Origin of the sequence: Sphingomonas sp. (genome assembly GCF_036388435.1) — a bacterium.
Taxonomy (GTDB): Bacteria; Pseudomonadota; Alphaproteobacteria; order Sphingomonadales; family Sphingomonadaceae; genus Sphingomonas.
In genome coordinates this window covers 1-53,931 of sequence record NZ_DASVRV010000044.1, presented here as the reverse complement: position 1 = coordinate 53,931, position 53,931 = coordinate 1, and the positions used below count along the sequence as shown (strand labels likewise).

Genomic DNA, 53,931 nt, shown 5'->3' with positions numbered 1-53,931 from the left:
AAGATCGTCGCCGAGGTCAAGGCGGCTGCTTAAAGACTTTATATTTAGGAGCAGTACGTGGGAAGGTTATTGATCCTTTTGGCCGCAGTTTTCAGCCTCGCAAGTTGCAGCGGCGGCGAGGGTCGACAGCAATCTAGCTCCACAGAGCGGACCGAGTTTTCCGACGAAACGGATCGTTTGATGAACCGGCTTGATGCGGGTGGCACCGTATCAACATCAGACTACATCAGTAATACGAGTGAGAGTTCTGATGTTAGTTCTGAGCAGAAGGATCGATACGAGTCCCTTCCTCAGGAAGGGAAGGACGAGGTTGATAGGCGCATGAAGGAATACGATGCGGCTTGCTCCACTTCCTCAGATTGCTGACATACGGTAATGCTTCTAAGATGTCCAGAATGTAGCCAGAAGGTGAGTTCTTCGGCATCAAGATGTCCAGCTTGTGGATATTCGATATCTTCAGGCGTGCAGGTCGTAAATGGATTAGGAAATGTCGCTAGCTCTAGTTTGGCTGTAGTTTGGTGGATTTTTGTCATAGTGCTTTTGTGCAGTCTAGTTGTCTCTTGTTTTAGTTCATGATCATCATTCTGGGAAGTGATTGATATGAAGGTACTCGTCCCCGTCAAGCGCGTGCTCGACTATAACGTGAAGCCCCGGATCAAGGCCGATGGGTCAGGCGTCGACCTGGCCAACGTCAAGATGAGCATGAACCCCTTCGACGAGATCGCCGTCGAGGAGGCGATCCGCCTCAAGGAGAAGGGCGCCGTCACAGAGATCGTCGTCGTGTCGATCGGCGAAGCCAAGTCGCAGGAAACACTGCGTACCGCGCTCGCCATGGGCTGCGACCGTGCCATCCTGGTAACCAGCGACAGCCGCGTCGAGCCGCTCGCCGTCGCCAAGATCCTCGCCAAGATCGTCGAGGAGGAAGCGCCCGGTCTCGTCATCCTGGGCAAGCAGGCGATCGACGACGACAACAACCAGACGGGCCAGATGCTCGCCGGGCTGCTCGGCTGGGCGCAGGGCACCTTCGCCTCCAAGGTCGAGATCGCGGGCGACACCGCGACCGTCACGCGCGAGATCGATGGCGGGCTGGAGACCGACGCGCTCAAGCTCCCCGCGATCGTCACCACCGACCTGCGCCTCAACGAACCGCGCTACGCCTCCTTGCCCAACATCATGAAGGCGAAATCCAAGCCGATGGCGCAGAAGACGCCCGCCGATTACGGCATTGACGTCGCGCCGCGTATCACCACCTTGAAGGTCGTCGAGCCGGGCAAGCGGCAGGCGGGCATCAAGGTCGCCGATGTCGACGAACTGGTCACGAAACTGGCCGCGATGGGGATCTCCAAGTCATGAAGACGTTGGTCTGGGTCGAGCATGACGGCACGTCCGTCAAGGACGCCACGCTGGCTGCGGTCACCGCCGCGGGCAAATTGGGCGAGGTCCATCTGCTGGTGGCGGGCGAAGGCGTGGGCGCCGTCGCCGAAGCCGCCGCGAGGATCGCGGGCGTGGGCAAGGTCCACCTCGCCGACGACGCGGCCTATGCCCATGCGCTGGCGGAGAATGTCGCGCCGCTCGTGGTCGAGCTGATGGGGCATCACGACGCGTTCGTCTGTCCCGCCACCACCACCGGCAAGAACATCGCGCCGCGTGTCGCCGCCCTGCTCGACGTGATGCAGGTCAGCGACATCCTGTCGGTCGAGGGCCCGGACACCTTCACCCGCGCCATCTATGCCGGCAACGCGATCGCCACCGTCCGGACCAGCGATGCCAAGCTCGTCCTGACGGTACGCGGCACCGCGTTCGACAAGGCCGAGCCCCAGGGCGGATCGGGCGTCGTCGAGGCCGTGTCGACCACCGGCGACAAGGGCCTGTCCACCTTTGAGGGTTCCGAGATCGCGGCCAATGCGCGCCCCGAGCTGACCAGCGCCAAGATCATCGTCTCGGGCGGCCGCGCGCTCGGCTCGGGCGAACAGTTCCACGCGCTGATCGACCCGCTCGCCGACAAGCTCGGCGCGGGCGTCGGCGCCAGCCGCGCGGCGGTCGACGCGGGCTACGCGCCCAATGATTACCAGGTCGGCCAGACGGGCAAGATCGTCGCTCCCGAAATCTACGTCGCGGTCGGCATCTCGGGCGCGATCCAGCATCTGGCGGGCATGAAGGACTCCAAGGTCATCATCGCCATCAACAAGGACGGCGACGCGCCGATCTTTCAGGTTGCGGACATCGGGCTGGTGGGCGATCTGTTCAAGGTGGTGCCGGAATTGACCGAGAAGCTCTGAGGCGCGATGGACGGGGCGGCCCTGTCGTTCGACGAGCATGGGGCGGCACGACATGATCGTGCCGCCCTTCGCGTTCTTGAAAATATCGAGGCTATCCTCGCCGGTTGTCCAGGCGACCGTGCGGGCGTCCGCCTTTATGGTGTAGAAGGCTTGGAACCTTTGCTCGCGCCCGAGAGCGCGATCGGCCGTATCGCCGTCGCCCGGCTCGGGCCTGGAGCTCGCCCGATCCGTGCCGTCCTGTTCGACAAGGCACCCGGCGCGAACTGGGCATTGGGCTGGCATCAAGACCGTACGATCGCCGTCCGCGAGCGCGGTGACGTTCCCGGCTATGGACCTTGGTCGGTCAAGGCGGGCATCCAGCACGTCGAGCCGCAGTTCGCGGTGATCGAGTCGATGGTGACTCTCCGCATCCATCTGGACCCCGTACCGACCGATAACGGGCCGCTGCTGATCGCACCCGGCTCGCATCGCCTCGGCCGCATACCGGCGTCCGGCATCGCCGCTACCGTCGATCGGTGCGGAACGATCTCCTGCCTGGCCGAGCGCGGGGACGTGTGGAGCTACGCCACGCCGATCCTGCACGCATCCGCCGCGTCGGTCGGCCACGTACGCCGCCGGGTGCTCCAAGCCGATTTTTCGGCGATGACCCTTCCCGCTCCCCTGGAATGGCTAGGCGTCTAGCTTCCTCCGTGCTTCGGCCGCGAATGCTCGCGCTTGCGGCGGAACCGGTGCGATGCGGTGTTCTCATTATGAAGCACGTCACCATCCCCCTGTCGCCCGGGCAAGAGGCGTTCGTCGACGAACGGGTCGCCGCCGGCAGGTACGCCGACGCCGAGCAAGTCGTGACCGCACTGGTCCACGCCGCCGCGAAGAACTGGGCGCAGGATAAGCTGGAAGCGCTCATGCTCGAAGGACTGGAAAGCCCGAGCGCGCCATGGAAGCCCTAATCGATGGACGGGATTCGCCAAGCGGCGCGCGCGCCTTTGATCCGCCTCCGGCTGGAGGTTCGCCTCGCCGCCCAGGCCGAACTCACCGGGCTGCGAAAGTGGACGGTTCCCGGTTTCCCGAATTTGCTGATCGTCTATCTCGTCGAGGGAGAGACGCCGTCCGTGATCCACGTCTTGCACGCCGCGCGAGATTGGATGAGGCATCTGGAGACGAATTGACCGTAGCAGCGGCGTAGGTCGGATTGCCAACGCCACCGCGACCCGCCACCCTCGCGCCCATGTTCGCCCTCCTCGCCCTGCTCGCCGCCCAGGTCGCGTCGCCCGCCCAGACCCCGCCCGCCAACGCCAGCACCGCGCCCGCCGCGACCGCCACGCGCTGGGCGACACGCGAGGGCGATCACGTCATCCGCGACTTCCGCTTCCGCTCCGGCGAGACTTTGCCCGTGCTGCGCCTTCATTACACCAGCCTGGGGCAGCCGCACCGGAATGCGCGGGGCGAGATCGACAATGCCGTCATGGTGCTCCACGGCACCGGCGGCACCGGGCGGCAATTCCTGCAGCCGCAATTCGCCGACCAGCTCTACGGGCCCGGCCAGCCACTCGACATCCGGCGCTACTGGATCATTCTTCCCGACAATATCGGGCACGGCGAGTCGTCCAAGCCGTCGGACGGGTTGCGAATGCGCTTCCCGCGCTACGATTATGCCGACATGGTCGACGCGCAGCACCGGCTGCTGGCGGACGGGCTCGGCATCCGCGAGATGCGGCTCATCATGGGCACCTCGATGGGGTGCATGCACGGGCTGATCTGGGGACAGGCCTATCCCGATTTCGCGCGCGCGCTGATGCCGATGGGGTGCCTGCCGATCGAGATCGCCGGCCTGAACCGCATGTGGCGCCAGCTCGCGATCGACGGGATCAAGGCTGATCCCGCCTGGAAGAACGGCGACTATGCCGCCCAGCCGACCGCCGGCGTGCGCACCGCCGCGTCGCTGCTCTTCGTGGCGGGTGGCGCGCCGCTCCACCTCCAGCGCGAATTCCCCCGGCGCGACGCGGCGGCGGCCCATGCACAGGAGCGCGTCGCGCGATCAATGGCAGGGATCGACGCCAACGATCTGATCTACCAGGTCGACTCCTCGCGCACCTATGATCCCTGGCCGGGGCTCGACCGCATCACCGCGCCGCTCACCTGGATCAACTCGGCCGACGACTTCATCAACCCGCGCCAGCTCGACCACCCGGCGCGCGCGGTCGCGCGCATGAAGGACGCGCGCTTCCGCCTCGTGCCGGAGAGCGCCGACACGCGCGGCCATGGCACGCACACATGGGCGCGTTTCTGGAAGGCCGACCTCCTCGACCTGCTCGCGCGGACGGAGGGGGGCTCGTTGATGCCGCCAAATGATCAGGACCATAGCCGATGATCGCCGCCCTGCTTCTCGCCCTCCAGGCCGCGCCCGTGACCCCGCCCGACCCGCGCCTCGCCGCGCGGATCGATCGCCTGCTCGCGCGGCACCCGGTCGTCGACGGGCATAACGACCTCGCCTGGGAACTCGCCGACAAGCATGGCGGCCGGGACGCGGTCGATCTGTCGCGCGACACGAGCCGGCTCGCCCACCCGCTCCAGACCGACCTGCCCCGGCTGAGAAAGGGCGGCGTCGGCGGGCAATTCTGGTCGGTGTGGATCCCGAACGGCGTCACCGGCCCGCGCGCGGTCGAGATGACGCTGGAGCAGATCGACGTCGTCCGCCGCTTCGTCGCGGCCAATGCGAACGCGCTGGAACTCGCGACGACCGCCGCCGATGTCCGCCGGATCGCGCGGAGCGGGCGCGTCGCATCGCTGATCGGGGTCGAGGGCGGGCACCAGATCGACGGGCGGCTGTCGGTCCTGCGCCAGTACCGCGCGCTCGGGGTCGGGTATATGACGCTCACCCATGGCCGCAGCCTGGCCTGGGCGGATAGTTCGACAGACACGCCGATCTCTGGCGGCTTGTCCGGCTTCGGGCGGCAGGTCGTGGCGGAGATGAACCGGATCGGCATGATCGTCGACATCTCGCACGTCTCCGACGCCACGCTACGCGCGGTGTTGGGCGTCGCGCGCGCGCCCGTCATCGCCTCGCATTCGAGCGCGCGAGCGCTGGCCGGCGCCCCGCGCAATATCCCCGACGATCTGCTCCGCTCGGTCGGCGCCGGCGGCGGGGTGGTGATGGTCAATTTCTACCCCGCCTTCCTGTCGGACGCGTGGCGGGCCTGGGACGCCGCGCGCACGGCGGAGGCGGCACGGCTGGGGGTGCCGGCGGACCTGTACGGGACGCGGGCGCCCGGCCCGCTCGCCGCTTGGGATGCGGGTCATGCTGAGCCGCGCGTGACGGTGGCGACCGTCGCCGATCATGTGGAGCATGTCGCGCGGGTGGCGGGCCGCGGCGCCGTCGGGCTGGGCGGCGACTATGACGGCATCGGCGGCACCGGACCCGAGGGACTGAAGGGCGTCGACGGCTATCCGCTGCTGCTCGCGGAACTCGCCCGGCGCGGCTGGAGCGACGCCGATCTGGGTAAGCTGGCGAGCGGCAACATCCTGCGCGTGATGGAGGCGGTCGAGCGGGTCGCGGCGGCCTCGCGCGGCCTGCCGCCGATCGATGGGGTCGATCCGCTCAGCCGGCCCTAGAAACCGCTCAGGAAACTCGCGACATTGTGGCCCAGGGCGTCGACCGCATAGCCGCCTTCCATCACAATCGCCGTCGGCCAGGCGCAGCCGGCGATGTCGCGGGCGAGCAGCGCGTAGTCGGGGGTCTCCAGCGCGAACTGCGAGATCGGATCGCCGATCCAGGTATCGGCACCGAAGCTCACCACCAGCGCGTCGGGGGCGAAGCGCGCGATCGCGTCCAGCGCGGTTGCCTGCGCTCGCCGGAACGCATCCATCGCCGTCCCGTGCGGCAGCGGCAGGTTGAGCGTCGTGTCCCGACCCTCACCCTCGCCGACCTCGTCGGCATGGCCCCAGAAGAAGGGATAGTCGGTCGCCGGATCGGCATGGACCGACGCGTAGAACACGTCGCCGCGCGTCAGGAAGATGTCCTGCGTTCCATTGCCGTGGTTATAGTCGATGTCGAGCACCGCGACCCGGCTTCGCCCGGCGTCGACCAGCGCCTGCGTCGTCACCGCCGCGGCGTTGATGTGGCAATAGCCGCCGCAATAATCGGCCCCGGCATGATGACCGGGCGGACGGCATAGGGCGAACGCGACGCGCTCGCCACCGAGCACCGCCTGCGTCGCGGCGAGCGCGGACTGGGCGCTCCAATAGCTGGAGCTATAGGCGTCGGCGGTGATCGGTGTCGTCGCGTCGAAACTATACCGCCCCATCAGCGCGTCGATGCGCTTGAGATCGAGCGGGCGGCGCCCCACGACCGGAAAGGCATAGGGGATCGCCTCGCCCGGCCGCCCGGCCGCGCGCCACAGTTCGGGCGCGCGCTGGAGGAAGTCGAGATAATTGGCGTCGTGGACCGCCCGGACCGCGGCGTCGCCCCGGTCGGGGGGCGTCTCGGTCGCGCCCAGCACGGCAAGCATCGCTTCGGCGCGCGCCGGGGTCTCGGCATAGGCGGTGAACCCGCCATTGTGCAGTTCAAGCGCGGGAGCGTGGCGCCGCTGGCGCTCGTCATGGAAGATGCGCATCAATCCGCCCGTCCGGCGAAGCGCAGCACCGCGAACCCCGCCACCGCCGACAGGATCGATCCGGCGAGCACCCCCAATTTGACCTGGTCGATCAATTCGGGGTGCCCCGGAAAGGCGAGCCCGCCGATAAACAGGCTCATCGTGAAACCGACCCCGGCGAGCAGTGCCGCGCCATATAGCTGCGCCCAGCTCACCCCGCCCGGCAGGCTCGCCAATCCCGCCCGGTGCGCGACCGCGACCCCGCCCAGAATGCCGACCTGCTTGCCGAGGAACAGGCCCAGCGCGACCGCGACGACCAGCGTCCGGCCAAGCCCCTCCAGCCCGCCGATCGCCACCCCGGCATTGGCGAATCCGAACAGCGGCACGATCGCGAACGCCACCCACGGCGCCAGCGCATGTTCGATGCGGTGGAGGGTGGAGTTCGGATCGTCGGGTGCGGCAGGGGAGGGGGTGACGGGGATCACCGCCGCCGCCAACACCCCGGCGATGGTGGCGTGGATGCCCGATCGCAGCACCAGCACCCAGAGCAGCGCAAAGCCGAGCAGGAACAGGGCCGGCGCGCGCACCCCCCCTCGCCCCATCGCCCACATCGCCGCCAGCACCCCCGCCGCCCCGGCCAGCGCGGGCAGGCTCAGCCCATGGCTATAGGCCAGCGCGATGATCGCGACCGCGCCCATGTCGTCGACGATCGCCACCGTGGTCAGGAACAGCTTGAGCGCGGCGGGCACGCGCGGCCCGAGCAGCGCCATGATGCCGATGGCGAAAGCGATATCGGTCGCCGCCGGGATCGCCCAGCCGCGCGCCAGCCCCGGCTCGCGCCCGACGACCAGGAGAAAGACGAGCGCCGGCACCGCCATCCCGCACGCCGCGGCGATCACCGGCAGCCGCCGCGCCGCCGGATCGGAGAGCTGGCCGTCGACAAGCTCGCGCTTGATCTCCAGCCCGACGAGCAGGAAGAATAGGGCCATCAACCCGTCGTTGATCCACAATTCGACCGTCATCGGGCCGATGGGGGGGGCGAGCACGGGGCCGATCGCCGCGTGACGCCAGTGCTCGTACAGTCCGGCGCCGCTCGAATTGGCGAGCAGCATCGCCGCCAGCGCCGCCGCGATCAGCACGATCCCGCCCGCTGCCTCGGTGGCGAGGAAGCGCCGCAGGGCGGACAGCGGACGAGAGCCGGTCATGTCCGCGCTAGCGCTTGGCCGATCAGCGCGCGGCTATTTTGCACGCCGTAGAGCGCGATGAAGCTCCCCATGCGCGGCCCTTGGGACGAGCCGAGCAGCGTCTCGTACAGCGCCTTGAACCAGTCGCGGAGATTCTCGAACCCGCCGGCCTTGCCGATCTCGTAGACGGCGTTCTGGATCGTCTCGGCGTCCGCCTCCGGTCCGAGCCGGGCGAGTTCGGCGTCAAGACGGCGTAGCGCCTCCGCCTCCCGGACATCGGGCGCACGGCGCCGGAGGGTGGGGACGACGAAGTCGCGCGCATAGGCCAGCGCGAAGCCGATCAGCCGGTCGAGCTCGGGATGGAGCGCGGGCGTCGCGTCGGGAACGTAATTGGCGAGGTAGCCCCAGACCTGCGCGGGCGTCGCGTCGCCCATGACGCCGACCAGGTTGAGGAGCAGCCCGAACGTCACCGGCAATGTGCCTGCGGGCGGCGGGCCACCATGGATATGATGGACCGGATTGCCGAGCCGTTCCTTGATCGACTGGCCCTCATAGGCGGCGCGGAACTGCCAGTAATCGTCGATCGCGCGCGGGATCAGACCGAGATGGAGCTGCTTGGCCTTTTTCGGCTCGCGGTAGAGATAAAAGGCCAGGCTTTCCTCGGGACCGTAGCGCAGCCATTCGTCGATCGACAGGCCGTTGCCCTTGGACTTGGAGATCTTCTCGCCGCGTTCGTCGAGGAACATCTCGTAGTTGAAGCCCTCGGGCGGGCGGCCGCCCAGGACGCGCGCGATCTTCGACGACTGGACCACCGAGTCGATCAGGTCCTTGCCCGCCATCTCGTAATCGACGCCCAGCGCGACCCAGCGCATCGCCCAGTCGACCTTCCACTGCAGCTTGGCGAGCCCGCCCAGCGCCGACTGGACGACACGGGTGCCGTCATCGTCGAACGCGATCGTGCCGGCCTGTGCATCGACGACCTCGATCGGCACCTGGAGCACGATGCCCGTGCGCGGGCTGATCGGCAGCACGGGGGAATAGGTGGCGCGGCGCTCCGCGCGCAGCGTCGGCAGCATCACCTCCTGGATCGCGTCGAAGTGGCGGAGCACCAGGCGCAGCGCGTCGTCGAACCGGCCCGACGCGTAATGGTCGGCTGCCGATACGAACTCATAGTCGAAGCCGTAACGGTCGAGAAACTCGCGCAACCGAGCATTATTGTGCGCGGCGAAGCTGTCATGCGTCCCGAACGGATCGGGGATGCGGCTCAGTGGCCGGCCGAGATGCGCGCGCAGCATGTCGCCGTTCGGGACATTGTCGGGCACCTTGCGCAGCCCGTCCATGTCGTCGGAAAAGGCGATCAGCCGCGTCGGCCGATCCGACAGCGCGCCATAGGCGTGGCGGACCATGGTCGTGCGGAGCACTTCGGTGAAGGTGCCGATATGCGGCAGCCCCGACGGACCATAGCCGGTCTCGAACAGCAGGGCCTCGCCGTTCGGCTTGCCGTCGGGCCAGCGCTTCAGGAGCTTGCGCGCCTCCTCATAAGGCCAGGCCTTGGAGTCGAGGGCGGCGGCGCGGATATCATCGGTCACCATGGGCCGCGACGTAACGCCGTCGATCCCTCGCGCAAACGACATTCGAGCGTGGATGCTCGATTCGCGCTTACGGACGCCGACGCCGACGCGGCGCTCACCTTGCGTTCACCGGGGGTGCCCCTTTAGCGACGCGCCCCCTGTTCCGGATGATTTGGTTCCCATGAAGCGCTTGCTGACCTTGGTCCTGCTGATGACGACCGCGCCGATCCTGGCGCAACAGGCCCCACCACCGGCCGCCCCCGACGCGCCGGGCGACGCCGAAGAGGACGCGGAGGTCGAAGAGGTGGTCGTCACCGGCCGGCGCGAGCCCGGATCGGTGGCCGGCGACATTGCGCCGACCCAGCAGCTACGCCCCGCCGATATCCGCTCCTTCGGTGTCGGCACCGTCAGCGAATTGCTCGCCGAACTCGGCCCGCAGACGCGCAGTGGGCGCGGCGGGCCGCCGGTGGTGCTGCTCAACGGGCGCCGCATCTCGGGCTTCGCCGAAGTGCGCGACCTGCCGACCGAGGCGATCCTGCGCGTCGACATCCTGCCGGAGGAAGTGGCGCTGAAATATGGCTATCGCGCCGATCAGCGTGTCGTCAATTTCGTGCTCCGCCGCCGTTTCCGCAGCGTCACCGCCGAACTGGCCGATCGCATCGCGACCGAGGGCGGGCGCAACATCGCGCAAGGATCGGCGGACTTCCTGTCGCTGCGCGGCCAAGGCCGCCTCAATCTTCATCTCGACGCGCGCACGAGCTCGGCGCTGACCGAGGACGAACGCGACGTGGTGAGCCGTACGGGCGACGGCGCGGGCGACCCGTTGCGGACGCTGTTGCCCGAGAACCGGACCCTCGCCCCCAACGCGGTCTATGCGCGCGAGGTCGCGGGCGTCGCGGTGACGGTCAGCGGGCAGGGCGAGGTGAGTGAGAACGAGGCGCTGTTCGGGCGCGGGCTGGACGGTGGCGCGCTGCGCCAGCGCAGCCGCGACGTCACGGGACGGCTCGCGACGACAGTCAACGGCGATCTGGGCGACTGGCGGTGGACCTTGACCGGCGCCTACGACCATGCGGATGGCGAGACGATCACCGATGTCGACGGATCGACGCCGAATCGAGCCTTTTCCGAATCGGGCCGGGGCAGCGCGGACCTGTTGTTCAACGGCACCGCTTTTTCGCTGCCGGCCGGGGCCGTGTCGGCGAGTGTGCGGGTCGGCGGATCGTTCAGCGACTTCGCCAGCCGCACGGAACGGCTGGGCGTGACGCGCCGCGGCGAGGTGTCGCGCGACATCGCCGACGCGCAGGCCAATATCGACCTGCCGATCGCCAGCCGAAGCCGCGATGTGCTTCCCTGGCTAGGGCAATTATCGGTCAACGGCAATCTGGCGGTCGATCAGCTGTCCGACTTCGGCACGCTGACGCGGTTCGGCTACGGCGCCAACTGGTCGCCGCTGGAGGGGGTGCGGCTGATCGCGTCGGTCGCGGAGGACCAGAACGCACCCAGCGCGCAGCAACTCGGCAATCCGGTGATCACGACGCCCAATGTGCGCGTGTTCGACTATCTGCGGGGCGAGACGGTGGCGGTCGAGACGGTCACGGGCGGCAACGCCGCGCTGGTCGCGAACGACCGCCGCGCGGTGCGGCTCGGGCTCAACCTAAAGCCCTGGTCGGACAAGGAACTGACACTCCAGGCCGATTACAACCGGGTGCGGACCGACGATCCGGTGGTCGGCTTCCCTGCCGCGACCGCCGCGATCGCGAGCGCCTTTCCGCAGCGTTTCGCGCGCGACGCGGACGGGCGGTTGATCGGGCTCGACGCGCGGCCGATCAACTTCGCACGGTCTGATCGCTCGGAGCTGCGCTGGGGGGTGAACTTCTCCAAGCCGCTCAAGTCGCGCGTCCAGCGCGAATTGGAGGCGTTTCGCGCGGGAACCGGGCCGAATCCGTTTGCGGGAATGGAACGGCCGGGCAGACGCGAGCGCCGGGCCGAGGGCGGAACAGGAGGCGAGCGTGCTCGAGGCGGCAACGGCCCCGACGGCACCGGGAGAGCTGGCGGCGGTGGCGGGCGCGGCGGATTCGGCGGGGGCGGCCGAGGCCAGGGCGGCGGGCGGTTGCAGGCGGCGATCTATCACACCTGGCATCTGACCGACCGCATACTGGTGGCGGCGGACGGACCGCGGCTCGACCTGTTGCGCGGCGATGCGATCGGCGGGACGGGCGGGCAGCCGCGCCACGAGATCGAGGCGCAGGGCGGCTATACCAATAACGGCCTGGGCGCACGGCTATCGGTCAATTGGCGGTCGGGGACCGAGGTCGATGGCGGCACGGCGGCGGCGCCCGCGCGGTTGCGTTTCGGCGGGCTCGCCACCGCCAATCTGCGGCTGTTCGCCGATTTGGGGCAGCGGCCCGACTGGGTGCGCGCACATCCCTGGATGCGGGGCATGCGGGTCGCGGTGTCGATCGACAATCTGTTGGGCGATCGCCAGCGGGTGCTCGACGGCACGGGAGTGACGCCCGTCAACTTCCAGCCGAGCCTGCTCGATCCACTCGGCCGGGCGGTGCGGCTGTCGGTGCGGAAGCTGTTCTTTTAGGCGCAGCGCGGCCTGCCGCGCGGCAGAACTCGCCCCCAAGCCCGGCCGACAGGAGCCTGACTCCTGATCGACGACGCGGCTTCGCCGCGGCGTGGGTTGCAGGGCAGATATTCCGATCGCAAAAGGCGATGCGCTTGAAATCCTCGGTCGCCGCCGGGGAGGCGCACCAAGTGGGGGCATCCTCGACATGGCCGGCGAAAAGGCGATCTTCATCACGGGCGCGGCGTCGGGGATCGGCCTTGCGACCGCACGGGTCTTCTCCGCGCGCGGGTGGCGCGTCGGTTTGAGCGACGTCAACGAAACCGCGCTGACGGCCGTGGCGGCGACCTTCCCGGCCGATCGCACGACGACGCACCGGCTCGACGTGCGCGACCGAGCGGCCTGGGCGGAGGCACTCGACGCGTTCACGGCGGCAAGCGGCGGCCGGCTCGACGTTTTGTTCAACAATGCGGGCGTGCCGCATGGCGGGCCGCTGTCCGAAGCCGAATGGGACGGGATCGACCTGACGATCGCGGTCAATTTCGGCGGCGTCGTCAACGGGGCGCGGATCGGGCACCCTTTTCTGAAGCGGACGCCGGGTTCGTGCCTGCTCAACACCGCGTCGGCGTCGGCGATCTACGGGACGGCGGGGCTCGCCACCTATTCCGCGACCAAGTTCGCGGTGCGCGCGCTGACCGAGGCGCTGGATGGCGAATGGCATGCGGACGGGATCAAGGCGCGCGCGCTGGTGCCGGGGTTCATCGACACGCCGCTGCTCGACGGCATGGCCGGCGGATCGAACCGGTCGATCCGCGAGACGGTGGTGGACGCCGGACTGGAGCTGAGCTCCGCCGACATGGTCGCGCAGGCGGCGTGGAAGGCGGTTCATGGCGGCCGGGTACTGACCCCGGTCGGGCGTACCGCGCACCGGCTGATGTTCGCGGCGCGCTGGATGCCCGGGCGCCTGCGCCGGATGATGCGGCGCGGGCTGGGCGAGCCTTCCGGCTAGTCGCCCAGCATGGCGTCGATCGCGGTCGCCAGCTCCACGTCGCGGTGCGACAGCCCGCCCGCGTCGTGCGTGGTGAGCAGGATGTCGACGCGATTGTAGACGTTGGACCATTCGGGATGATGATCCGCCTTCTCGGCCAGGATCGCGACCCGCGCCATGAAGCCGAACGCCTCGGCGAAGTCCCCGAACACGATCCGCCGCGTGATCGCGTCGCGTTCGTCCTGGTAATCCCAATCGGGTAGCGCATCGAGCGCCTCGGCGCGTTCCGCCTCGCTGAGCTGTTCGACCATCCGCCGCCTCCCTTGTCGCGTGACCCGGGCCGGGCCTATGGCGGGGCGAATGGACGAGCAAGGCACAAATGGACCCGCGATGATGGGCGAGGCCCCCGGCGCCGACGCGATCGAGGCGATCGCGCGGGCGACGATCGCCCGCCTGCCGGCGCGCTTCGCCGAGCATCTGGGCGCGGTCGTGGTGCTGGTCGAGGAAGTCGCCGACGACGAGACCCTGGCCGAACTCGGGATCGAGCATCCGCTCGACCTGACGGGGCTGTACCATGGACGACCCGTCGGCGAGAAATCGTCGATGGAATCAGGGGCGATGCCCGACCGCATCCACCTCTACCGCCGCGCGATCCTGGAGGAGTGGATCGAGACCGAGGTCAGGCTCGACGACCTCGTCGCGCATGTCGTGATCCACGAGATCGGGCATCATTTCGGGCTGTCGGACGACGCCATGCACGCGCTGGAGGATGCACCAGGGGACCCTGGGCGTTGAACCCCACCCTGGGCTTCGACGCGGTCGCCTGCGCGCGGAGCGGGCGAATCCTGTTCGAGGATCTGACCTTCACACTCGGTCCGGGCGACGCGGCACAGGTGACGGGGCCGAACGGGGTGGGCAAGTCGAGCATGCTCCGTATGGCTGCGGGGCTGCTCCGGCCGGCGGCGGGGCGCGTCGCGCGGCACGGGTCGGTGGCGCTCCTGACCGAGGCGCACGCGCTCGATCCCGAGCGGCCGCTTGGTGCCGTGCTGGATTTCTGGGCGGGGGTGGACGGGGTCGCGCCCGCGCTGGGGGCGCTCGGATTGGCGCATCTGGCCTCGGTTCCCGTGCGGTTGCTCTCGACGGGGCAGCGGCGACGCGCGGCGCTGGCGCGGGTGGTCGCGGGCAGGGCCGATATCTGGCTCCTCGACGAGCCCGCCAACGGGTTGGACGTGCAGGGAGTGACCTTGCTCGAGGAGCTGGTGGCCGGGCACCGCGCGCGCGGCGGGATCGCGGTTGTGGCGACCCATGGGCCGGTGTCGCTGCCGGGCGCAGCGATGATGACGCTGTGACGGTGCTCGGGCGGCTCGTCGCGCGCGACCTGCGCCGCGCCTATGCGGGGGGCGGAATTGCATGGCCGGTGGCGTTCTTCCTGCTGACCGCGTGCCTCTTTCCCTTCGCGATCGGGCCGGACATGGCGCTCCTCGCACGCGTCGGGGGCGGGGTGGTATGGGCGGCGGCGCTGCTCGCGGCGCTGCTCCCCGTGGAACGGCTGGTCGCGCCCGATCTGGAAGCGGGGACGCTCGACCAGCTGGCGGTCCGCGGCTTGCCGATGGCGCTGATCGCGGCGGCCAAGGTGCTGGCGCATTGGCTCAGTTTCGGGCCGCCGATGATGGCGGCGGCGGTCGTCGCGGCGGGGCTGCTGGACCTATCTGCGGAAACCTTGCTGCGGGTCGAGTTGGGGCTGCTGATCGGCACGCCGGGACTGGCGGCGCTGGCGGTCGTCACCGGAGCGCTCGTCGCGGGGCTGCGCGGGGCGGGCGCGGTGGCGGGGCTGGTGATGCTGCCCCTGGCGGTGCCGCTGCTGATCTTCGGGGCGGGGGCGCTCACCGAGGGAGCGGGAGCGTTCAAGCTGCTCGGCGCGGTCACCCTGTTGCTGCTGGCCGGTGCGCCCTTCGTGGCCGGGGCGGCTATCCGCGCGGGGATGGATTAGACCAGCGCGCCCAGATCGCGGTCGGCAGCGTCAGTCCGCGCGCTTCCTCGCGAACCCCGAGTTCTCCCGCCTCGACCTGCCCGGGCAGGTCGGCGAAGATCTGACGCGTCATCTCGCCGATCGCGACGGCGGACAGGCGTACCGCATAGACGGTCAGGAACAGGAATCGCGACCGTTCGTCGAGCAGGCGACGGCAATCGGCGACCAAGCCTGGCAGCTGCTCGTCGAGGCGCCAGACCTCGCCCTCGGGACCGCGGCCATATTTGGGCGGGTCGAGGAAGATGCCGTCATAGCGGCGGGCGCGGCGGACCTCGCGCGCGGTGAACTTCGCGGCGTCCTCGACGATCCAGCGTATGGGAGCATCGGAGAGCCCCGACAGCCTGGCATTGGCCCGGGCGGCGTCGACCGACTTCTTGGACGCGTCGACATGGACCATGCGCGCGCCCTTGCTCGCTAGGGCGAGGGTGCCGACGCCGGTATAGCCGAACAGGTTCATGACCTCGGGGCTTTGCACCCCGTCCAGCTCCTCACGCATCCACGTCCAGACCGGTGCCATGTCGGGAAAGAAGCCGAGATGGCGAAAGGGCGTAGTCTGCGCGGTGAAGCGCACATCATCCCAGGCCAGCGGCCAGCCGGTGCGAGCCACCGGGCCGTCGAAGCGCCATTGCCCGCCGCCATCCTCGTCCGATCCGGGAACGAACTCGCCGCTCGCGCGCCAGTCGGGCGAGGCAGGGGTCCAGAGCGCCTGTGGTTCGGGGCGGATGAAGCGGTGCGGGCCATAGCGTTCGAGCTTGCGGCCATTGCCGGAGTCCACCAGGCCGTAATCGGCCCAGGGCTCGCCCACCATCATGTGCAGTTTCATGCCCGAAGCCTATGAACGCGCGGTCGCGCGCTCGGCGATATAGGCGCTAACCGCCCCGAAGGTCGCGGGCAGGGTGGCGTAACGCTCCTCGCGCTGGAACAGGTCGCCCAGGCGGCCGGGCAAGCTGGGCCGCACCCCCGTCGCGCGCTCCACCGCGTCGCGGAACTTGGCGGGGTGGGCGGTCGCGAGCGTGACTACCGGCATGTCGAGCCCGGCGCGGCGCGCGGCGGCGAGCGCGACGCCGGTATGCGGGTCGATCACCTCGCCGCCGCGCTCGTTCGCCCAGCGCATCGCCGAGGCCATGTCGTTCTGGTCGACGCGGTCGCTCGCGAACAGGGCGGCAGCGCCCCTGTGCTGGCGCTCGGTGAGGCGCAGCGCGTGGCTCGCCTCGAACCCGCGCATCTGCTCGGCGGAGGCGGCACCGTCCGCGCCGCCCAACTCGAACAACAGGCGTTCGAAATTGGAGGAAACCTGGATGTCCATCGACGGGGTGTGGGTCCGGGTGACGATCCCGCGTGAATAGTCGCCGGTCGCCAGCGCGCGGTGGAGGATGTCGTTGACATTGGTCGCGACGATAAGCCGGGGCGTGGGCAGCCCCATCCTGGCCGCGACCCAGCCGGCGAAGACATTGCCGAAATTGCCCGTCGGCACCGAAAAGGCGACGGGCCGGTCGGGGGCGCCGAGGCGCACGGCGGCATAGAAATAATAGACCACCTGCGCCATCAACCGTGCCCAGTTGATCGAATTCACCGCAGACAGCGTGAACCGGCCTGCGAAGCCCGGGTCGTTGAACATCGCCTTCACCAGCGCCTGAGCGTCGTCGAAATCACCCTCGATCGCGATATTGTGGATATTGGGGGCCAGGACGGTCGTCATCTGCCGCCGCTGGACTTCCGACACGCGGGCGGCGGGGTGGAGCATGAACACGTCCACGCCCTCGCGGCCGGCCAGCGCGTCGATCGCAGCCGACCCGGTGTCGCCGCTGGTGGCACCGATCACCGTCAGATGATGTGTCCGCTTGGCGAGAAAGCGCTCGAACAAGAGGCCGACGAGTTGGAGCGCGACATCCTTGAAGGCGAGGGTGGGGCCGTGGAACAGTTCCAGCAGCCACTGGTCATGGTCGAGCTGGACGAGCGGGGTCACGGCGGCGTGCGCGAAGCGGCCATAGGCACGGGCGCACAGGTCGCGAAGCCCGTCGGCCGTCAGCACCTCGCCGACGAACGGCGTCATGACCGCGACGGCGGTGTCGACATAGCTCAGACCCGCCAGCCCGGCGATCTCGTCGTGCGACAGCGTCGGCCAGCGCTCGGGTAGATAGAGGCCGCCATCCGAGGCGAGGCCGGCGAGCGTCACCTGCTCGAAATCGAGGATCGGCGCGTTCCCGCGGGTGCTGACATAGCGCATCAGTCGACCTTTGACCGGGTCGTGCGGCGGCGCAGGGCGAGCAGATAGATCACCGCCGCGCTCAGCGCGAAGAAGAACCATTGCAGCGCGTAGGACAGATGCGGATTCGGTACCGCCGACACGTCGGGCGCGGGATTGGGCGAGAGCGGCAGGCCCGCCGGCACGGGATCGGCGACGAGCATCAGCCGCTGGGGCGCGTCGTCGAACAGGGACGCGATCGCCGAGCGGCCGCTGGGCGCGTTCGCGATGAAACCCGCCACCTCGCCGCCGCGCCAGGCGATCCTGGCGTTCGGGTCGCGGGTGACGCCAAGCTGGACGGCCATGCCCGGCCCTTCCATCCCCCCCGTGCGGCATTCGGCGATCAGGCGGAACCCGGCCGATCCCGCACCCTTGACGCCGATGCTCGTCGGCTGAACACACATGGCCGACGCTCGGCGAAAGAGCAGTGCCTGGTCGGGCAGAATCGGAAAGGCGATGGGCGGCTTCGACGGATTACCCGCGAGCTGGGCGAGGTAGGCGAGCTTGGCGGGCCGCCGCTCGAGCAGCTGCCACAGGCCGAGCGCGATCATGGTGGCGACCGCGAGCGTGACGATGATCGTCGGAACCAGGGGCAGTCGCTTCATCGGACGATCCGTCCTTCGCGCGCGGCGTTGCGATACTCGGCGGCAAGTAGCGCGGACTTGGCCAGCCGGAGCGTGTAGACGACCCCGATCGCGATCACGGGTATCCAGATCAGCATGTGGACCCAGAGCGGCGGGTGAAGCGTCAGTTCGAGCGCGATCGCGAGGATCACCACGACCGCCCCCAATCCGAAGGTCAGAAAGGCCGCGGGGCCGTCGCCGACATTGAACCCCGACAGGTCGAGCGCGCAGACCGAGCAGCGGTCGGCAAAGCTGGTCAGCCCGGCGAACAGCTTGCCTTGGCCGCAATGCGGACAGACCCCCCGCAAGGCGACCGCGGCGAGCGAGGGCGCGCGGCCGTCCTGGGTCAATTGCGGCGTCCGATCAGCCGCCGTGGACCGGTGCGCCCCAGCCGCCCCAGACATACACGGTGACGAACAGGAACAGCCACACCACATCGACGAAATGCCAGTACCAGGCCGCCGCCTCGAAGCCGAAATGCTGGCGCGGGGTGAAGTCGCCGCGATAGCCGCGGATCAGGCAGACCGCCAGGAAGATGGTGCCGATCAGGACGTGGAAGCCGTGGAACCCGGTCGACATGAAGAAGGCCGCGCCATAGTTCAGCCCCTTGAACGGGAAGGGCGCGTGCATGTACTCATAGGCTTGGATCGCGCTGAACAGAACGCCGAGCACGACCGTGACCCACAGGCCTTTCAGGAAGCTGTCATGCTCGCCGACGCCGAGCAGGCCCCAGGCGCCGCGCTTGGCCCCGCCGCGCTGGTCGTGGATCAGCGCATGGTGCGCCCAGGTGACCGTGGTGCCCGATGTGAGCAGGATCAGTGTGTTGAGCAGCGGCAGCTCGAAGGCGTTGATGACCTCCAGCCCCTTGGGAGGCCAGGTGGCGGCGAGCTGGGCCGCGCCCTCGGCGGCGCGCTCGACCTGGCCGTCAACATAAGACAGCGCGGTCGGAAAGAGCGCGAAGTCGAAGAACGCCCAGAACCAGCCGACGAAGAACATCACCTCCGACGCGATGAACAGGATCATGCCGTAGCGGAAATGGAGCTGGACGACGGGCGTGTGGTCGCCCCGGCGCGCTTCGCGCACGACATCGGCCCACCAGGAATAGAAGGTGAACAGCACCGCCGCGAGACCGATCATGAACACCGACCCGCCGCCGCGCGCCTCGTGCATCCACATCAGGCCACCCGCCGCCATGACGAGCGTCGCCATGGAGCCGAAGAGCGGCCAGATGCTGGGGGGAAGGATATGATAATCGTGGTTCTTGGCGCCGGCCATGATCGTCTGCGAGCCTCTGCTGTGTAGGCCTTCCCTAGCCCGCCGATTTGGCGGAATCCACCGGGTAAAACGTATAGGACAGGGTGATATTCTCGATGTCGCGCGCGTCGGGGTCGGCGAGCATCTTGGGATCGACGTAGAAGATGACGGGCATCCGCACGCTCTCGCCGGGTTTCAGCGTCTGCTCGGTGAAGCAGAAGCACTCGATCTTGGTGAAATATTTCCCCGCCTGGGCAGGCGTGACGTTGAAGGTGGCGGTGCCGGTCACCGACTGGGCCGCGCGGTTGGTCGCCTGAAAGAACACCATGTCACGCGCGCCGACCGCAACCATCTCCGACCGGTTTTCGGGGCGGAAATTCCAGGGCAGGCGCGGCGAGGTGTTGGCGTCGAAGCGGATGGTGACCTCGCGCCCGGTCACCGCGCCGGGAGCCTGGGAGCCGCGCTGGGTAGTGCCGTTGAAGCCGGTCACCTGGCAGAACATGCGGTAAAGCGGCACGCTGGCAAAGGCCAGGCCGGTCATGAAGCAGACGAACAACACAGCCAGCATCGCCGTTCGCGTGGTCCGGGTCACTTCACCGCTCCCGGCGCGGTGGCTGGCATGTCCTTGGGCATGCCCTGCTGGATGCGGGTGATGGTGATCGCGAACACCAGGACGGCGAGCGCCCCGAGCAGGAGCGCCAGCACCGTCGCGCGGCCGCGCTGGCGCTTGCGGATCGGGTCTTCGTCGTCGGGCGTCATGCGAACCACCGGTCGGCGACCAGCGCGCCGAAAAGAAGGAAGAGGTAAAGGATCGAATATTTGAACAGCCGCTTTTCGGGCACCATCGTATCGCCGGCGCGCGCTGTCGTGCGCGCGGCGACGGCCCAGGCCATCCAGGTGAAAATGGCGGTTCCGACCAGCGCGATCGAACCGTAGATCCAGCCGGTCAGCCCCAGCCCCCAGGGCAGGATCGCTACCGCCGCCATGGGAATGGTGTAGAGCCCGATCTGGCGACGCGTGACCCGCTCGCCCGCGACCACGGGAAGCATGGGCACGCCCGCGGCCTTGTAATCGGTCTCCATGAACAGCGCGAGCGCCCAGAAATGCGGCGGCGTCCACAGGAAGACCAACGCGAACAGCAGCAGCGGGAGCAGGGCGACATCGCCCGTGGCCGCGGCCCAGCCGATCAGCGGCGGGAATGCCCCGGCCGCGCCGCCGATGACGATGTTCTGCGGGGTGCGACGCTTGAGCCAGACGGTATAGATCAGGATATAAAAGAGGATCGACACGGCCAGGATCGCGGCCGCGACCCAGTTGACCGCGAAGATCATGAACAGGACGGAAAAGGCGCCGAGCCCGACCCCGAAGTGAAGCGCCGAGTTGCGGTCCATCCGCCCCGCCGGAAGTGGGCGCTGCGCGGTGCGGCGCATCTTCGCGTCCAGATCAGCCTCATACCATTGATTGAGCGCCCCGGCGGCACCCGCTCCGAGGGCGATGCACAGGATGGCGGTGAAGCCGATCACCGGATGCACCGCGCCTGGGGCCGCGAGCATCCCGCACAGGCCCGTGAACACCACCAGCGTCATAACGCGCGGCTTGGTGAGCGCAAGGAAGTCGCGCCAATCGGCTACGACCATCAGGGGTGCGGCGGGGGTCATCGTCGCCCGGTGATATAGGAACGGTACGGCTCGGGGGGAAGTCGCGGAGCCGGTTATCGGTAGCGGCCGGAACCAGAGGCCCCTGACCGATGCCGTAGTTGCGGATTACATTACTAACCCAGATTAAGTAGCAATAATAGACAGTTACGTATCCGCAATAAACTTCTCCGGCACGCTTTCGTTCGCGAAGTCGGTGGCGCCGTGCCGCCATGGAGAATCCACCATGTATTATCACGACAGCCGACTTCAGTACCCGGTCCGGGTGACCGAACCCGATCCGGCCTTCGCCCGCTCGCTCCAGCAGGCGATCGGCGGGGTCGAGGGCGAGATCCGCGTTTGTATGCAGTATTTCTTTCAGGCGTGGAACAACCGCGCGCCCAACAACAAATATCGCGACATGCTTCTCCACACCGCGACGGAGGAGATCAGCCATATCGAGATGCTGGCGACAGCGGTGGCGATGAATCTCGAGAAGGCGCCGACCCACCTCCAGGAGGAGGGAGCCGCCGACAAGCTGGTCGGCGCGGTGATGGGCGGCGATCGGCCGCGCCAGGCGATCGAGGGCATGATCCACAAACAGATACTTTCCGCCGGACTGGGGGCAATGCCGATCGACTCGGACGGCGTACCGTTCGACATGAGCCACATCTATGCGAGCGGTAACATCGCCGCCGACATGACGGCCAACATCGCCGCCGAGTCGACGGGACGCGTGCTGGCGGTGCGCCTTTACAACCAGGCGCATGACGAGGGCATGCGCGATCTGCTGTCCTTCCTGATCGCGCGCGATACGATGCACCAGAACCAGTGGCTGTCGGTGATCGAGGAGCTGGGCGGGTTTCAGGCGCAGTTCCCGATCCCCAATTCCTTCCCGCAGGCGATGGAGAACCAGGAGTTCAATTATTCCTATTTCGTCACCTCGACCGACGGGACCTATCCCGAAGGCCGCTGGACGAACGGCCAGTCGATCGACGGCAAGGGCGAGTTCAAACCGCACCAGGTCGAGCCGATGGGCGAAGAGCCGGTGCTCGGGCCGGCGCGGCCGGACTCGGGCAACCAGAAGGAACAGATGGGCTGAGCGCGAGGCGCGGAGCATGGCTCCGCGCCGATGCGGCGACGCATAGCTGAGCCACACGCGCTCGGCCAGCCGACGGATCGCGCCGGCGAACCCGTCCGACGACGCGGGGCCTGCTCCCGCGTCGGGGCCCGATAGGTGGTCCGGACAGCGAAACGCCCCGGTGATGAGCCGGGGCGTTTCTGCTTTTTGGAGAATGCGGACGCGGGAGGTAAATCCCATGTGTCGGTCGCGGCCGCAAGCCGCGCCGGCCGGACTGGCGCATGCGGGCTCGCTTCGCTGGCCCGCACCGGCGAGTAGCTGTCGCTACCCGCCTTGCGCTCAGTCGACCACCGGAAGCGTCTCGAACTGGTGATAGGGCGGCGGCGAGGACAGGGTCCATTCCAGCGTCGTCGCACCCTCGCCCCAGGGATTATCGGGCGCCTTCTTGCCCGCCATCAGCGAGTAGATCAGGTTGACGAAGAACACCGCCATGCCCGCCGCCATGATCATATAGCCGATCGAGGCGACATGGTTCCACTGCTCAAACGCGTCCGGATAGTCCGAGATGCGGCGCGGCATACCCTGAAGGCCCAGGAAGTGCATCGGAAAGAACAGCACGTTCACGCCGATGAAGAACACCCAGAAGTGCACCTGGCCCAAGAACTCGTTGTACATCCTGCCCGACATCTTCGGGAACCAGTAATAAAAGCCCGCGAAAAGCGCGAACACCGCGCCGAGCGACAGGACATAGTGGAAGTGTGCCACGACATAATAGGTGTCGTGCATGTAATCGTCGATGCCGCCATTGGCGAGCACGACGCCCGTGACGCCGCCGACGGTGAACATGAAGATGAACCCGATCGCCCACACCATGGGCGTCTTGAACGACATGGAGCCGCCCCACATGGTCGCGATCCAGGAGAAGATCTTGATGCCGGTGGGAACCGCGATGACCATGGTCGCCGCGGTGAAGTACATCTTGGTGTTCACGCTCAGGCCGATCGCGAACATATGGTGCGCCCACACGACAAAGCCGACCACGCCGATCGCGACCATGGCATAGGCCATGCCCAGATAGCCAAAGACCGGCTTGCGGCTGAACGTGGCGATCACCTGGCTGACGATGCCGAAACCCGGCAGGATCATGATGTACACTTCGGGATGGCCGAAGAACCAGAACAGGTGCTGGTAGAGCACCGGATCGCCGCCGCCCGAGGGGTCGTAGAAGGTCGTGCCGAAATTGCGGTCGGTCAGCAGCATCGTGATCGCGGCCGCGAGGACGGGAAGCGCGAGCAGCAGCAGGAAGGCGGTGACCAGCACCGACCATACGAACAGCGGCATCTTGTGCAGCGTCATGCCGGGCGCGCGCATGTTGAAGATGGTGGTGATGAAGTTGATCGCGCCCAGGATCGAGCTGGCGCCTGCGATGTGGAGCGACAGGATCGCCATGTCGACCGAAGGTCCGGGCTCGCCGTACGTAGACAGCGTCGGATAAACCGTCCAGCCGGTGCCCGCACCGCCGAGAAAGGGCGAGGCGAGGAGCAGCGCGAAGGCGGGAATGAGCAGCCAGAAGCTGACATTGTTCATCCGGGGGAACGCCATGTCGGGCGCCCCGATCATGATCGGCACGAACCAGTTGCCGAACCCGCCGATCATCGCCGGCATGACCATGAAGAACACCATGATCAGGCCGTGCGCGGTGATGAGTACGTTCCACAGGTGCAAGGACGCGTCGAGCGACCCGGTGCCGCCGTGGAGCATGTTCGCCCAGCCGCCCAGATACTGGATGCCCGGATGCGCGAGTTCGGCGCGCATCAGTCCCGAGATCGCGCCGCCGACGATGCCGGCGACGATCGCGAAGATCAGGTAAAGGGTGCCGATATCCTTGTGATTGGTGGACATGAACCAGCGCGCGAAGAAGCCGGGTTTGTGATCGGCATCGTGCGCATGATCATGGCTGTGGGGCTCCGCCTGAAAGGCAAGGCCGCGGCCTGGCGAAAGGGCTGTATCGGTCATGGCTTAGATTCCAGGGTTGCCGAGGCCGGGTTCGTTGCCCGTGGCCCGTTCCACTTTGGGTTGTACGCGGATGGTGGCGTTCTCGACCGGGGCGCCGTCGCCTTCGGTCCCGTTCGACGTGTCGTCGGCGATGTCCGATTCGGTCTGCGGGATCACCTTGTTCGAAGCCTGGCCGGCGCGCGGCATCGTGCCGCCCTTGGCCGCGACCCACGCCGCGAACTGCGCGGGCGGAACCGCCTGCACCGCAATCGGCATGAAGGGGTGGCGCGGGCCGCACAATTCGGAACATTGGCCGAAATACAGGCCCGGCTTCTCGATGGTGAAGCTGGTCTCGTTCAGCCGGCCGGGGATAGCGTCGAGCTTCATCCAGAAGGCGGGCATCGCCCAGCTATGGATCACGTCGTTCGAGGTGGTGATCAGCCGGATCGGCACGCCCACGGGGAGGACGATACGGTTGTCGGTGGCCAGCAGACGGGGGCCGTCGGCGTCGGTGCGCGCGCGCTCGCCCGGATTGACCTCCTTGGCCTCCTTCAGCATGTTCGCGGTGACCTCGAACCCGCCATGATCGGGATATTGATAGGTCCAATACCATTGATTGCCGATCGCCTTGAGCGTCACCGCGCCCGACGGGGCGGGCTTGAACTGCGCCTGGAGCAGCCCGATCGACGGCACCGCGATCAGCACGAGCGCGACCACGGGCAGGAGGGTCCACAATACCTCGATCGTGGTATTGTGCGACGTCTTGGACGGGATCGGGTTGGCGGCGCGACGATAGCGGATCACCACCCAGACGAGCAGGCCCAACACCAGGACGCAGATGGCGGTGATGACCGGGAAGAGGATGACATTGTGCATCCACATCGCGAAGTCGCCATTCTTGGTGACCTGGGGCTGGATGTCGAAGCCGGCGGGCTTGGGCACGCCGATCGCGCGATCGCCGTCGAACACCGGGGCGCCGTTCTGCGCCAGCAGCGGGCTTTCGGGCGCGGCGGGCGGGGTGGCGGCCGCCGTGGTCGGGGCGGTGCTGGTCGAGCCGGCGGAGTTCGCCGATTGCTGACCACCTTCGAGCGCGGGAGGCGCGACGGGTGCCGGAACGGGCAGGGCGGCGGAGGCCAGACCGGCAAATGCCAGGCCGATGGCCAGTCCGATGGAGGTGATCGCGGAGCGCATGGGCTTCATTCAGACCTTATGGCGTTGTTACATGCCACCAAGAACGTCCGTGGCACCTGTCCTATTCGACTGGGTGGGGCCTATATGCGCCCCGACGCATGTCGGGCAAGCGCCCTGCCCCGCTAAATTAACGTGTGATCCCGTTGCGCAGGGCAAGCGCGCTCCGTAGAGCGCGTCGCGCGTGTCAGGAGAGCTGCCCTCAACGATGACCGACGCCGACATCCTCGCCGAGTTCCACGCTGCCAAAGCGCTGCTGGAGGGGCATTTCATCCTGTCCTCGGGACTGCGATCGCCCCGCTATCTCCAATGCGCCCGCGTGCTGATGGACCCGCGCCGCGCCGCCCGACTGGCGGAGGCGCTGGCGGCGCGCTTGCCCGCCGCGGCACGCGCGGGCGTGACGGCGGTGGTGTCGCCGGCGATGGGCGGCGTGATCGCGGGCCATGAAATGGCACGCGCTCTGGGCGTGGAGGCGATGTTCCTGGAGCGGCCCGAGGGTAGCTTCGAGCTGCGGCGCGGGTTCCGGCTGGAGCCGGGGCAGACCGTGCTGATGATGGAGGATGTCGTGACCACCGGGCTGTCGTCGCGCGAGGCGATCGCCGCGATCGCGCGCGCCGGCGGCGAGACGGTCGCCGCGGCGGCGCTGGTCGACCGGTCGAACGGCGCCGTCGATCTGGGGGTGCCCTTCTTTCCGCTGATCCGGCTGGACGTGCCGAGCTATGCGCCCGACGCGCTGCCGCCGGAACTGGCGGCGATGCCAGCGCTGAAGCCAGGGAGCCGGGCGGCATGAGGTCGGCCTTCGTGCTTTTGGCGCTCGTCGCTGCGCCGACGATGGCGCAGGAGCAGACAACCGAGCAGCGCGCCGCCGCCGATGCGGCGATGCGGGCCCGGGTCGAGCGGACCATGGGAGCGTCGAGCTTCGCGGGCAATTACGCGGTGGCCCTTGGCCGACGCCGGGTCGCGGGCGGGAGCCTGGGCGAGTCGGCGCCCGGCATCCCCTTCGTCTACGAGGCGGTGTTCCCCTGGGCATCGGTGACCAAGCAGGTGATCGCGACGATGGTGATGCGCGAGGTCGCCGATCGCCGGATCGCGCTCGACGCGCCCGCCTCGCGCTACTTGCGGGAGCTGGGTAACGGGGGCCGTTCGCCGACCGTGCGCGAGCTGCTTCAGCACCGGTCTGGACTGCGCAATCCCGACGACTCGGTGCCCGACGCGGCCGGAACACCGAGCTTCTACACGAGCGGGCCGACAGGAATCCAATGGTGCCTGGGCGCGCGGGGCACGCCGGGCGGGCCGTGGCGATACAATAATTGCGATTACCTGCTCCTCGGCGGCATCCTGGAACGGGTGCGGCAGCGTCCGCTTGCTGAACTCCTCGCGGCGCGCGTCCTGGGCCCCACGGGGATGCGGGTGCGTTTCGCGGGATCGCCAGCGGACGACGCGCCCGACAGCGCCTGGGCCGGCGGGCCGACCGCGGACGAGCGGCGGATGCTGACGCGCTATGGCAGCGCGGGATCGCTGATGGGGACCGCGGAGGACATGCTGGCCTTCGACGCCGGGCTGTTGTCGGGCGCGCTGCTGCCCGATCGCGAGCGCGCGGAATTGTGGCGGGGGGATCCCAAGCTGGGCCATCAGGCGCTGGGGCAATGGTCGTTCACCGCGCCGCTCAAGGGCTGCGCGGCGCCCGTCAGGATCGTCGAACGGCGCGGCGCGATCGGGCGGTTCCAGGTTCGCAACCTCATCGCGCCCGACCAGGGCCTGTCGGCGGTGATGCTGACCAACCGGGGCGAGGAGCAACTGGATTTCGGCGAGATCTGGCAGGGCAAGGGGTTGGGCCACGACCTGCTCGCCGCGGCGCTGTGCCCATGACCGGCGCGCTCAGGCTGGGGGTCAATATCGACCATGTCGCGACGGTGCGCAACGCGCGCGGCGCGGGCTATCCCGACCCGGTGCGCGCCGCGCTGCTGGCGGCCGAGGCAGGGGCGGACGGGATCACCGCCCATCTGCGCGAGGATCGGCGCCACATCACCGACGACGACATCGCGCGGCTGGCGGCGGAGCTGACGATTCCGCTCAACCTGGAAATGGCGGCGACCGACGAGATGCTCGCCATCGCGCTGCGCCACCGGCCGCATGCGGCGATGTTCGTGCCGGAAAAGCGCGAGGAGCGGACGACCGAGGGCGGGCTCGACGCGGCCGGGCTCCACAACGTGCTCGCGCCGATGGTGGCGGAACTGAGCGCGGCGCGGGTGCGGGTGTCGTTGTTCGTCGAGCCGGAGGCGCGGCAGATCGAGGCGGCGCTCCGCCTGGGGGCGCCGGTGATCGAGCTGCATACCGGCCGCTATGCCGAGCTGGACGGGGAAGCGCGGGCCGAGGAACTCCGGCGGCTGGCGGAGGCGGCGGCGCTGGCGGTGAAGAACGGTATCGAGGTTCATGCCGGGCACGGGCTGACCTTCGACAATGTCCAGCCGATCGCGGCGATCCCGCAGCTGCGCGAGCTCAACATCGGTCATTTCCTGGTCGGCGAGGCGCTGTTCGTGGGGCTGGGCGAAAGCGTGCGGCGGATGCGCGAACTGATGGATGCCGCCCGTTGATCATCGGCCTGGGATCGGACCTGTGCAACATCGATCGGATCGCCAGGTCGATCGAGCGGTTCGGCGCGCGGTTCGAGCAGCGCGTGTTCACCGAGGTGGAACGCGCGCGCGCCGACCGGCGACCGTTCACCAAGGCGGGAACGCTCGCCAAGCGCTTCGCGGCGAAGGAGGCGTTCTCGAAGGCGGTGGGCACCGGGTTCGGCCAAGGCGTGTTCATGCGCGACATCGGCGTGGTCAACGCGCCCGGCGGTGCGCCCGCGCTGGCGTTGACGGGAGGCGCGCGCGACAGGCTTGACGCCTTGACTCCCGACGGCCACGTCGCGCGGGTGCATCTGACGCTGACCGACGATCACCCCTGGGCGCAGGCGTTCGTGGTGATCGAGGCGGTACGGCCCGCTGGAACCGACCAATGAACGACACGGCGATCGACGGACAGCCCGAGGCCGGGACCAAACGGGCGGGCCGGCGCGGCAAGCGGCAGCGGGGCACCGACTGGTGGGGCGAGATCAAGGGAATCTTCTGGCTGGTCCTGATCGTGCTCGGCTTTCACAGCTTCGTCGCGAAGCCCTTCTACATCCCGTCGGAATCGATGCTGCCCGGCCTGCAGGTCGGCGACCGGCTGGTGGTCAGCAAATTCGCCTATGGCTGGTCTTTCGTGTCGCCCACCATCCCGTCGCCCTCCGCCATCTTTCGCTCGCTGGTGCTGCGCCAGCCGGTCGACAGCTGGAGCTATCAGATCCCGTTTCGCGAAGGCCGTCTGTTTGGATCGCTGCCGACGCGCGGCGACGTGGTGATCGTCACGCCGCCGGGCACCCGCAATGATTACATCAAGCGCGTGATCGGGTTGCCGGGCGACAGGCTCGAGGTACGCGGGGGCGCCGTGTTCCTCAACGGCCGCGCGATCCGGCGCAGCCCGCCGCGCGACCGGCTGATCCCCGTCGACGCCAACACGCCCTGCTCGCCGATGGAGTATCCCGGCGCCAGGGAGCACGCGCCCGCCGGCGGGGAGGTCTGCCGCCTGCCGATCGTGCGCGAGACGCTGCCCAATGGGCGCAGCTACGACACGGTCGATCTGGAGCCGAACTCGGCGGGCGACGAGTACCGGCAGATCGTCATTCCGGCCGACCATGTCTTCCTGATGGGCGACAATCGCGATCGGTCGGCGGATAGCCGCTTTTCGCTGGGGCAGCTCGGGCTGGGCGGCGCGGTGCCCTATGAGAATGTCGGCGGGCGGGCCGATTTCGTGACCTTCTCGCTCGACGGGACGGCGTCGTGGAACCCGCTGACCTGGCCCGGATCGTTCCGCGGGGGCCGCGCGGGCACCTCGCTTCACCCCGAGGAGACCCCTTGATGGCTCATGCGTCGCAGTCGGTCGAACAGGGGCCGAGCCCGAACGAGCTTCACGATCCGCTGGTCCGCCAGGAGTTCAAGAAGGCCAAGGTCTGGTTCGGCTTCGCGATCGCGATCGCGTTGATCATCCTGCTGATCCAGCCGCTGCTGGTGATTTTCGCCGGGCTGATCCTGGGGGTGATGCTCGACGGGGGCGTGCGGCTGCTCGGGCGGGTGCTGCCGATCGGGCGCGGGCTCAGGCTGCTGATCGTGGTGGTGGGGGTGATCTTGTTCCTGGTCGGCACCTTTTACCTGACGGGCGTCGGCATCATCGAACAAGCGAACCAGCTCCGCGCGACCCTGGAAGGGCAGGCGGTGCGGCTGACCTCGTACCTGACCGCCCAGGGGCTGATGCCCGGCGCGTCGGACATCAGCGGCATCGCGCGCCAGGCGATGAGCTCGGTCGGCAAGCTCACCTCCTATCTGGGGAGCGCGGTCGGGGCCTCGACCACCCTGTTCTTCATCCTGGTGCTGGGGCTGTTCTTCGCGATGGAGCCGCGCGTCTACGAGCGCGGGGTCCAGTGGATGGTGCCGCGCGCGGAGCGGCAGGAATTCTCGCTGACGCTCGACCGGATGGGGTTCACGCTCCGGCGACTGCTAGCGGGCAAGCTGCTGGGCATGGTCGCGGAGGGGGTGCTGACCTGGGTCGTGCTGATGGTCGGCGGGGTGCCGCTGGCGGCGCTGCTGGGCATCATCGCGGGCGTGCTGGCGTTCATCCCCAATATCGGCGCGTTCATCACGGGCGTGCTGATGGTCGCGGTCGGCTTCTCCGCCGGGGTCGATACGGGGCTGTGGGCGATCGGCGCCTATGTCGTGGTGCAGACCTTCGACGGCTATGTGGTCGCGCCCTATGTCGCGAAGAAGACGGTCGACATGCCCCCAGCGCTGACCCTGGGCGCGCAGATCCTGGCCTCGGCGCTGCTGGGGCTGATCGGGCTGGCGCTGGCCGATTCGTTCGTCGCGATGATCAAGGTCGCGATGGAGCGCCGCGCCGAGCGCGAAGGCGTGCGCGAGAGGGCGGGCGGTGCTCCGGCTGCATGATTATTGGCGGTCCTCGGCCGCCTACCGGGTCCGCATCGCGCTGAACCTCAAGGGACTGCCCTATCATTCGATCCCGATCGATCTCGTCGCGGGCGATCAACGGGGTGAACCAAACCGGGCGATCAACGCGCAAGGATTGGTGCCGACCCTGGTGCTGGAGGACGGCACCGCGCTGACGCAGAGCCTGGCGATCCTCCAATGGCTCGATGACGTCCAGCCAGAGCCGCGCCTCTGGCCCGCCGATCCGATGGTCAGGGCACGGGCGACCGCGATGGCGCTGGTGGTGGTGGCGGACATCCACCCGATCGACAATCTGCGCGTGCTCAAGCGACTCGAGACGCAGTTCGGGGCGGACGGCGACGCGAAGAACGACTGGTATCGGCACTGGGTCGTCGAGGGTCTGACCGCGTTGGAGGCGATGGCCGGACCGGGCCCGTTCCTGGGTGGCGAGCGGCCGAACGTCGCCGACGTCTGCCTCGTGCCCCAGCTCTATAATGCGCGACGCTTCGAGGTGTCGCTCGACGCCTATCCCCGGCTGGTCGCGGCCGATGCGGCGGCGAACGCGCTGCCGGCCTTTCGGGCGGCGGCGCCCGAGCGGGTCAAACCCTAGCCCCGAACCGCCGTCACGAAATAGTCGAGCTCGGTGGAGCCGGAGAGTTCGAAGCCGCGGGCCGGCGAGAAGGCGAGGCCGGTGAGGTCGCGGACCGTGAGCCCCGCATCCGCCAGCAGCGCCGTCAGCTGGTCGGGGGTCAGGAACCGCTCCCAGTCATGGGTGCCGCGCGGGATGCGTCCGGTGCCCTCGGCCAGCGTGATCAGCGCCAGCCGCGACAAGGGGGTGCGGTTGGGGGTGGAGAGGATCAGCAGCCCGCCCTCCGCCAGCGCCCCGGCCAGGCCCCGTACAAAGCCGGCGGGGTCGGCGACATGCTCGATCACCTCCAGGCTGACGACGAGGTCGAAGCGCTCCCCCGTCACGCTCTCGATCCCGCCCGCGCGGTAATCGATGGCGAGCCCGACGGCGTCCGCATGGACGCGGGCGGCGGCGATCACCTCCGGCGCGGCGTCGATGCCGGTCACCCGCGCGCCGAGCCGCGCCAGCGGTTCGGCGAGCAGCCCCGCCCCGCAGCCGACATCGAGCACGCGCTTTCCCGAAAGCGGGGTGAAGCCCCGGGGATCGCCGCCCCAATGCGCGTCGATCCGGGCGCGGACATGGCGCAGCCGGGGTGGGTTGAGCTTGTGGAGCATCGCCGAGGAGCCGCGCGGGTTCCACCAGTCGGCGGCGAGCCGGCCGAAATGCTCGGCCTCGTCGGCGCGGATCGTCCCGCCGCTGTCCGCCTCGTCGCTTGCCATATTCATGGACGCTCCCCTATCAGGCGGGCTCGCCGCACCCAAGGGGGACAAGGGGACGAGCATGGCGCGGATCGTGATGAAGTTCGGCGGGACGTCGATGGCGGGGATCGAGCGGATCCGCGCGGTCGCCGCGCGGATCGGGCGCGAGCGCGCACGGGGCCACGAGATCGCGGTGGTGGTGTCGGCGATGGCGGGCGAGACCGACCGGCTGGTCGGCTTCTGCCGCGAGGCGTCGTCGCTTTACGATCCCCGCGAATATGACGTCGTGGTGTCGTCGGGTGAGCAGGTGACGAGCGGACTGCTCGCCATCGCGCTCCAGGCGGCGGGGGTGCCCGCACGGTCCTGGCTGGGCTGGCAGTTGCCGATCCGCACCTCCTCCGCCCATGCCTCGGCCAGGATCGGCGGGATCGACATGGCCGCGCTCGACCGCGCGCTGGCCGGCGGCGAGGTGGCAGTGATCCCCGGTTTCCAGGGGGTAAGCGAGGACGGATCGGTGACGACGCTGGGGCGCGGCGGGTCGGATACCTCGGCGGTCGCGGTCGCGGCGGCGATGCGCGCGGAGCGGTGCGACATCTATACGGACGTCGACGGCGTCTACACGACCGACCCGCGCATCGTCCCCCGTGCGCGCAAGCTGTCGCGGGTGACCTATGAGGAGATGCTGGAACTGGCGAGCGTCGGGGCCAAGGTGCTCCAGACCAGGTCGGTCGGGCTGGCGATGAAGGAGCGGGTGCGCGTACGCGTCCTGAGCTCGTTCGAGGACGGGGACGACGGCGAGCCCTGGGAAAGCCGGGGCACGTTGATCGTCGGCGAGGAGGAAGTGGACAGCATGGAACGCCAGCTCATCACGGGCATCGCGCACGACAAGAACGAGGCCAAGATCACCTTGACCAGCGTTCCCGACCGGCCGGGATCGGTGGCGGCGATCTTCGCGCCCTTGGCGGCCGCGGAGATCAACGTCGACATGATCGTCCAGAACGTCGCGCATTCGGCGGGGTCGACCGACGTGACCTTCACCGTGCCGGCCGCGGACCTCCCGCGCTCGCTCGACGTGCTGGGCACCGCGCGCGGGGCGATCGGTTACGATAAGCTGGTCCATGACACGCGGGTCGCCAAGATCTCGGTGGTGGGCGTCGGGATGCGCTCCCATGCGGGCGTCGCGTCGACGATGTTCACGACGCTCGGCGAGCGCGGGATCAACATCCAGGCGATCACCACCAGCGAGATCAAGGTCTCGGTGCTGATCGAGGAGGACTATACCGAGCTGGCGGTGCGCGTGCTGCACACCGCCTATGGGTTGGACGCGGAATAGCGCGCATTCACGATGGGCGTTTCGCGCGGACGTCCGAGGAATGCCCGTATCCGCGCCAGGACTACGGGCGGGTCCTTCAGGCTGCATTCCCACACGATCAGCGATCGCCAACCCTCAAGGCCGAGGGCGGCGACCGTCTCCTCGTCGCGTTGTCTGTTGCGCATGATCTTCGCTCGCCAGAACTCTACGTTCGTGCCGGGTAGGCGGCCTCGGGGGCAATCATGTCCGTGCCAGAAGCAGCCGTGCACGAAGATAGCCCGCTTTCGTCGCGTGAAGACGATGTCCGGCCGTTTGCGCCCGAGCCGCAGCTGCACACGGTATCTGTACCCTGCCGCATGCAGCATCCTGCGCACCTGCAACTCGGGCCCGGTATCCCGCCCCTTGACCGCCCGCATCGTCGCGCTGCGCGCCGAGGGCGTGAGGCGATCAGCCATCGCCGAACTTGGTGGCGAGCCATCCGTACACCGCGCGTTGCTCGTCGATACCGGCACGACGGACCTGGCTCAGAAGCCAGATGGTCGAAGGCTTTTGCTGGGTGACGTTCTTGGCGCCCTCGTTGCAGGAAGAGCAGAGGGCCCTTAGGTTGCTCAGCTCGTCCTTACCGCCCAGGCTCTTGTCGACGATGTGTCCGATATGCATGTGCACTTTGCGTCCGGTGCCGGGGTCGACCTCGCCGGGCGTCAGACCACACATTTGACAGGTGAAGCCGTTACGATCGAGCACCTGCGAGCGGAGCGTCCGAGATATCGCGCGTTCGAAAGCGACATCTTTTCGCATGGAAGGCGGCGTGACGAGGCGGTACTCGCCGGGCTTGAGCGAAGCGTCGTCGTTATGCGAATGAATCGGCCAACCTTCTTCGTCGCGTAATTCCCGAAGCCGTCGCGCCCACTCGATTATCCCTGCGGCCGCGCTGATCTCTTCGCCGGTGACGATCCGGCCGACATTGGCGAGCAGGAACTTCCGAACACGGTCCTTCGCGCTCTCCTTAGCCACCGGCCGCCGCATCCTGCGCTTCGACGGCGGCGATGTGTGCCAGCAGCACCCGACCGATATATTCCGTATATGCCGGAGGAATTGCCTCGTTGATCTCGCCCTTGGTCATCCAGTCTATGCCCATCGCGTCGCGAGCCGCGGCGAGCGAGCAATTCCCGTCACCGGTGACCTGAACGAAGTCGACCCATTCGTCCGTCTTGCCGAAATGCGCCTTCCGCTTGTCGAACGTGTGCACCTTCGGGTGTTTCGGGTGGAGAGGCGGCGGCAAGGCGAAGTTAGTTTCAAATAACCGATGCCTCAGGACACGCAGGCCCGGGAACATGGTACCGCACAGCACGACACAAACACGTTAAAGACACACAGTCGATACTGCGCGCGGGACAACAAGACGTAAGCGAAGGGCGCTCGTTCTGCCTATCTAAAGGTCACGTATAAGCCACTAAGCTGACTTTATCTAAGAATAGTAAAGTGGTTTCTATCGCTTGCAAAATACTCCAATCTTATCACTGCTCAAATTTATTATTTAACAATGACCGAGAAGCTAAGACAGTATTTAGGCCACCGAGCAATGTAAGATCGACGCACTCGAATCGGCAGCGGCAGTCGGACGGTTATGGATCCGACCGAGCAGGCGAAGCAGATAATCTGAAAGCCGAGATGCACCGGAAAGCGATGGTCCATTGGCTCGCTGAAGCAAAGCAACAAGTTTTCGTCGAGGAAGGAGTCATAGGCGCCGTCGGCTGCACCGCACATCCAGCAGTGCTGTAGCAACGCATGGTGCTGATCGAGTTGGCTCCTCAAGGCTCATTTGCCTTCATGTAGTAGGTACGCCCATCCCGCTTCTCTTTCTTGACCCGACCGTCCGTCAGCAGCCCGCCAAGCAGAGAGTAGGTCAGGTAATTGGACTGTCTGCCCTCATAATCAGACTCGAGATCGAGTAGGCGCGTTAACTCATTGTTATAGAAGCCGCCGGGCTGTCCGTCGAGCGCGTCGACGATGGTCTCCTCGAGTATAGCGCGCGCTTGCCTTGCTCTGTCTCGCAGCTCACTCACGATCTCGCCTCCTTATCAGATGTTAAGTCCGGTATAGCTGGCCGCGCTCCGTCGGTCACGATCATTGAACTGCGATAGAAGGGACAGCTTGCCCGACCTAGCGGGCAGAGGCATGGACGTACGCATGACCGACACCCTCGCCAACCCGCCCGTTTCCGCCACCGGCCGCGAGCGCCTGCAGCGGCGCATGTCGCGCGGCGCGACTTTTCTGGGGTGCGAGCACGCCATCATGGGCGGGGCGATGTCCTGGGTCTCGGAGCGCAACCTGGTGGCCGCCATCTCGAATGCGGGCGGGTTCGGGGTGATCGCGTGCGGAGCGATGACGCCCGAACTGCTCGACCGCGAGATCGCGGCGACCCATGCGCTGACGGGCAAGCCGTTCGGGGTGAACCTGATCACCATGCACCCGCAGCTGACCGAACTCATCGCGGTGTGCGGCCGGCACGCGGTCGGGCATGTCGTCCTCGCCGGGGGCTTGCCGCCCAAGGGATCGCTGGAGGCGATCAAGGCTACGGGGGCCAAGGTCATCTGTTTCGCACCCGCGCTGTCGCTGGCGAAGAAGCTGATCCGGTCGGGAGTGGACGCGCTGGTGATCGAGGGGATGGAGGCGGGGGGGCATATCGGGCCGGTTTCGACGTCGGTGCTGGCGCAGGAGATGTTGCCCGTCATCGCCGAGCAGCTGCCCGTCTTCGTCGCGGGCGGGATCGGGCGGGGCGAGGCGATCGCGGGCTATCTGGACATGGGCGCGGCCGGGGTGCAGCTCGGCACCAAATTCGTCTGCGCCACCGAATCGATCGCGCATCCCCGGTTCAAGCAGGCGTTCATCCGCGCCTCGGCGCGCGACGCGGTGGCGTCGGTGCAGCTCGACCCCAGGCTGCCGGTCATCCCGGTGCGCGCGCTCAAGAACGCGGGGGGTGAGCTGTTCACCGCCAAGCAGCGCGAGGTGGCGCAGCGGCTCGACGAGGAGGCGGTCGTCATGGTCGAGGCGCAGCTGGAGATCGAGCATTACTGGGCGGGTGCGCTCCGCCGCGCGGTGATCGACGGCGATGTCGAGCATGGCAGCGTGATGGCGGGCCAGTCGGTCGGCATGGTCACGCGCGAGGAACCCGCCGCGCGGATCATCGCCGAGCTGATCGACGAAGCGGCGCACGCGCTAGACCGGCGAGCCGTTTAAACCGGCCGTTAACCTCGTTCGCCAATGATCGACGCCGCAGGGGGCTGTGGAGAATCGATCATGTTTCGGCCAATCGTTCGAGCGTTCCCGCCCCTGACCCTGGCGCTTCTGGGCGGCGCCTGCGCGTCGCGACCCGAGCCGATCGCGATCGTCGTGGCGCAGCCGGCGCCTGCCCCGGTCGTAGTGGCGGCTCCCATGCCGCCGGGCGCCTCGCCGGGAATGCGGATTCCGGCGCTGCTCGCCGATGGCGGCTATGCGACCCCCAATCGCCGGCTCTCCGCCGAAGCGGCGTTGTGGCATCTGCGCAGCGGACTGAACGTCGCGGTGCTCGCCTGTCGCGGGCCGAACGAGGCGGTGACGGTGGCGCGGTACAACGCGCTGCTGCAGTCGCACCGCGCCGGACTGGCGGCGGCGCAGGCGCGGCATCAGGCCGAATATCGCGCGGCCGACCCCGGCGACTGGCAGGACCGTTACGACGACGCGATGACGCGGTTGTACAATTACTGGTCGCAGGCGCCCGCGCGGGCGGACTTTTGCGCGACCGCCGACGCGGTGCTCGCCGAAATCGCGGGTGTCGCGCCCGACCGGCTCGCCGCCTTTGCGGTCGCGCGGCTGCCCGAGCTCGACCGGCCCTTCATCGATTTCTACCGCGCCTATGACGCGTGGCAGGGGCGGCGCGCGCCGGTTATGATGGCCGCGCTGGTGACGCCCGCGCCCGGATCGCTTCCGCGGATCGAGGTCGACCCGGCGGTGTTCGAGCTGCCCTGAGCCGGCGCGGCGCATAGCGGGTTGCGCCCGCGCGCCTGGGCGCTAAACCACATCGCCATGGTTAATGACGGCCGCGACCAGCCAGTCGAAGGGCGCTTCGACGGGGCCGAGCACCGCTTTCCCGTTCGCGTCTATTTCGAGGATACCGACCTGTCGGGCGTGGTCTATCACGCCAATTATCTGCGCTTCATGGAGCGGGCGCGGTCGGACATGCTGCGCGTGGCGGGGATCGACCAGCGCGCGGCGATGGAAGCGGGCGAGGGGGCCTATGCGGTCGCGCGGATGAACATCCGTTATCTAGCGCCCGCCAGGCTGGACGACGCCTTGCTGGTCGCCTCGAAGCTGCTGAAGGTCCATGCGGCGCACGTCGTCGTTCATCAGGCGGTCAGGCGGGGTGAGGTCATCCTCGCGGAGGCCGAGGTCGTCGCTGCCTGGGTCGCGCCGGAGGGTGGACCGAAGCGGCAACCGGCCGAGTGGACCCGGCGGTTCAAGGAATTGATGTTAGGGGAGCCGCAAGCGTGAATCCGTTCTTCGAGACCGACGCGGCGACGTTGTCGCCGGTGGCGCTGTTCCTTCAGGCCGATTTCGTGGTCAAGGCGGTGATGCTGGGACTGCTGGCGGCGAGCGTCTGGACCTGGGCGATCATCCTCGGCTTCTCGCGCCGGATTCGGCGGACGCGGCGCGAGACCGCCAAGTTCGAGCGCGATTTCTGGCAGGCGGACGATATCGACGCCTTTTACAAGATCCACGGCGAGAGCGAATTGCCCTCCGCCCGCGTGTTCGCGGCGGGGGTGGGCGAGTGGCGGCGATCGACCGCGACCTCGCCGATCGACAAGGGCGGCACGCGCGAGCGGCTGGCCACCGCCATGGGCGCGTCGGTCGCGGCCGAGATCGACAAGCTGTCGGACCGGCTGAACATCCTGGCGACGGTCGGGTCGGTGGCGCCGTTCGTGGGGCTGTTCGGGACCGTGTGGGGGATCATGCGCAGCTTCACCGCGATCGCTTCGGCGCAGAACACCTCGCTGGCGGTGGTCGCGCCGGGTATCGCCGAGGCGTTGTTCGCGACCGCGATCGGCCTGTTCGCGGCGATCCCGGCGGTGATCGCTTATAACCGCTTCAGCCACGGGGTGAACCGGGTCGAGGCGAGCCTGAACCGCTTCGCCGACGGGTTCCACGCGACCCTGAGCCGCCAGCTGGACGGGGCGCGCTAGCGATGGCAATGCTGCCTTCCCGCAGCGGCCGGGGCCGGCGCGCGCCGATGGCGGAGATCAACGTCACGCCGCTGGTCGACGTGATGCTGGTGCTGCTCATCATCTTCATGGTCACCGCGCCGCTGTTGACCGCCGGGGTGCCGGTCGACCTGCCCGACAGCCGCGCCAAGCCGCTGGAGGCGGAGGAGAAGCCCGTCCAGATCTCGATCGACCAGACGGGCAAGCTGTTCGTCGACGATACCGAGCTGAGCGAGGGCGACCTGCCCGCGCGGCTGGAGCGGATCGCGTCGGCCGGGGACGCCGCGAAGCCGCCCCAGGTGTTCCTGCGCGCCGATCGGGGGCTCGATTACGGGCGGGTGATGCGCGTCATGGGCGAGCTCAACCGCGCGGGGCTGAACCGCGTCGCGCTGGTGACGGTGGAGCCGGGCGCGGACTGATGGAACGCGCGGAGAAGGTCGGACTGGGCGTAGCGCTTGCGGGGCATGCGGTGCTCTTCGGGTTGCTGTCGGTCGGCTTTCTCGCGACGCCCAACCCCGACAAGCTAAAGAACCCGCCGGTCGAGGTGAGCCTGGTCGAGGAGGTGGCGATCGAATCGGCGGCGCCCGAGCCCGCCGCCGAGCCGGCCCAGTCGATCGCGCCGGAGCAGGGCGCCCCCGAGGACGCGGCGCCGCCCGAACCCGCGCCCGCGCCGCCGGAGCCCGCCCCCCAACCGCGTCCGGCGCCGCCACCGCCCGCGCCGCCGGCCCCCAGACCGCGCCCCGCGCCGCCCAGGCCCGCGCCGAAAGCCGCCCCCATGCCCAAGCCCCGGCCGCCCCAGCCGCGTCCCGCCGCCGCGCCCAAGGCGGCGCCCGCGCGTCCGGCACAGCCCAAGGTCGCCGCCGCGCGTCCGGCGACGCCTAAGCAGACCGCCCCGGCGGCGGCGAAGAAGGGGACCGGATCCACGCAGACCGCATCGGCTTCTCGGCCGCGCGGGTCGCGACTGGGGGAGGATTTCCTGAAAGGGCTGTCGGCGGAACCGTCGCGTTCCACCAATCCCAACCCGCCCGCCGCGCGGATCGGGGCGCAGGCGGCGGCGAACATCGGGTCGGCGATCCAGCGTCAGATCCAGCCCTGCGCCAATCGCCAGGTCTCGCCCGGCCCCGGCGCGAATCGTATCCGCGTCGCGATCAACCTGCGCATCAACCGCGACGGGTCGCTGGCCGGACGGCCGACGGTGCGCGGGCATACGGGGGTGGACGACGACAATAGCCGCTATGTCGACCGGGTGGACGATCTCGTCATCGCGGCGGTGGTCGGCTGCGCGCCGCTTCGCGGATTGCCGCCCGAGCTGTATGACGTGCCCGGCGGCTGGAGCAATTTCACGCTGCGCTACAAGCTGCCCGGTTGAGGTTTCATCATGATCGCTGCTCCCCTTTCGCTCGCGCTCCTGCTCGCCGGGTCCGCGTCGGCGCCCGTTCCGCAGGAGGCCGCGCCCGCGCCGTCGCAAGCGGCGCCTCCGTCACCCGCCGCGGCCGCGCAGGCTGAGGAACTCGTCGTCGATGTCGAGGGTGGTGTCCAGCCGGGCGAACAGCTCTCGATCGCGGTGCCCGTCATGCCCGCCGTCTCGGTCCAGCAGACCGCGGCCGGATCGACCGACGCGCTGGGGCGGCAGCTCGCCGACATCGTCGCGGGCGACCTGCGCAATTCGGGGCTGTTCACGCCGCTCGGCGCCGGGCAGCTCCGCAGCCCGGGTTTTCCCGAGGTGACCGCGCCCGCCTATGACCATTGGGCGGGCACGGGCGCGCAGGCGCTGGTCCAGGGCTATGTCCGCGCGAACGGCGACGGGACGCTGACGGTCGGCTGCTATCTGTACGACGTGTCGTCGCGCGCGGAGCTGGCGCGGCAGGGCTTCGTGGTGCCGCCGTCGGACTGGCGGCGCGCGGGGCACAAATGCGCCGATACCGTCTATGCGCGGCTGACGGGGGAGGGGCCGTATTTCGACAGCCGCGTGGTCTATGTCTCGGAAACGGGGCCCAAGGGCAGGCGCGTCAAGCGGCTGGCGATCATGGACCAGGACGGCGCCAATCACCGTTTCCTGACCAACGGCCAGTCGATCGTGCTGACGCCACGCTTCGCGCCCAACCAGCAGTCGATCGTCTATATGAGCTATGTCGGCGACCGGCCCTCCATCTATGTCTACGATATCGGATCGGGGCGGCAGCGGCTGGTGGCGTCGAACGTGTCGCTGAGCTTCGCGCCGCGCTTCTCGCCCGACGGGCGGTCCATCCTGTTCTCGATGGCGCAGGCGGGCAATACCGACATCTACCGCGTGTCGGCGCAAGGGGGCACGCCGCAGCGGCTGACCAATTCGCCGGGCATCGACACGGGCGGCAGCTATTCCCCCGACGGCTCGCGGATCGTGTTCGAGAGCGATCGCTCGGGCGGGCAGCAAATCTACGTGATGAACGCCGACGGGTCGAACCAGCAGCGGATCAGCTTCGGCGGCGGGCGTTACGCGACCCCGGTGTGGAGCCCGCGCGGCGACCTGATCGCGTTCACGCGCATCTCGGGCGGGTTCCGCATCGGCACCATGAGCCCAAGCGGATCGGGGGAGAAGCTGCTCACCGACGACTGGCATGACGAGGGGCCGAGCTGGTCCCCCAATGGCCGCGTCATCACCTTTCACCGGTCGGGCCGGGGGGCGGCGGGCAAGGCCGATCTGTGGATGGTCGATTTGACCGGGGTGAACGAGCGGCGCATCCCTACCCCGCTCGACGGATCGGACCCGGCCTGGGGGCCGCTTCGACCATGAGGCACGCGGGGGCGCGTACCGAACGGGGCCGGATCACTGGAGAGAAGACGATGACCAAGACCTTGACCTTGATCGCGGCGACTGCGCTGCTGACGCTCGGCGCCTGTTCCAAGAAGCGGCCCGAAGTGCTGCCGCCCGCTCCCGTCGGGTCGGGCGCCGACACGGGCGCGGGCGTGACCGATCCCAATGCGGGCGGGGCCGGGGGCGCGGTGACGCCGGGGTCGGACGCCGATTTCCAGCGCTCGGTCAATTCGAACACGGTGCTGTTCGCGCTCGACCAGTACGACATCGACGCGACCGCGCGCGGGGTGCTCGACAGCCAGGTCGACTGGTTGCAGCGCTATCCGAACGTCCGCGTGACGATCGAGGGTCATGCCGACGAGCGCGGCACGCGCGAATACAACCTCGCGCTGGGCGACCGGCGGGCGAACGCGGCCAAGAACTATCTCGCCGCGCGGGGCGTGTCGCCGAGCCGCATGACGACGATCAGCTATGGCAAGGAACGCCCGATCGAGGTCGGATCGGACGACCAGAGCTATGCGCGCAACCGCCGCGCGGTGACGGTGGTGCTGAGCCGCTGATGCGTCAGCCGAGCGCGCGATCGAGCAATTTGGCGAGCCTGAGCCCGCCCTTCAGCACCTGGTCGCGCAAGGTCGGGGCGAGCCGGGCGACCGTGGCGTCGTCCAGCGTCACGCGCGCGGGGCTGGGGGCGCAGGCGTCGCCGCCGAGCGCGCTCGCATAGACGGCGTCGTGCGACACCTGCCAGCTCTCGCGGCTCCATGACGCCACGTCGCCCGCGGCCAGCCGGGCGCGGGTCGCGGCGGGGTAGCGACGGACGAGCGGCGGGCCGCTGGTGATCGCGCGCTCGGCCAGCGGGCCGTCCCAGACCGAGTGGATGTTGAAGCGCTTGGGCGCGTAGATGCCGTAAGCGGCGGCCAGGTCGTTGCCGCCCCGGTCGCTCTTGTCGCCCGCGTGGAGCGGCTGGTGGAGGTCGCCCGCGAAGTGGAGCAGGAAGGCGAGCGCCCTGACCCGGTCGGCGCGCGTGGTGTCGGGCGCACGCAGCAGCGCGGCCTGACGCTCGACCTGCGCCGATACGCAATTGCCGTCGATGCAGGCGGACGTGCGGTCGAAGGGGCGGCACACATCGACATTCTGGTAATGCCAGGCATAGGCGTAACCGAAGCGCGACTGGCCGGCCGCGTCCTTCAGCGGCTTGACGCAATCGGCCCAATAGCTCGCCTGCGCGACATCGCCGGCCGGGCATTCGGGCGTGCCGAGCAGCGCCTGGTCGGCGAGCACCCGCCGGATCGCCGCGCGCGTCGCCGGGCGGACATTGGCATAGGCGATCCGCGCGATCGTCTCATGCCCATATTCCCAATAGGCCTGGGCGGGAGCGAGCGGGAGGAGCAGCGCGAGGAGCGCGAGAAATCTGAACATGGCGCGGCGCTTAGCGGCTCCGGGTCAATCCTGGTAGAGCGCGACCTCGGCCGGGCTGCCCGACGCGATGCGGCCCCGGTACATGCCGGGCGAGTTGAACGCCCAGTGCGCCGATCCGTCGGGCCCCATCACGATCACCCCGCCGGTGCCGCCGATCGCGGCGATCTCGTCCAGCACCGCCTTCCCCGCCGCGTCGCCGCTTTCCCCCAGAAAGCGCATCCGCGCGGCGATCGCCCCGGCGGCGCCGACGCGCAGGAACTGCTCGCCCGAGCCCGTGCACGACACCGCGCCCGCGCGGTCGTCGGCCCAGGTGCCGGCCCCGATGACGGGCGAGTCGCCGATCCGGTCCCAACGCTTGCCCGTCACGCCCCCGGTCGAGGTGGCGGCGGCGAGGTGGCCCAGCATGTCGCGCGCGACCGCGCCGACGGTGCCGTATTTCATCGCGCTGTCATAGCCGCCCTCGCCCGCGAGCAGTTCGGCGAGGTGCCCGCGCCGTTCCTCGGTGACGAACCAGTCGCTATCGGCCTGGTCGAGCCCCTGTTCGACGGAAAAGGCGTCGGCGCCGGGCGCGGCGAGGAAGACATGAGGGCTCCGCTCCATCACTGCGCGCGCGAGCGCGACCGGGTTGCGGGTGCGCGACACGCCCGCGACCGCGCCGGCGGTGCGCCCGCTACCCTCCATGATCGCCGCGTCGTGCGCGACCCGACCCTCATGCGTCAGCGCCGCGCCCCGCCCGGCGTTGAAATTGGCGTCGTCCTCCAGCACCCGCACCGCCGCCTCGACCGCATCCAGCGCCGCGCCGCCCGCCGCCAGTATCGCCGCGCCCGCGGCCAGCGCCGCGTCCAGCCCCGCGCGGATCGCCGCCTCGCGATCGGGGGTGATGAGATGGGGTTCGATCACGCCCGCGCCGCCATGGATCATCAGCGTCCAGTGATCGTCGGTCATGCGCGTCGCGGCCTTGCTCAAGGGGGTGTGAAGCGGGCGGCGCTAGGGTATATGGGGGTCCCATGTCCATTCGTCCGTGGCGCGACATCGTCCGCCGTCCCAGCCGCCAGATCATGGTCGGCAACGTCCCCGTCGGCGGCGACGCGCCCGTCACCGTGCAGACGATGACCAACACGCTCACCTCCGATCCGGTGGCGACGCTGAACCAGATCCGGCGCTGCGAGGAGGCGGGGGCCGACATCATCCGCGTGTCGTGCCCCGATGTCGAATCGACCGCCGCGCTCGGCCAGATCGTGCGCGCGGCGCGGGTGCCGATCGTCGCGGACATCCATTTCCACTACAAGCGCGCGCTGGAGGCGGCGGACGCGGGGGCGGCGTGCCTGCGCATCAATCCGGGCAATATCGGCTCGTCCGCGCGGGTGCGCGAGGTCGTCGACGCGGCCAAGGCGAACGGCTGCGCGATCCGCATCGGCGTCAATGCCGGCTCGCTCGAGCGCCATCTGCTCGAAAAGTACGGCGAGCCCTGTCCCGAGGCGCTGGTCGAATCGGCGCTCGACCATATCAAGCTGCTCCAGGACCACGACTTCCACGAGTTCAAGGTGGCGGTGAAGGCGTCGGACCTGTTCCTCGCGGTCGCGGCCTATCAGCAGCTCGCCGAGGCGGTCGATTGCCCGCTGCATCTGGGCATCACGGAAGCGGGCGGCTTCGTCGGCGGCACGGTGAAGTCGGCGATCGGCATCGGGTCGCTTCTATGGTTCGGGATCGGCGACACGATCCGCGTCTCGCTGTCGGCGGAGCCCGAGGAGGAGGTGCGCGTCGGGTTCGAGATTCTGAAGTCGCTCGGCATCCGCAACCGGGGCGTGCGCGTCGTGTCCTGCCCGAGCTGCGCGCGCCAGGGCTTCGACGTGATCCGCACCGTGCAGACGCTGGAGGAGAGGCTCCAGCACATCCGCACGCCCCTCTCGCTGTCGGTGCTGGGCTGCGTCGTCAACGGCCCGGGCGAGGCGCGGGAGACCGATATCGGCATCACCGGCGGCGGCGGCGGCAAGCATATGGTGTACCTGTCCGGGGTCACCGACCATCATGTGCAGGATCGGGGCATGGTTGACCATATCGTCGCCCTGGTCGAGGCCAAGGCGGCGGAGATCGAGCGCGAGGATGCGGCGCGGGCTTTGGCGGCGGCGTAGGACCGGATCGAGGAGACCGTCATGAGCTATCAGGTGACGATGGCCGAGGCGGGGCACGTGATGCTGCCCGAGAATTTTGGTGCGCGAGTTCGATCTCAAGCCGGGCGACTCGCTGGTGGTCGAGCGTGAGGACGGTCGGTATGTCATCAAGCCGTTCACCCAGGCGGTGCGCGAGGTACAAGCCGAGTTCAGAGCCATGCTGCCGGCGAATCATACCGGAAGCCTCGCCGATGAGCTGATCGCGGAGCGGCGTGCGGAGGCGCGGCGTGAGGATGTCGAGCATGACGAATGGCTGCACGGCCGCAAGAGCGGATGAAGTCGGCGATCGCGCCTGCTTGTCCTTGGCTCTCGAACGCGGGCTGCCCTTTTTGAATTGCGATCACGATTGGGCGAAGCTCGACCGTGGGATCGAACTCCGGATGATCCGGGAGCGCCGATCATAGTCGGTTGAACAGGACTTCGTTGCACCCACGATCGCGCGGGGCCATGCCCTGGTCTCATGAAACCCGTTCCCGCCACGCTTGCCTTCGCGGTCGCCTGCTCGGCGGTGGGCACCTACGCCGCGATGGACGTGTTCATGAAGGCCTTGTCGATCCAGTCGGGCGCGTATGGGGCGGTGCTGTGGCGATCGGTGGCGGGGGTGGCGATCTCGGGCGCGATCTTTCTTGCGAGACGCGGGCGGTGGCCAGCGCGCGCGGCGCTCCGGCTGCACCTGCTGCGCGGGGCGACGGCGGGTATATCGGTGCTGTTCTTCTTCTGGGGGCTGGCGCGCATCCCGATGGCCAAGGGGGTGGCGCTGACCTTCCTCGCGCCGCTGATCGCACTGTTCCTGGCGGCGGGGATGCTCGGCGAGCGGCTCAGGCGCGCAGCGGTATGGGGCTCGTTGGTCGCGTCGGCGGGGGTCCTCGTGATCGCGCTGGGCGAGATCGAGACAGGCGCTTCGACCGACAGCGTGTTGGGCGCGCTGGCGGTGTTCGTGGCGTCGATCTTCTACGCGGTCAGCCTGATCTTCCTCCGGCGGCAGGCGCAGGCGGCGGACCCGATCGAGGTGACGTTGTTCACCGGGCTGGTGATGGGGGGCATGTTGCTCCCCGCCGCGCCGTGGCTGGCGGGGTTGCCCGAAGCGACGCAAATGCCATCGGTGATCGCGGCGGCGGTGCTGGGAACCGTGTCGTCGATCGGGTTCGCCTGGGCCTATTCCCATGCCGAGGCGCAGGTGCTGGCGCCCGTCGAATATACCGCCTTCGCCTGGGCAGCCTTGTTCGGCTGGGCGGCGTTCGGCGAGGTGGTGACCGCGTTCACCGTCGGGGGGACGGCGCTGATCGTGCTGGGCTGCCTGATGGCGGTCCGCCGCGCCGCCGGGCCGGCGCCGCAGTCGGAGGCGGGCGCGTGATCGCGATCCGCGTCGCGATGCCGGGGGACGAGGCGCTGGTGCTGCGCCTGGTGCGCGAACTGGCCTTGTTCGAGCGCGAGCCCGAGGCGGTGACCGCGTGCGAGGCGGATTTCACCGAGGCGCTGTTCGCCGCCGTGCCGAGCGCGGAGGCGGTGATCGCCGAATCGGGCGGGGAGCCGGTCGGCTTCGCGCTGTTCTTCCATAATTTCTCGACCTGGACGGGGCAGCGCGGGCTGTACCTGGAAGACCTGTACGTGACGCCCCCCGCGCGGGGGCAGGGCGTCGGGCGCGCATTGCTGGCGCATCTGGCGGGGATCGCGGTCGACCGGGGTTGCGCGCGGTTCGAATGGTCGGTGCTCGACTGGAACGCGGGGGCGATCGCCTTTTACCGGGCGCTGGGCGCCACGGGCATGGAGGAGTGGACGGTGCAGCGGGTGAGCGGCGATGCGCTCCGTCGCCTGGCGGGGCGTGGCTGCTGATGGCGGTGGATGCGGGGCTGGTCGCCTGGGTGGCGGAGGCGATGGCGCCGGTCGGGACCGTCACGCACCGCGCGATGATGGGTGGCGCGACGCTCTATTGCGACGGCGTCGTGTTCGCGATCGTCGCCGACGACGCGCTGTGGTTCAAGGCGGACAAGGTTTCGGATGCCGAGTGGGACGCGGCGGGGGCGGCGCGCTTCACCTACAGCATGGGCGAGGGGCGGACGGGGAGCATGAACTACCGCCGCGCGCCCGACGAGGTGCATGACGACGCCGAGGAGCTAAGGCGTTGGGCTGCGCTGGCGATCGAGGCCGGAACGCGGGGACCGGCAAAGCGGAAGAAGTAGCGCCGATCGCGACCGCCGGCATCCCCGCGCCCTCGGACGCGGCGAAGCCGCGCTGGCCGCGCTTGCTACTACGTAGCTTCGCGGCCAGCGATCTCCGGCGCGTCATGCGGCTCCTCGCCGCGCGCCTTCGCGTCGTCGTAGCGCGCGATCGCCTCCATCGTGATGCGGCGCGCTTCGTCGCGGCCGCCCCAGGTGCCGACGCGCACCCATTTCTTCTTCTCCAGATCCTTATAATGGGTGAAGAAATGCTCGATCTGCTCGAACACGATCTCGGGCATGTCCTCGCGCTCGGCGACGTTGGAATAATAGGGAAAGGTCGAATCGACGGGAACGCAGACGAGCTTCTCGTCGCCGCCCGCCTCGTCCTCGAGATTGAGGACCGCGATCGGCCGCGCGCGTACCACGCAGCCCGGAATGAAGGGCGAGCGCGCGACGACCAGGGCGTCGAGCGGGTCCCCGTCGGGCGACAGGGTATGCGGCACGAAGCCGTAATTGGCCGGGTAACGCATCGGCGTGTGGAGGATGCGGTCGACGAACAGGGCGCCCGACGCCTTGTCGAACTCGTATTTCACCGGCTCGCCCCCGGTCGGCACCTCGATGATGACGTTCAGGTCGTCGGGCGGGCTCTTGCCCACCGGGATCAGATCGATACGCATGGTTGAATTCCCCTGTTCGGACTGCCGTCAGCGTGGTGCGAGCAGCCGGTCGAGCCCCATCTCGCCGGTCCCGACCTTTTCCAGGCGCGGGTAGCGGGGGCCGTCATGATAGTCGACCGCGACCTCGCGGATACGGTCGGCCGATTTCACCAACAAGCGGATGGGCTCGCGCGTTCCCTTGGCCGCCAGGATCGCCGCCTTGAGCCGGTCGGCGGTGTAGAGCTGGCCGTTGACTGCCTGGATCGTCGTGCCGACGTCTATTCCCGCTTTGAAGGCGGGGCTGTCCCAGATCGCAGCGGTGACCTCCGCGTCCTTGTTGAGCACCAGGCCGATCGAGAAGCCGAGATTGACCGAGGGGCCGGCGCGCTCGGTCTTGGCGAAATAGCTCGTCGGCTCGGCCGTATAGACGAGGCGGTAGCCGTTCATCGCGAAACCGCCGATCGGCGCGGGCTGGCCGGTCTCGGTGATGCGGCGGCGCAGGAAGCCGGCCCAGTCATAGGGCTGGATCCGGTTCAGCGTCGCCGCCACGTCGTCGAATGTATAGGTAAGCTCGCCCCAGTCGCCGTCGCGCATCCCGAAAAAGGCGCGCGCGAAATCGTCGATCGAGCGGCGTCCGTTCGACTGGCGGCGGAGCATCGCGTCGACCTCCATCCAGATCAGCAGGCCTTCATTGTAGTAATCCTCCGACCGCTGCCAGCTCGACCACCCCTTGGGGCGACGCGCGGAGATGACGGGGTCGTTGGTGGTGTCGACCATCGGCCGCCACTCGCGCCCGCGCGCGTTCTGGAGGTTGGCGGCGATGATCGCATAGGCGTCGAGCGTGTCCTGCTTGGACACGAGGCCGCTGCGCGCCTGGAGCACATAGCCCCAGAATTGCGTCTGGCCCTCATAGACCCAGAGCAGCGAGCCGCGCGTGGGGGTGCGGTAATCGGGCGCCCACAGATCGGCGCCGCGGCGGAACTTGCCGTCCCAGCTATGGCTGAACTCGTGCGGCAGGAGGTTGCGGCGGGTGACGCTGTTCTCCCAATCGAGGAAATAGCCCGGACTGACGCCATTCTCCGACGAGCGGTGATGTTCGAGGCCGATGCCCCCCAACTGGTCGGTGATCGACAGGAGGAACTCGTAACGATCGTAATGCTGCGCGCCGAAGGTCTTGATCGACTGGTCGACGAGGCGGCGATGCGCGTTGATCTGCTCGGGCTTGGCGGCGAGCTCGGCGGGGTTGTCCGCGAAGACGTTGAGATCGACGCGCGGGGAGAGCTTCCATTCCCTGTAGTGGCGGCCCGCCAGGATCGGCGAGTCGACCAGTATCTCGTAATTGGTCTGGTCGTAGCTGTAGGTCGACCCGGCAGCACGGGCGGGGACGGCCGATACGGCGGTCCAGCCGGCGGGGTATTTGACCGTCATCTTCACCGGGATCTGGCGGACATAATGGCCCGCCGGATAAAGGCTCATCGAATTGGGCTGGAGGCTGATCATCGTCGGGGTGACGACGATGCGGCCCTGGTCGGGCTTGGTCGCGGAGCTGAACTGGAACTCCAGGTCGAGCCGCCGCGCGCCTTCGGGCACGTCGATGTGGAAGGCGAACACGTCGACCGGGTCGCGCGTCCAGGGCACGATCCGGCCGTTCGCGCGGATGACGAGGCCGGTCAGCTTCTCGATCTCGCCGCGCGCGGCATGGGTGCCGGGGAGGAATTTGGGATAGAGCAGGGCCATCCGGCCGGGCCCGGCGACGGGGATCGTCTCGCGGACGCGGAAGATGCCGCGCTCGGTATCGGTCGCGTCGATGTCGAGCGTGATCACGCCGGGATAGGGGATGTCGCGCGGCGCCGGGATCGTGTCGACGAACGGCACGGGTTGGGGCGCTGAATTGCCCTGCGGGACCTGCGCGAGCACGGGGGCTGCTGTCCCGGCGAGCAGGGCGATGGCGGTGCGGATCAAGGGCGGGCCTCTCTGATATGTCGGTTACGCTCTAAGCGGCGGAAACGGTGGGCGTCTAGTGGGCGGCGGGGGGAGAGTTGCCGGGTGGGCGGCGCATCCCTAATACCCCGCGCTTCATGGCCCGCATCCCCACCCCCAACCGCGTTCGCGGCACCCAGGACATCTTCGGCGACGAGCAAAGGCGGTTCGCCCATGTCCTCGACACGTTCGAGCGGGTGCGGCGGCTTTACTGCTTCGGGCGGGTCGAGGTGCCCGTGTTCGAGGCGACGGAGGTGTTCGCGCGCTCGATCGGCGAGACGACGGACGTGGTGTCGAAGGAGATGTATACGTTTGCCGACCGGGGCGGGGACTCGATCACGCTCAGGCCCGAGTTCACGGCGGGGATCGCGCGGGCGTTTCTGACCAATGGCTGGCAGCAACATGCGCCGATGAAGCTGGCGACGAGCGGTCCGGTCTTCCGGTACGAGCGCCCGCAAAAGGGCCGGTTCCGCCAGTTCCACCAGATCGACGCGGAGGTGATCGGCGCGGCCGAGCCCGCCGCCGATGTCGAATTGCTGGTGATGGCGGACCAGCTGCTTCACGAGCTGGGTATCAACGATGGGGTCACGCTCCAGCTTAACACGCTGGGCGACGCGGAGACGCGCGACGCGTGGCGGGCGGCTTTGGTGGCGCATTTCGAGGCGCACCGGGACGCGCTGTCGGAGGAGTCGCTGGCCCGGCTTGTGAAGAACCCGTTGCGCATCCTCGACTCCAAGGACCCGCGCGACCGGCCGGTAGCGGACGCCGCGCCCGATATCGATGCGTATCTGACGGCGGAGGCGCGCGGCTTCTTCGACGCGGTGACGGTGGGGCTCGACGCGGCGGGGGTGAAGTGGACGCGGAACCCTCGGCTGGTGCGCGGGCTCGATTACTACCGCCACACCGCGTTCGAGTTCACGACCGACCGGCTCGGTGCGCAGGGGACGGTGCTGGCGGGCGGGCGCTATGACGGGCTGATCGGGTCGCTGGGCGGGCCGGAGACGCCGGGCGTCGGCTGGGCCGCGGGGGTGGAACGGCTGGCGATGTTGGTGGCGGAGCTGGCAGAGGGTTTGCGCGTGGAAGTCATCCCGGATGCTCCCCACCTTGAGATCGACGCACACGCGGCGGCGGCAACACTGCGGTCAGCGGGAATTGCGGCCAATGTCTCGTATCGCGGATCGGCCAAGGATCGATCAACCCGCGCGCGCAAGCGGAGTGATACATTGCTGCTGTATGTTCGCGCAGACGGAAGACTAAACTTGAACGTCGGTTCCGTGCAGGTCGACGATATCGCCCCGCTTAACGCGATTTTGGATGCGCTGGGCAGGAACAGATTTCCGGTCGGCTTTGTTGGCGTGAATCCGCTGGATGCCACGCGGCAATGACCATCATCTCCCCCGACCGCATCCGCCAGATCGAGGCGCGACGCGACGAGTTGTCGGCGTTGATGGCGACGGGCGAGTTGCCATCCGACCGCTTCGTCGCGGTGTCCAAGGAATATGCCGAGCTGGAGCCGGTCGCCGAGGCGGCGGGGCTGGTCAGGCGGCTGCGCGCCGAGGCGGAGAGCCTGCAGTTCATGGCGGGGGACGGCGATGAGGAGCTGCGCGCCATGGCGGCCGACGAGCTTCACGAGAATCGCGGGCTGCTTGAGGCGGCGGAGCGCCGGCTCGCGCTGGCGCTGCTCCCGCGCGACGCGGCGGACGAGCGCGCGGCGATGCTGGAGATCCGCGCGGGGACCGGTGGCGACGAGGCGGCGCTGTTCGGGGGCGACCTGTTCCGCATGTACCAGCGTTACGCCGAGCGGCAGGGCTGGCGCGTCGAGCTGATCTCTTCCTCTTCGTCGGACGCGGGCGGGTTCAAGGAGGTGGTGGCGAGCGTCACGGGCCAGGGTGTGTTCGCCCGGCTGAAGTTCGAATCCGGCGTCCACCGCGTCCAGCGCGTGCCGGCGACGGAGGCGGGCGGGCGCATCCATACCTCGGCCGCGACGGTGGCGGTGCTGCCCGAGGCGGAGGATGTCGACGTCAGGATCGATGACAAGGACCTGCGCATCGACGTGTACCGGTCGTCGGGGCCGGGCGGGCAGTCGGTCAACACGACCGATTCGGCGGTGCGGATCACGCATCTGCCCACGGGGCTGGTCGTCATCCAGCAGGACGAGAAATCGCAGCACAAGAACAAGGCCAAGGCGCTCCGCGTCCTGCGTACCCGCCTGTACGAGGCGGAGCGCGAGCGGCTGCACCAGGAGCGGGCGGGCGCACGCAAGTCGATGGTCGGATCGGGCGACCGGTCCGAACGCATCCGCACCTACAACTTTCCGCAGGGCCGCGTGACCGATCACCGCATCAACCTGACGCTCCACCGCCTGCCCGAGATATTGGAGGGCGAGATGGACGAGCTGGTGGGGGCGCTGATCGCGGAGGACGAGGCCGAGCGGCTGGCGGCGCTTGACGGCTGAGACCGTGCGGGGGGCGATCGCCGCCGCCGCCCGGACGTTCGACTCCCCGACCGCGCGGCTCGATGCCGAGTTGCTGATGGCGCACGCGATCGGGGTGACGCGGGAGACGATGCTGATGCGCCATCTCGACGACCCCGTGCCCGCCGCCTTCACGTCCCTGGCCGAGCGGCGCGCGAGTCACGAGCCCGTCGCGTACATCACCGGCATCCGCGATTTCTGGACGGTGACGCTCCACGTCGCGCCGGGGGTGCTCATCCCCCGCGCCGATTCGGAGACGTTGATCGAGGCCGCGGTCGCGCATTTCGGGGCGCGCGCGCCGCGCACGGTGCTCGACCTGGGCACGGGGTCGGGGGCGCTGCTGCTCGCCGCGCTCGATCAATGGCCCAGCGCGAGCGGGATCGGGGTGGACGAGTCCGAGGCGGCGCTGTGGATCGCCCGGGACAATGCGCACCGGCTCGGGATGGAGGCGCGCGCGCGGATCCTGCGCGGCGGGTGGGCCGGTGTCGCGGGACCGCATGACCTGATTCTCTGCAACCCGCCCTATGTCGCGGCGGGCGCCGCGCTGCCGCGCGGGGTCATGGATCATGAGCCCGCCGAGGCGCTGTTCGCGGGGGAGGACGGGCTCGCCGATTATCGACGCATCGCGCCCGTGCTCGCGGCGCAGATCGCGCCCGGCGGCGTCGCCTGTATCGAGATCGGTTCCGACCAGGGCGAATCCGCCGCCGCCCTGTTCCGCGCCCAGGGGCTTAACGTGACGCTTAGCCCCGACCTGGAAGGCCGCGACCGTTGCCTTGTGGTCACGCCTTGAAGCGGCGTCGCGCGCTTCCCATGTTTTCGCTTGTCCGGCACCCCCCGCCGTCGCTATGGGCAGGGCGGGGGTTTCCACGATTTCGACACAGGTCGTTGAATCGGGGCGCTCGACAGCATCCTCACTGACGCGCCGTCCGACTGTCGGACCGGTCGCGATGGGCTTGAGGGCCGGATATCGCCCCAAAATATCGCCGGGGCGCGGTGGTCGCGCGCGGTGCTTCGCCGATGCGCACGGAGCAATTGATGGTTCACGGGGAACTCGCATGATCAACAATCGGCAGCAGACCGGCCGTCGTCGGGGTCGCGGCGGGCAGCGCCCGGGTGGCGGCAATGGCGGCGGTGGCGGGAATCCCGGCCGGCCCGATAACGGCAATCGCATCGACAATCGCGCGCGGGGAAATGCCAGCCAGCTTTACGAGAAGTATAAGAGCCTGGCCTCCGAGGCCCAGCGGCAGGGCGACCGCGTCAATACCGAATATTATCTCCAGTTCGCCGATCATTATTTCCGCGTGCTGAGCGAGACGCGCGCGCGCTTCGAGGACCAGCAGCCCCGCCCCCAGCGGGCGCGCGGCGACGAATATGACGGCCAGCGCGGCGGTCGCGACGAGTATGGCGACGACAACGACATGGACGGCTCCGACGGCGACGGCGACGATTATGGCGACGAGGGCGACGTGATCCGCCCCGGCGACCAGATGCCCGGCGATCGGGTGGTCGGCGACCGGGTCGGGGGCGACCAGCCCCGCCAGCGTCCCCAGCAGGCGCGTCCCCAGGCGAATGACGGTCGTCAATATGAGGATCGCCGCCCGCGCCGCGAGGAGGAGGACCGGCGTCCGCGCCGCGACGATCGCGAGCGCCAGGGCAATCAGCCGCGCGGGGAGTTTCGCGTCGAGGGCGAGGGTGCGCCGCGTGCTCAGGCGCCTGTGTCCGCGGCGTCGGAAGCTCGGCCGGAGCCGGTCGAGCCGTCGCTGCCCATGTCGGCGCCCGAGGCCGAGGCACCCCAGCCGCGCCGTCGCGGTCGGCCGCGCAAGGAGCCGGTCGCCGAGACACAAGGACCCGAGGGCGGTATCTCCGAGTCGAGCGGCTTCGATGCCGATCGGTTGCCGCCCGCCTTGGGGATCGCGGCGAATGACGGCGTGGCGAATGACGGCGAGGTCAAGCCGCGCCGCCGACGGGCCCGCACGGTCGAGGCGCCTGCCGCGGAGTGATCGTCGCTTCTTGCAGGTGATGCGATTAGGCCGGTTCCGCTGTTTGCGGGGCCGGCCTTTTTCGTGGGCGCCGGGTGTTCGGCCTTCCCGCCGCCGTCAGCCGCGGCACAGCCGCGCCTTATGGCGGCCTTCGCCGCGCCGGCAGCGCCGGGCG

63 protein-coding genes (1 of these 63 only partly in view) are annotated in these 53,931 nt (G+C 68.7%); 40 read left to right on the top strand and 23 right to left on the bottom strand.

The genetic code is table 11. The features are described 5' to 3' along the window. From sucC to VF592_RS09445, 9 genes are all read left to right on the top strand, one after another. Window positions 1-33 carry the final stretch of an ADP-forming succinate--CoA ligase subunit beta gene (sucC, locus tag VF592_RS09480; RefSeq protein ID WP_331005379.1) on the top strand. Its footprint begins 1,179 nt before the window's first position, so the window shows 33 of its 1,212 coding nt (coding positions 1,180-1,212); its start codon lies beyond the left edge, outside the window; it ends in the stop codon at window positions 31-33. 342 nt (window positions 34-375) lie between these two features. Further along, on the top strand, window positions 376-576 hold the full coding sequence (locus VF592_RS14310; RefSeq protein WP_414714196.1) for a zinc ribbon domain-containing protein: 201 nt from the start codon (window positions 376-378) through the stop codon (window positions 574-576). Window positions 577-600: 24 nt separating this feature from the next. After that, window positions 601-1,353: an electron transfer flavoprotein subunit beta/FixA family protein gene (locus VF592_RS09475; protein ID WP_331005378.1), complete on the top strand. Its 753-nt coding sequence runs from the start codon at window positions 601-603 to the stop codon at window positions 1,351-1,353. Further along, on the top strand, window positions 1,350-2,279 hold the full coding sequence (locus tag VF592_RS09470) for an electron transfer flavoprotein subunit alpha/FixB family protein (RefSeq protein ID WP_331005377.1): 930 nt from the start codon (window positions 1,350-1,352) through the stop codon (window positions 2,277-2,279). The genes VF592_RS09475 and VF592_RS09470 overlap by 4 nt, the downstream gene beginning before the upstream one ends. Before the next feature lie 150 nt (window positions 2,280-2,429). After that, window positions 2,430-2,960: a phytanoyl-CoA dioxygenase family protein gene (locus tag VF592_RS09465; RefSeq protein ID WP_331005376.1), complete on the top strand. Its 531-nt coding sequence runs from the start codon at window positions 2,430-2,432 to the stop codon at window positions 2,958-2,960. Between the two features lie 68 nt (window positions 2,961-3,028). Then, window positions 3,029-3,226 carry a hypothetical protein gene (locus VF592_RS09460; RefSeq protein ID WP_331005375.1) on the top strand — a complete coding sequence of 66 codons (198 nt, stop codon included), beginning with the start codon at window positions 3,029-3,031 and terminating at the stop codon, window positions 3,224-3,226. Window positions 3,227-3,229: 3 nt separating this feature from the next. Further along, window positions 3,230-3,445, top strand: coding sequence for a hypothetical protein (locus VF592_RS09455; protein WP_331005374.1), 216 nt, complete (start codon window positions 3,230-3,232; stop codon window positions 3,443-3,445). 59 nt (window positions 3,446-3,504) lie between these two features. After that, complete coding sequence (locus VF592_RS09450; RefSeq protein ID WP_331005373.1) at window positions 3,505-4,647, top strand: alpha/beta fold hydrolase; 1,143 nt, start codon at window positions 3,505-3,507, stop codon at window positions 4,645-4,647. Beyond that, window positions 4,644-5,888 (top strand): dipeptidase, encoded by a 1,245-nt coding sequence (locus VF592_RS09445; RefSeq protein ID WP_331005372.1) that lies wholly within the window; start codon window positions 4,644-4,646, stop codon window positions 5,886-5,888. The genes VF592_RS09450 and VF592_RS09445 overlap by 4 nt, the downstream gene beginning before the upstream one ends. On the opposite strand, the gene VF592_RS09440 is transcribed toward VF592_RS09445, so the two are convergent. From VF592_RS09440 to VF592_RS09430, 3 genes are read right to left on the bottom strand one after another with little or no spacing between them, the layout of a single operon-like run. Continuing rightward, window positions 5,885-6,889, bottom strand: coding sequence for a histone deacetylase family protein (locus VF592_RS09440; RefSeq protein WP_331005371.1), 1,005 nt, complete (start codon window positions 6,887-6,889; stop codon window positions 5,885-5,887). The two genes, VF592_RS09445 and VF592_RS09440, sit on opposite strands and share 4 nt — an antisense overlap. Further along, complete coding sequence (gene nhaA / locus VF592_RS09435) at window positions 6,889-8,073, bottom strand: Na+/H+ antiporter NhaA (RefSeq protein WP_331005370.1); 1,185 nt, start codon at window positions 8,071-8,073, stop codon at window positions 6,889-6,891. The genes VF592_RS09440 and nhaA overlap by 1 nt, the downstream gene beginning before the upstream one ends. Beyond that, window positions 8,070-9,644 carry a lysine--tRNA ligase gene (locus VF592_RS09430; protein ID WP_331005369.1) on the bottom strand — a complete coding sequence of 525 codons (1,575 nt, stop codon included), beginning with the start codon at window positions 9,642-9,644 and terminating at the stop codon, window positions 8,070-8,072. The genes nhaA and VF592_RS09430 overlap by 4 nt, the downstream gene beginning before the upstream one ends. A 160-nt stretch (window positions 9,645-9,804) precedes the next feature. Here VF592_RS09430 and VF592_RS09425 point away from each other — a divergent pair, with 160 nt between their 5' ends. Together VF592_RS09425 and VF592_RS09420 are read left to right on the top strand one after the other, a co-directional pair. Beyond that, on the top strand, window positions 9,805-12,213 hold the full coding sequence (locus VF592_RS09425) for a TonB-dependent receptor (protein ID WP_331005368.1): 2,409 nt from the start codon (window positions 9,805-9,807) through the stop codon (window positions 12,211-12,213). 187 nt (window positions 12,214-12,400) lie between these two features. Further along, window positions 12,401-13,201, top strand: a complete 801-nt coding sequence (locus VF592_RS09420; protein WP_331005367.1) for an SDR family oxidoreductase — start codon at window positions 12,401-12,403, stop codon at window positions 13,199-13,201. On the opposite strand, the gene VF592_RS09415 is transcribed toward VF592_RS09420, so the two are convergent. After that, window positions 13,198-13,557 (bottom strand): 4a-hydroxytetrahydrobiopterin dehydratase, encoded by a 360-nt coding sequence (locus tag VF592_RS09415; protein WP_331005366.1) that lies wholly within the window; start codon window positions 13,555-13,557, stop codon window positions 13,198-13,200. The two genes, VF592_RS09420 and VF592_RS09415, sit on opposite strands and share 4 nt — an antisense overlap. A gap of 13 nt (window positions 13,558-13,570) precedes the next feature. Here VF592_RS09415 and VF592_RS09410 point away from each other — a divergent pair, with 13 nt between their 5' ends. Genes VF592_RS09410 through VF592_RS09400 form a run of 3 tightly spaced genes read left to right on the top strand, consistent with a single transcriptional unit; the run spans window position 13,571 to window position 15,170 of the window. After that, window positions 13,571-13,975 carry a metallopeptidase family protein gene (locus tag VF592_RS09410; RefSeq protein ID WP_331005365.1) on the top strand — a complete coding sequence of 135 codons (405 nt, stop codon included), beginning with the start codon at window positions 13,571-13,573 and terminating at the stop codon, window positions 13,973-13,975. Then, entirely contained in the window at window positions 13,972-14,529 is a 558-nt protein-coding gene (ccmA, locus tag VF592_RS09405; RefSeq protein ID WP_331005364.1) for a heme ABC exporter ATP-binding protein CcmA, read from the top strand. Before VF592_RS09410 ends, ccmA begins: the two co-directional genes overlap by 4 nt. Continuing rightward, window positions 14,526-15,170, top strand: coding sequence for a heme exporter protein CcmB (locus VF592_RS09400; protein ID WP_331005363.1), 645 nt, complete (start codon window positions 14,526-14,528; stop codon window positions 15,168-15,170). The genes ccmA and VF592_RS09400 overlap by 4 nt, the downstream gene beginning before the upstream one ends. Here the strand turns inward: VF592_RS09400 and VF592_RS09395 are convergent. Genes VF592_RS09395 through VF592_RS09360 form a run of 8 tightly spaced genes read right to left on the bottom strand, consistent with a single transcriptional unit; the run spans window position 15,148 to window position 20,989 of the window. Beyond that, window positions 15,148-16,032: a class I SAM-dependent methyltransferase gene (locus VF592_RS09395; protein ID WP_331005362.1), complete on the bottom strand. Its 885-nt coding sequence runs from the start codon at window positions 16,030-16,032 to the stop codon at window positions 15,148-15,150. The genes VF592_RS09400 and VF592_RS09395 overlap by 23 nt on opposite strands. 9 nt (window positions 16,033-16,041) lie before the next feature. Beyond that, window positions 16,042-17,436, bottom strand: a complete 1,395-nt coding sequence (gene thrC / locus VF592_RS09390) for a threonine synthase (RefSeq protein ID WP_331005361.1) — start codon at window positions 17,434-17,436, stop codon at window positions 16,042-16,044. Continuing rightward, complete coding sequence (locus tag VF592_RS09385) at window positions 17,436-18,059, bottom strand: SURF1 family cytochrome oxidase biogenesis protein (RefSeq protein WP_331005360.1); 624 nt, start codon at window positions 18,057-18,059, stop codon at window positions 17,436-17,438. Before VF592_RS09385 ends, thrC begins: the two co-directional genes overlap by 1 nt. Further along, window positions 18,056-18,427 (bottom strand): DUF983 domain-containing protein, encoded by a 372-nt coding sequence (locus VF592_RS09380; protein ID WP_331005359.1) that lies wholly within the window; start codon window positions 18,425-18,427, stop codon window positions 18,056-18,058. Before VF592_RS09380 ends, VF592_RS09385 begins: the two co-directional genes overlap by 4 nt. A 13-nt stretch (window positions 18,428-18,440) precedes the next feature. Continuing rightward, window positions 18,441-19,352, bottom strand: coding sequence for a cytochrome c oxidase subunit 3 (locus VF592_RS09375; RefSeq protein WP_331005358.1), 912 nt, complete (start codon window positions 19,350-19,352; stop codon window positions 18,441-18,443). 34 nt (window positions 19,353-19,386) lie between these two features. Then, entirely contained in the window at window positions 19,387-19,923 is a 537-nt protein-coding gene (locus VF592_RS09370; RefSeq protein ID WP_331005357.1) for a cytochrome c oxidase assembly protein, read from the bottom strand. Beyond that, entirely contained in the window at window positions 19,920-20,090 is a 171-nt protein-coding gene (locus tag VF592_RS09365) for a hypothetical protein (protein WP_331005356.1), read from the bottom strand. The genes VF592_RS09370 and VF592_RS09365 overlap by 4 nt, the downstream gene beginning before the upstream one ends. Next, the gene (locus VF592_RS09360; RefSeq protein WP_331005355.1) at window positions 20,087-20,989 is read right to left on the bottom strand and encodes a heme o synthase; all 903 of its coding nucleotides are present in this window, start codon (window positions 20,987-20,989) and stop codon (window positions 20,087-20,089) included. Before VF592_RS09360 ends, VF592_RS09365 begins: the two co-directional genes overlap by 4 nt. 223 nt (window positions 20,990-21,212) lie before the next feature. Between VF592_RS09360 and VF592_RS09355 the strand changes: the two genes are divergently transcribed. After that, window positions 21,213-22,067, top strand: coding sequence for a manganese catalase family protein (locus VF592_RS09355; protein ID WP_331005354.1), 855 nt, complete (start codon window positions 21,213-21,215; stop codon window positions 22,065-22,067). Window positions 22,068-22,385: 318 nt separating this feature from the next. Here VF592_RS09355 and ctaD read toward each other — a convergent pair whose 3' ends face one another. Continuing rightward, on the bottom strand, window positions 22,386-24,062 hold the full coding sequence (gene ctaD, locus VF592_RS09350; RefSeq protein WP_331005353.1) for a cytochrome c oxidase subunit I: 1,677 nt from the start codon (window positions 24,060-24,062) through the stop codon (window positions 22,386-22,388). 3 nt (window positions 24,063-24,065) lie between these two features. Next, entirely contained in the window at window positions 24,066-25,232 is a 1,167-nt protein-coding gene (coxB, locus tag VF592_RS09345) for a cytochrome c oxidase subunit II (protein ID WP_414714198.1), read from the bottom strand. 205 nt (window positions 25,233-25,437) lie between these two features. On the opposite strand from coxB, the gene pyrE reads away from it, so the two are divergent. From pyrE to maiA, 7 genes are read left to right on the top strand one after another with little or no spacing between them, the layout of a single operon-like run. Next, window positions 25,438-26,019, top strand: a complete 582-nt coding sequence (pyrE, locus tag VF592_RS09340; protein WP_331005351.1) for an orotate phosphoribosyltransferase — start codon at window positions 25,438-25,440, stop codon at window positions 26,017-26,019. Continuing rightward, window positions 26,016-27,098: a serine hydrolase domain-containing protein gene (locus tag VF592_RS09335; protein ID WP_331005350.1), complete on the top strand. Its 1,083-nt coding sequence runs from the start codon at window positions 26,016-26,018 to the stop codon at window positions 27,096-27,098. The genes pyrE and VF592_RS09335 overlap by 4 nt, the downstream gene beginning before the upstream one ends. Next, complete coding sequence (locus tag VF592_RS09330; RefSeq protein ID WP_331005349.1) at window positions 27,095-27,823, top strand: pyridoxine 5'-phosphate synthase; 729 nt, start codon at window positions 27,095-27,097, stop codon at window positions 27,821-27,823. The genes VF592_RS09335 and VF592_RS09330 overlap by 4 nt, the downstream gene beginning before the upstream one ends. Continuing rightward, the gene (acpS, locus tag VF592_RS09325) at window positions 27,820-28,236 is read left to right on the top strand and encodes a holo-ACP synthase (protein WP_331005348.1); all 417 of its coding nucleotides are present in this window, start codon (window positions 27,820-27,822) and stop codon (window positions 28,234-28,236) included. The genes VF592_RS09330 and acpS overlap by 4 nt, the downstream gene beginning before the upstream one ends. Further along, window positions 28,233-29,174: a signal peptidase I gene (gene lepB, locus VF592_RS09320; protein ID WP_331005347.1), complete on the top strand. Its 942-nt coding sequence runs from the start codon at window positions 28,233-28,235 to the stop codon at window positions 29,172-29,174. Before acpS ends, lepB begins: the two co-directional genes overlap by 4 nt. Next, the gene (locus VF592_RS09315; protein ID WP_331005346.1) at window positions 29,174-30,253 is read left to right on the top strand and encodes an AI-2E family transporter; all 1,080 of its coding nucleotides are present in this window, start codon (window positions 29,174-29,176) and stop codon (window positions 30,251-30,253) included. The genes lepB and VF592_RS09315 overlap by 1 nt, the downstream gene beginning before the upstream one ends. Then, window positions 30,237-30,863: a maleylacetoacetate isomerase gene (maiA, locus tag VF592_RS09310; RefSeq protein WP_331005345.1), complete on the top strand. Its 627-nt coding sequence runs from the start codon at window positions 30,237-30,239 to the stop codon at window positions 30,861-30,863. Before VF592_RS09315 ends, maiA begins: the two co-directional genes overlap by 17 nt. Here the strand turns inward: maiA and ubiG are convergent. Then, complete coding sequence (gene ubiG, locus VF592_RS09305) at window positions 30,860-31,600, bottom strand: bifunctional 2-polyprenyl-6-hydroxyphenol methylase/3-demethylubiquinol 3-O-methyltransferase UbiG (RefSeq protein ID WP_331005395.1); 741 nt, start codon at window positions 31,598-31,600, stop codon at window positions 30,860-30,862. The genes maiA and ubiG overlap by 4 nt on opposite strands. A 61-nt stretch (window positions 31,601-31,661) precedes the next feature. Between ubiG and VF592_RS09300 the strand changes: the two genes are divergently transcribed. Next, window positions 31,662-32,912, top strand: coding sequence for an aspartate kinase (locus VF592_RS09300; protein WP_331005344.1), 1,251 nt, complete (start codon window positions 31,662-31,664; stop codon window positions 32,910-32,912). Here VF592_RS09300 and VF592_RS09295 read toward each other — a convergent pair. The 4 genes from VF592_RS09295 to VF592_RS09280 form a co-directional block, all read right to left on the bottom strand. Further along, window positions 32,891-33,346, bottom strand: a complete 456-nt coding sequence (locus VF592_RS09295; RefSeq protein WP_331005343.1) for a very short patch repair endonuclease — start codon at window positions 33,344-33,346, stop codon at window positions 32,891-32,893. The genes VF592_RS09300 and VF592_RS09295 overlap by 22 nt on opposite strands. After that, window positions 33,339-33,905 (bottom strand): HNH endonuclease, encoded by a 567-nt coding sequence (locus VF592_RS09290; RefSeq protein WP_331005342.1) that lies wholly within the window; start codon window positions 33,903-33,905, stop codon window positions 33,339-33,341. The genes VF592_RS09295 and VF592_RS09290 overlap by 8 nt, the downstream gene beginning before the upstream one ends. Then, a complete protein-coding gene (locus VF592_RS09285; protein ID WP_331005341.1) occupies window positions 33,898-34,227 on the bottom strand; it encodes a hypothetical protein in 330 nt (109 codons plus the stop codon). Before VF592_RS09285 ends, VF592_RS09290 begins: the two co-directional genes overlap by 8 nt. A gap of 475 nt (window positions 34,228-34,702) precedes the next feature. Then, window positions 34,703-34,957: a hypothetical protein gene (locus VF592_RS09280; protein ID WP_331005340.1), complete on the bottom strand. Its 255-nt coding sequence runs from the start codon at window positions 34,955-34,957 to the stop codon at window positions 34,703-34,705. Window positions 34,958-35,144: 187 nt separating this feature from the next. On the opposite strand from VF592_RS09280, the gene VF592_RS09275 reads away from it, so the two are divergent. From VF592_RS09275 to pal, 8 genes are read left to right on the top strand one after another with little or no spacing between them, the layout of a single operon-like run. Further along, window positions 35,145-36,131 carry a nitronate monooxygenase gene (locus VF592_RS09275; RefSeq protein WP_331005394.1) on the top strand — a complete coding sequence of 329 codons (987 nt, stop codon included), beginning with the start codon at window positions 35,145-35,147 and terminating at the stop codon, window positions 36,129-36,131. Between the two features lie 60 nt (window positions 36,132-36,191). Beyond that, on the top strand, window positions 36,192-36,899 hold the full coding sequence (locus VF592_RS09270) for a hypothetical protein (protein WP_331005339.1): 708 nt from the start codon (window positions 36,192-36,194) through the stop codon (window positions 36,897-36,899). Window positions 36,900-36,956: 57 nt separating this feature from the next. After that, window positions 36,957-37,421, top strand: coding sequence for a YbgC/FadM family acyl-CoA thioesterase (locus VF592_RS09265; protein ID WP_331005338.1), 465 nt, complete (start codon window positions 36,957-36,959; stop codon window positions 37,419-37,421). Further along, entirely contained in the window at window positions 37,418-38,110 is a 693-nt protein-coding gene (gene tolQ, locus VF592_RS09260; protein ID WP_331005337.1) for a protein TolQ, read from the top strand. Before VF592_RS09265 ends, tolQ begins: the two co-directional genes overlap by 4 nt. 2 nt (window positions 38,111-38,112) lie before the next feature. Then, on the top strand, window positions 38,113-38,547 hold the full coding sequence (tolR, locus tag VF592_RS09255) for a protein TolR (protein WP_331005336.1): 435 nt from the start codon (window positions 38,113-38,115) through the stop codon (window positions 38,545-38,547). Continuing rightward, the gene (locus VF592_RS09250; protein ID WP_331005335.1) at window positions 38,547-39,497 is read left to right on the top strand and encodes a cell envelope biogenesis protein TolA; all 951 of its coding nucleotides are present in this window, start codon (window positions 38,547-38,549) and stop codon (window positions 39,495-39,497) included. Before tolR ends, VF592_RS09250 begins: the two co-directional genes overlap by 1 nt. Window positions 39,498-39,506: 9 nt before the next feature. Then, window positions 39,507-40,901, top strand: a complete 1,395-nt coding sequence (gene tolB / locus VF592_RS09245) for a Tol-Pal system beta propeller repeat protein TolB (protein ID WP_331005334.1) — start codon at window positions 39,507-39,509, stop codon at window positions 40,899-40,901. Between the two features lie 50 nt (window positions 40,902-40,951). Then, a complete protein-coding gene (pal, locus tag VF592_RS09240; protein WP_331005333.1) occupies window positions 40,952-41,482 on the top strand; it encodes a peptidoglycan-associated lipoprotein Pal in 531 nt (176 codons plus the stop codon). 4 nt (window positions 41,483-41,486) lie between these two features. Here the strand turns inward: pal and VF592_RS09235 are convergent, their stop codons facing one another. Both VF592_RS09235 and VF592_RS09230 read right to left on the bottom strand, forming a co-directional pair. Then, window positions 41,487-42,338: a S1/P1 nuclease gene (locus VF592_RS09235; RefSeq protein WP_331005332.1), complete on the bottom strand. Its 852-nt coding sequence runs from the start codon at window positions 42,336-42,338 to the stop codon at window positions 41,487-41,489. Between the two features lie 24 nt (window positions 42,339-42,362). Then, window positions 42,363-43,283: an isoaspartyl peptidase/L-asparaginase gene (locus VF592_RS09230; protein ID WP_331005331.1), complete on the bottom strand. Its 921-nt coding sequence runs from the start codon at window positions 43,281-43,283 to the stop codon at window positions 42,363-42,365. A gap of 62 nt (window positions 43,284-43,345) precedes the next feature. Here VF592_RS09230 and ispG point away from each other — a divergent pair, with 62 nt between their 5' ends. From ispG to VF592_RS09205, 5 genes are all read left to right on the top strand, one after another. Further along, on the top strand, window positions 43,346-44,470 hold the full coding sequence (ispG, locus tag VF592_RS09225; RefSeq protein ID WP_331005330.1) for a flavodoxin-dependent (E)-4-hydroxy-3-methylbut-2-enyl-diphosphate synthase: 1,125 nt from the start codon (window positions 43,346-43,348) through the stop codon (window positions 44,468-44,470). Between the two features lie 79 nt (window positions 44,471-44,549). Continuing rightward, window positions 44,550-44,786 carry an AbrB/MazE/SpoVT family DNA-binding domain-containing protein gene (locus VF592_RS09220; RefSeq protein WP_331005329.1) on the top strand — a complete coding sequence of 79 codons (237 nt, stop codon included), beginning with the start codon at window positions 44,550-44,552 and terminating at the stop codon, window positions 44,784-44,786. A gap of 183 nt (window positions 44,787-44,969) precedes the next feature. After that, entirely contained in the window at window positions 44,970-45,863 is an 894-nt protein-coding gene (locus VF592_RS09215; RefSeq protein WP_331005328.1) for a DMT family transporter, read from the top strand. Continuing rightward, a complete protein-coding gene (locus VF592_RS09210; protein ID WP_414714193.1) occupies window positions 45,860-46,342 on the top strand; it encodes a GNAT family N-acetyltransferase in 483 nt (160 codons plus the stop codon). Before VF592_RS09215 ends, VF592_RS09210 begins: the two co-directional genes overlap by 4 nt. Further along, on the top strand, window positions 46,342-46,689 hold the full coding sequence (locus tag VF592_RS09205) for a TfoX/Sxy family protein (protein WP_331005327.1): 348 nt from the start codon (window positions 46,342-46,344) through the stop codon (window positions 46,687-46,689). Before VF592_RS09210 ends, VF592_RS09205 begins: the two co-directional genes overlap by 1 nt. A 68-nt stretch (window positions 46,690-46,757) precedes the next feature. Here VF592_RS09205 and ppa read toward each other — a convergent pair whose 3' ends face one another. Next, window positions 46,758-47,345, bottom strand: coding sequence for an inorganic diphosphatase (gene ppa / locus VF592_RS09200; RefSeq protein ID WP_331005326.1), 588 nt, complete (start codon window positions 47,343-47,345; stop codon window positions 46,758-46,760). A gap of 27 nt (window positions 47,346-47,372) precedes the next feature. Further along, window positions 47,373-49,286 (bottom strand): peptidase M61, encoded by a 1,914-nt coding sequence (locus VF592_RS09195; RefSeq protein ID WP_331005325.1) that lies wholly within the window; start codon window positions 49,284-49,286, stop codon window positions 47,373-47,375. A 116-nt stretch (window positions 49,287-49,402) separates the two neighbouring features. Between VF592_RS09195 and hisS the strand changes: the two genes are divergently transcribed. The 4 genes from hisS to VF592_RS09175 all read left to right on the top strand — a co-directional run bounded on the left by hisS (window position 49,403) and on the right by VF592_RS09175 (window position 53,777). Continuing rightward, complete coding sequence (gene hisS, locus VF592_RS09190; protein ID WP_331005324.1) at window positions 49,403-50,689, top strand: histidine--tRNA ligase; 1,287 nt, start codon at window positions 49,403-49,405, stop codon at window positions 50,687-50,689. Further along, complete coding sequence (gene prfA / locus VF592_RS09185; RefSeq protein WP_331005323.1) at window positions 50,686-51,759, top strand: peptide chain release factor 1; 1,074 nt, start codon at window positions 50,686-50,688, stop codon at window positions 51,757-51,759. Before hisS ends, prfA begins: the two co-directional genes overlap by 4 nt. Further along, on the top strand, window positions 51,749-52,567 hold the full coding sequence (prmC, locus tag VF592_RS09180; RefSeq protein WP_331005322.1) for a peptide chain release factor N(5)-glutamine methyltransferase: 819 nt from the start codon (window positions 51,749-51,751) through the stop codon (window positions 52,565-52,567). The genes prfA and prmC overlap by 11 nt, the downstream gene beginning before the upstream one ends. Before the next feature lie 265 nt (window positions 52,568-52,832). After that, entirely contained in the window at window positions 52,833-53,777 is a 945-nt protein-coding gene (locus VF592_RS09175) for a DUF4167 domain-containing protein (protein WP_331005321.1), read from the top strand. The last annotated feature ends 154 nt before the right edge of the window (window positions 53,778-53,931 follow it).

What these genes read in the sequence shown, in the direction of transcription:
- VF592_RS14310 (WP_414714196.1), top strand. Translation starts at nt 376, where the DNA reads ATGCTTCTAAGATGTCCAGAATGTAGCCAGAAGGTGAGTTCTTCGGCA.
- VF592_RS09475 (WP_331005378.1), top strand. Translation starts at nt 601, where the DNA reads ATGAAGGTACTCGTCCCCGTCAAGCGCGTGCTCGACTATAACGTGAAG.
- VF592_RS09470 (WP_331005377.1), top strand. Translation starts at nt 1,350, where the DNA reads ATGAAGACGTTGGTCTGGGTCGAGCATGACGGCACGTCCGTCAAGGAC.
- VF592_RS09460 (WP_331005375.1), top strand. Translation starts at nt 3,029, where the DNA reads ATGAAGCACGTCACCATCCCCCTGTCGCCCGGGCAAGAGGCGTTCGTC.
- VF592_RS09455 (WP_331005374.1), top strand. Translation starts at nt 3,230, where the DNA reads ATGGACGGGATTCGCCAAGCGGCGCGCGCGCCTTTGATCCGCCTCCGG.
- VF592_RS09450 (WP_331005373.1), top strand. Translation starts at nt 3,505, where the DNA reads ATGTTCGCCCTCCTCGCCCTGCTCGCCGCCCAGGTCGCGTCGCCCGCC.
- VF592_RS09445 (WP_331005372.1), top strand. Translation starts at nt 4,644, where the DNA reads ATGATCGCCGCCCTGCTTCTCGCCCTCCAGGCCGCGCCCGTGACCCCG.
- VF592_RS09440 (WP_331005371.1), bottom strand. Translation starts at nt 6,889, where the DNA reads ATGCGCATCTTCCATGACGAGCGCCAGCGGCGCCACGCTCCCGCGCTT.
- nhaA (WP_331005370.1), bottom strand. Translation starts at nt 8,073, where the DNA reads ATGACCGGCTCTCGTCCGCTGTCCGCCCTGCGGCGCTTCCTCGCCACC.
- VF592_RS09430 (WP_331005369.1), bottom strand. Translation starts at nt 9,644, where the DNA reads ATGGTGACCGATGATATCCGCGCCGCCGCCCTCGACTCCAAGGCCTGG.
- VF592_RS09425 (WP_331005368.1), top strand. Translation starts at nt 9,805, where the DNA reads ATGAAGCGCTTGCTGACCTTGGTCCTGCTGATGACGACCGCGCCGATC.
- VF592_RS09420 (WP_331005367.1), top strand. Translation starts at nt 12,401, where the DNA reads ATGGCCGGCGAAAAGGCGATCTTCATCACGGGCGCGGCGTCGGGGATC.
- VF592_RS09410 (WP_331005365.1), top strand. Translation starts at nt 13,571, where the DNA reads ATGATGGGCGAGGCCCCCGGCGCCGACGCGATCGAGGCGATCGCGCGG.
- VF592_RS09395 (WP_331005362.1), bottom strand. Translation starts at nt 16,032, where the DNA reads ATGAAACTGCACATGATGGTGGGCGAGCCCTGGGCCGATTACGGCCTG.
- thrC (WP_331005361.1), bottom strand. Translation starts at nt 17,436, where the DNA reads ATGCGCTATGTCAGCACCCGCGGGAACGCGCCGATCCTCGATTTCGAG.
- VF592_RS09385 (WP_331005360.1), bottom strand. Translation starts at nt 18,059, where the DNA reads ATGAAGCGACTGCCCCTGGTTCCGACGATCATCGTCACGCTCGCGGTC.
- VF592_RS09375 (WP_331005358.1), bottom strand. Translation starts at nt 19,352, where the DNA reads ATGGCCGGCGCCAAGAACCACGATTATCATATCCTTCCCCCCAGCATC.
- VF592_RS09365 (WP_331005356.1), bottom strand. Translation starts at nt 20,090, where the DNA reads ATGACGCCCGACGACGAAGACCCGATCCGCAAGCGCCAGCGCGGCCGC.
- VF592_RS09360 (WP_331005355.1), bottom strand. Translation starts at nt 20,989, where the DNA reads ATGACCCCCGCCGCACCCCTGATGGTCGTAGCCGATTGGCGCGACTTC.
- VF592_RS09355 (WP_331005354.1), top strand. Translation starts at nt 21,213, where the DNA reads ATGTATTATCACGACAGCCGACTTCAGTACCCGGTCCGGGTGACCGAA.
- ctaD (WP_331005353.1), bottom strand. Translation starts at nt 24,062, where the DNA reads ATGACCGATACAGCCCTTTCGCCAGGCCGCGGCCTTGCCTTTCAGGCG.
- coxB (WP_414714198.1), bottom strand. Translation starts at nt 25,232, where the DNA reads ATGCGCTCCGCGATCACCTCCATCGGACTGGCCATCGGCCTGGCATTT.
- pyrE (WP_331005351.1), top strand. Translation starts at nt 25,438, where the DNA reads ATGACCGACGCCGACATCCTCGCCGAGTTCCACGCTGCCAAAGCGCTG.
- VF592_RS09335 (WP_331005350.1), top strand. Translation starts at nt 26,016, where the DNA reads ATGAGGTCGGCCTTCGTGCTTTTGGCGCTCGTCGCTGCGCCGACGATG.
- VF592_RS09330 (WP_331005349.1), top strand. Translation starts at nt 27,095, where the DNA reads ATGACCGGCGCGCTCAGGCTGGGGGTCAATATCGACCATGTCGCGACG.
- lepB (WP_331005347.1), top strand. Translation starts at nt 28,233, where the DNA reads ATGAACGACACGGCGATCGACGGACAGCCCGAGGCCGGGACCAAACGG.
- VF592_RS09315 (WP_331005346.1), top strand. Translation starts at nt 29,174, where the DNA reads ATGGCTCATGCGTCGCAGTCGGTCGAACAGGGGCCGAGCCCGAACGAG.
- ubiG (WP_331005395.1), bottom strand. Translation starts at nt 31,600, where the DNA reads ATGGCAAGCGACGAGGCGGACAGCGGCGGGACGATCCGCGCCGACGAG.
- VF592_RS09300 (WP_331005344.1), top strand. Translation starts at nt 31,662, where the DNA reads ATGGCGCGGATCGTGATGAAGTTCGGCGGGACGTCGATGGCGGGGATC.
- VF592_RS09295 (WP_331005343.1), bottom strand. Translation starts at nt 33,346, where the DNA reads ATGGCTGATCGCCTCACGCCCTCGGCGCGCAGCGCGACGATGCGGGCG.
- VF592_RS09285 (WP_331005341.1), bottom strand. Translation starts at nt 34,227, where the DNA reads ATGTTCCCGGGCCTGCGTGTCCTGAGGCATCGGTTATTTGAAACTAAC.
- VF592_RS09275 (WP_331005394.1), top strand. Translation starts at nt 35,145, where the DNA reads ATGTCGCGCGGCGCGACTTTTCTGGGGTGCGAGCACGCCATCATGGGC.
- VF592_RS09270 (WP_331005339.1), top strand. Translation starts at nt 36,192, where the DNA reads ATGTTTCGGCCAATCGTTCGAGCGTTCCCGCCCCTGACCCTGGCGCTT.
- VF592_RS09265 (WP_331005338.1), top strand. Translation starts at nt 36,957, where the DNA reads ATGGTTAATGACGGCCGCGACCAGCCAGTCGAAGGGCGCTTCGACGGG.
- tolR (WP_331005336.1), top strand. Translation starts at nt 38,113, where the DNA reads ATGGCAATGCTGCCTTCCCGCAGCGGCCGGGGCCGGCGCGCGCCGATG.
- VF592_RS09250 (WP_331005335.1), top strand. Translation starts at nt 38,547, where the DNA reads ATGGAACGCGCGGAGAAGGTCGGACTGGGCGTAGCGCTTGCGGGGCAT.
- tolB (WP_331005334.1), top strand. Translation starts at nt 39,507, where the DNA reads ATGATCGCTGCTCCCCTTTCGCTCGCGCTCCTGCTCGCCGGGTCCGCG.
- pal (WP_331005333.1), top strand. Translation starts at nt 40,952, where the DNA reads ATGACCAAGACCTTGACCTTGATCGCGGCGACTGCGCTGCTGACGCTC.
- VF592_RS09235 (WP_331005332.1), bottom strand. Translation starts at nt 42,338, where the DNA reads ATGTTCAGATTTCTCGCGCTCCTCGCGCTGCTCCTCCCGCTCGCTCCC.
- VF592_RS09230 (WP_331005331.1), bottom strand. Translation starts at nt 43,283, where the DNA reads ATGACCGACGATCACTGGACGCTGATGATCCATGGCGGCGCGGGCGTG.
- ispG (WP_331005330.1), top strand. Translation starts at nt 43,346, where the DNA reads ATGTCCATTCGTCCGTGGCGCGACATCGTCCGCCGTCCCAGCCGCCAG.
- VF592_RS09215 (WP_331005328.1), top strand. Translation starts at nt 44,970, where the DNA reads ATGAAACCCGTTCCCGCCACGCTTGCCTTCGCGGTCGCCTGCTCGGCG.
- VF592_RS09205 (WP_331005327.1), top strand. Translation starts at nt 46,342, where the DNA reads ATGGCGGTGGATGCGGGGCTGGTCGCCTGGGTGGCGGAGGCGATGGCG.
- ppa (WP_331005326.1), bottom strand. Translation starts at nt 47,345, where the DNA reads ATGCGTATCGATCTGATCCCGGTGGGCAAGAGCCCGCCCGACGACCTG.
- hisS (WP_331005324.1), top strand. Translation starts at nt 49,403, where the DNA reads ATGGCCCGCATCCCCACCCCCAACCGCGTTCGCGGCACCCAGGACATC.
- prfA (WP_331005323.1), top strand. Translation starts at nt 50,686, where the DNA reads ATGACCATCATCTCCCCCGACCGCATCCGCCAGATCGAGGCGCGACGC.
- VF592_RS09175 (WP_331005321.1), top strand. Translation starts at nt 52,833, where the DNA reads ATGATCAACAATCGGCAGCAGACCGGCCGTCGTCGGGGTCGCGGCGGG.